General features: G+C 34.6%; 47 protein-coding genes (1 of these 47 running past the window's edge). 40 read left to right on the top strand and 7 right to left on the bottom strand.

Translation table 11 applies throughout. From position 1 onward, the window contains the following. Nucleotides 1–53, top strand: partial view of a hypothetical protein gene (locus EV144_RS09335; RefSeq protein WP_134148237.1) — the 3' portion only. The gene continues 301 nt to the left of window position 1, outside the view; 53 of the gene's 354 nt are visible here — the last part of the coding sequence; its start codon lies beyond the left edge, outside the window; its stop codon occupies nt 51–53. 85 nt (nt 54–138) lie between these two features. Here the strand turns inward: EV144_RS09335 and EV144_RS09340 are convergent, their stop codons facing one another. Together EV144_RS09340 and EV144_RS09345 are read right to left on the bottom strand one after the other, a co-directional pair. Then, entirely contained in the window at nt 139–717 is a 579-nt protein-coding gene (locus EV144_RS09340) for a hypothetical protein (RefSeq protein ID WP_134148239.1), read from the bottom strand. Between the two features lie 54 nt (nt 718–771). Then, nucleotides 772–1,323, bottom strand: coding sequence for a hypothetical protein (locus tag EV144_RS09345; protein WP_134148240.1), 552 nt, complete (start codon nt 1,321–1,323; stop codon nt 772–774). Nucleotides 1,324–1,438: 115 nt separating this feature from the next. On the opposite strand from EV144_RS09345, the gene EV144_RS09350 reads away from it, so the two are divergent. The 8 genes from EV144_RS09350 (at nt 1,439) to EV144_RS24420 (ending at nt 11,715) form a co-directional block, all read left to right on the top strand. Next, the gene (locus EV144_RS09350; RefSeq protein WP_134148241.1) at nt 1,439–4,213 is read left to right on the top strand and encodes a 2-oxoglutarate dehydrogenase E1 component; all 2,775 of its coding nucleotides are present in this window, start codon (nt 1,439–1,441) and stop codon (nt 4,211–4,213) included. Between the two features lie 83 nt (nt 4,214–4,296). Then, entirely contained in the window at nt 4,297–5,535 is a 1,239-nt protein-coding gene (odhB, locus tag EV144_RS09355) for a 2-oxoglutarate dehydrogenase complex dihydrolipoyllysine-residue succinyltransferase (protein ID WP_134148243.1), read from the top strand. A gap of 216 nt (nt 5,536–5,751) precedes the next feature. Further along, the gene (locus EV144_RS09360) at nt 5,752–8,235 is read left to right on the top strand and encodes a TonB-dependent receptor (protein ID WP_134148245.1); all 2,484 of its coding nucleotides are present in this window, start codon (nt 5,752–5,754) and stop codon (nt 8,233–8,235) included. A gap of 65 nt (nt 8,236–8,300) precedes the next feature. Then, nucleotides 8,301–8,633 (top strand): hypothetical protein, encoded by a 333-nt coding sequence (locus EV144_RS09365; RefSeq protein ID WP_134148247.1) that lies wholly within the window; start codon nt 8,301–8,303, stop codon nt 8,631–8,633. A 2-nt stretch (nt 8,634–8,635) separates the two neighbouring features. After that, a complete protein-coding gene (locus tag EV144_RS09370) occupies nt 8,636–8,941 on the top strand; it encodes a hypothetical protein (RefSeq protein WP_134148249.1) in 306 nt (101 codons plus the stop codon). A 3-nt stretch (nt 8,942–8,944) separates the two neighbouring features. Continuing rightward, nucleotides 8,945–10,492: a PepSY-associated TM helix domain-containing protein gene (locus EV144_RS09375; RefSeq protein ID WP_134148250.1), complete on the top strand. Its 1,548-nt coding sequence runs from the start codon at nt 8,945–8,947 to the stop codon at nt 10,490–10,492. Nucleotides 10,493–10,610: 118 nt separating this feature from the next. After that, nucleotides 10,611–11,165 (top strand): PepSY-associated TM helix domain-containing protein, encoded by a 555-nt coding sequence (locus EV144_RS24415; protein WP_262712222.1) that lies wholly within the window; start codon nt 10,611–10,613, stop codon nt 11,163–11,165. A 34-nt stretch (nt 11,166–11,199) separates the two neighbouring features. After that, nucleotides 11,200–11,715 (top strand): PepSY-associated TM helix domain-containing protein, encoded by a 516-nt coding sequence (locus tag EV144_RS24420; protein ID WP_262712227.1) that lies wholly within the window; start codon nt 11,200–11,202, stop codon nt 11,713–11,715. 53 nt (nt 11,716–11,768) lie between these two features. Here EV144_RS24420 and EV144_RS09385 read toward each other — a convergent pair whose 3' ends face one another. Both EV144_RS09385 and EV144_RS09390 read right to left on the bottom strand, forming a co-directional pair. Further along, nucleotides 11,769–12,116 carry a toxin-antitoxin system YwqK family antitoxin gene (locus EV144_RS09385; RefSeq protein ID WP_134148252.1) on the bottom strand — a complete coding sequence of 116 codons (348 nt, stop codon included), beginning with the start codon at nt 12,114–12,116 and terminating at the stop codon, nt 11,769–11,771. A 211-nt stretch (nt 12,117–12,327) separates the two neighbouring features. Further along, complete coding sequence (locus EV144_RS09390) at nt 12,328–13,320, bottom strand: TlpA family protein disulfide reductase (RefSeq protein ID WP_134148254.1); 993 nt, start codon at nt 13,318–13,320, stop codon at nt 12,328–12,330. A 156-nt stretch (nt 13,321–13,476) separates the two neighbouring features. Here EV144_RS09390 and aspS point away from each other — a divergent pair, with 156 nt between their 5' ends. The 18 genes from aspS (at nt 13,477) to EV144_RS09480 (ending at nt 33,777) form a co-directional block, all read left to right on the top strand. After that, the gene (aspS, locus tag EV144_RS09395) at nt 13,477–15,228 is read left to right on the top strand and encodes an aspartate--tRNA ligase (RefSeq protein ID WP_134148256.1); all 1,752 of its coding nucleotides are present in this window, start codon (nt 13,477–13,479) and stop codon (nt 15,226–15,228) included. A 289-nt stretch (nt 15,229–15,517) separates the two neighbouring features. Further along, nucleotides 15,518–15,712 carry a cold-shock protein gene (locus EV144_RS09400; protein ID WP_007137066.1) on the top strand — a complete coding sequence of 65 codons (195 nt, stop codon included), beginning with the start codon at nt 15,518–15,520 and terminating at the stop codon, nt 15,710–15,712. A gap of 243 nt (nt 15,713–15,955) precedes the next feature. Next, nucleotides 15,956–16,321 carry an NADH-quinone oxidoreductase subunit A gene (locus tag EV144_RS09405; protein WP_134148258.1) on the top strand — a complete coding sequence of 122 codons (366 nt, stop codon included), beginning with the start codon at nt 15,956–15,958 and terminating at the stop codon, nt 16,319–16,321. A gap of 150 nt (nt 16,322–16,471) precedes the next feature. Then, complete coding sequence (locus tag EV144_RS09410) at nt 16,472–17,020, top strand: NADH-quinone oxidoreductase subunit B (protein ID WP_035686647.1); 549 nt, start codon at nt 16,472–16,474, stop codon at nt 17,018–17,020. 2 nt (nt 17,021–17,022) lie between these two features. Further along, nucleotides 17,023–17,544 (top strand): NADH-quinone oxidoreductase subunit C, encoded by a 522-nt coding sequence (locus EV144_RS09415; protein ID WP_134148259.1) that lies wholly within the window; start codon nt 17,023–17,025, stop codon nt 17,542–17,544. Between the two features lie 32 nt (nt 17,545–17,576). After that, on the top strand, nt 17,577–18,815 hold the full coding sequence (locus tag EV144_RS09420; RefSeq protein WP_134148261.1) for an NADH-quinone oxidoreductase subunit D: 1,239 nt from the start codon (nt 17,577–17,579) through the stop codon (nt 18,813–18,815). A gap of 79 nt (nt 18,816–18,894) precedes the next feature. Further along, entirely contained in the window at nt 18,895–19,425 is a 531-nt protein-coding gene (locus EV144_RS09425; protein WP_047774917.1) for a complex I 24 kDa subunit family protein, read from the top strand. A gap of 1 nt (nt 19,426) precedes the next feature. Beyond that, nucleotides 19,427–20,797: an NADH-quinone oxidoreductase subunit NuoF gene (gene nuoF, locus EV144_RS09430; RefSeq protein ID WP_134148263.1), complete on the top strand. Its 1,371-nt coding sequence runs from the start codon at nt 19,427–19,429 to the stop codon at nt 20,795–20,797. A gap of 182 nt (nt 20,798–20,979) precedes the next feature. Then, a complete protein-coding gene (locus tag EV144_RS09435; protein ID WP_134148265.1) occupies nt 20,980–22,011 on the top strand; it encodes a 2Fe-2S iron-sulfur cluster-binding protein in 1,032 nt (343 codons plus the stop codon). Beyond that, nucleotides 22,011–23,069 (top strand): NADH-quinone oxidoreductase subunit NuoH, encoded by a 1,059-nt coding sequence (gene nuoH, locus EV144_RS09440; protein ID WP_208326845.1) that lies wholly within the window; start codon nt 22,011–22,013, stop codon nt 23,067–23,069. The genes EV144_RS09435 and nuoH overlap by 1 nt, the downstream gene beginning before the upstream one ends. Nucleotides 23,070–23,230: 161 nt before the next feature. Beyond that, nucleotides 23,231–23,776, top strand: coding sequence for a NuoI/complex I 23 kDa subunit family protein (locus tag EV144_RS09445; RefSeq protein WP_134148267.1), 546 nt, complete (start codon nt 23,231–23,233; stop codon nt 23,774–23,776). Next, on the top strand, nt 23,776–24,315 hold the full coding sequence (locus EV144_RS09450) for an NADH-quinone oxidoreductase subunit J (RefSeq protein ID WP_134148269.1): 540 nt from the start codon (nt 23,776–23,778) through the stop codon (nt 24,313–24,315). Before EV144_RS09445 ends, EV144_RS09450 begins: the two co-directional genes overlap by 1 nt. Continuing rightward, nucleotides 24,315–24,635, top strand: coding sequence for an NADH-quinone oxidoreductase subunit NuoK (nuoK, locus tag EV144_RS09455; RefSeq protein WP_026982591.1), 321 nt, complete (start codon nt 24,315–24,317; stop codon nt 24,633–24,635). The genes EV144_RS09450 and nuoK overlap by 1 nt, the downstream gene beginning before the upstream one ends. A gap of 6 nt (nt 24,636–24,641) precedes the next feature. After that, nucleotides 24,642–26,525 carry an NADH-quinone oxidoreductase subunit L gene (gene nuoL / locus EV144_RS09460; protein ID WP_134148271.1) on the top strand — a complete coding sequence of 628 codons (1,884 nt, stop codon included), beginning with the start codon at nt 24,642–24,644 and terminating at the stop codon, nt 26,523–26,525. Nucleotides 26,526–26,535: 10 nt separating this feature from the next. Further along, nucleotides 26,536–27,975, top strand: a complete 1,440-nt coding sequence (locus EV144_RS09465; protein ID WP_134148273.1) for a NuoM family protein — start codon at nt 26,536–26,538, stop codon at nt 27,973–27,975. Nucleotides 27,976–28,041: 66 nt separating this feature from the next. Then, entirely contained in the window at nt 28,042–29,433 is a 1,392-nt protein-coding gene (locus tag EV144_RS09470) for an NADH-quinone oxidoreductase subunit N (RefSeq protein ID WP_134148275.1), read from the top strand. Nucleotides 29,434–29,597: 164 nt separating this feature from the next. After that, nucleotides 29,598–30,371 carry a Bax inhibitor-1/YccA family protein gene (locus EV144_RS09475; protein WP_134148276.1) on the top strand — a complete coding sequence of 258 codons (774 nt, stop codon included), beginning with the start codon at nt 29,598–29,600 and terminating at the stop codon, nt 30,369–30,371. Between the two features lie 553 nt (nt 30,372–30,924). Then, the gene (locus EV144_RS09480; protein ID WP_134148278.1) at nt 30,925–33,777 is read left to right on the top strand and encodes a T9SS type A sorting domain-containing protein; all 2,853 of its coding nucleotides are present in this window, start codon (nt 30,925–30,927) and stop codon (nt 33,775–33,777) included. A gap of 69 nt (nt 33,778–33,846) precedes the next feature. Here EV144_RS09480 and EV144_RS09485 read toward each other — a convergent pair whose 3' ends face one another. After that, nucleotides 33,847–35,400 (bottom strand): aldehyde dehydrogenase family protein, encoded by a 1,554-nt coding sequence (locus EV144_RS09485; protein ID WP_134148280.1) that lies wholly within the window; start codon nt 35,398–35,400, stop codon nt 33,847–33,849. Nucleotides 35,401–35,583: 183 nt separating this feature from the next. Between EV144_RS09485 and EV144_RS09490 the strand changes: the two genes are divergently transcribed. Then, a complete protein-coding gene (locus tag EV144_RS09490; RefSeq protein ID WP_134148282.1) occupies nt 35,584–36,543 on the top strand; it encodes an MBL fold metallo-hydrolase in 960 nt (319 codons plus the stop codon). 97 nt (nt 36,544–36,640) lie between these two features. On the opposite strand, the gene EV144_RS09495 is transcribed toward EV144_RS09490, so the two are convergent. Together EV144_RS09495 and EV144_RS09500 are read right to left on the bottom strand one after the other, a co-directional pair. Further along, complete coding sequence (locus tag EV144_RS09495) at nt 36,641–37,180, bottom strand: 3-hydroxyanthranilate 3,4-dioxygenase (protein ID WP_134148284.1); 540 nt, start codon at nt 37,178–37,180, stop codon at nt 36,641–36,643. A gap of 96 nt (nt 37,181–37,276) precedes the next feature. After that, on the bottom strand, nt 37,277–38,371 hold the full coding sequence (locus EV144_RS09500; protein ID WP_134148286.1) for an endonuclease/exonuclease/phosphatase family protein: 1,095 nt from the start codon (nt 38,369–38,371) through the stop codon (nt 37,277–37,279). 139 nt (nt 38,372–38,510) lie between these two features. Between EV144_RS09500 and EV144_RS09505 the strand changes: the two genes are divergently transcribed. The 12 genes from EV144_RS09505 to EV144_RS09560 all read left to right on the top strand — a co-directional run bounded on the left by EV144_RS09505 (nt 38,511) and on the right by EV144_RS09560 (nt 57,548). Then, nucleotides 38,511–39,587: a serine hydrolase domain-containing protein gene (locus tag EV144_RS09505; RefSeq protein WP_134148287.1), complete on the top strand. Its 1,077-nt coding sequence runs from the start codon at nt 38,511–38,513 to the stop codon at nt 39,585–39,587. A gap of 151 nt (nt 39,588–39,738) precedes the next feature. Further along, a complete protein-coding gene (locus tag EV144_RS09510; RefSeq protein ID WP_134148289.1) occupies nt 39,739–40,638 on the top strand; it encodes an LD-carboxypeptidase in 900 nt (299 codons plus the stop codon). Nucleotides 40,639–40,880: 242 nt separating this feature from the next. Then, nucleotides 40,881–41,252 (top strand): YraN family protein, encoded by a 372-nt coding sequence (locus EV144_RS09515; RefSeq protein WP_134148290.1) that lies wholly within the window; start codon nt 40,881–40,883, stop codon nt 41,250–41,252. A 118-nt stretch (nt 41,253–41,370) separates the two neighbouring features. Beyond that, nucleotides 41,371–42,027 (top strand): aspartate kinase, encoded by a 657-nt coding sequence (locus tag EV144_RS09520; protein ID WP_134148292.1) that lies wholly within the window; start codon nt 41,371–41,373, stop codon nt 42,025–42,027. Nucleotides 42,028–42,400: 373 nt separating this feature from the next. Next, nucleotides 42,401–42,964, top strand: a complete 564-nt coding sequence (locus EV144_RS09525) for an RNA polymerase sigma factor (RefSeq protein ID WP_134148294.1) — start codon at nt 42,401–42,403, stop codon at nt 42,962–42,964. Nucleotides 42,965–43,234: 270 nt separating this feature from the next. After that, nucleotides 43,235–44,416: a FecR family protein gene (locus EV144_RS09530; protein ID WP_134148296.1), complete on the top strand. Its 1,182-nt coding sequence runs from the start codon at nt 43,235–43,237 to the stop codon at nt 44,414–44,416. A 189-nt stretch (nt 44,417–44,605) separates the two neighbouring features. After that, on the top strand, nt 44,606–47,818 hold the full coding sequence (locus EV144_RS09535) for a TonB-dependent receptor (RefSeq protein ID WP_243854646.1): 3,213 nt from the start codon (nt 44,606–44,608) through the stop codon (nt 47,816–47,818). Nucleotides 47,819–47,826: 8 nt separating this feature from the next. Further along, nucleotides 47,827–49,341: a RagB/SusD family nutrient uptake outer membrane protein gene (locus tag EV144_RS09540; protein ID WP_134148299.1), complete on the top strand. Its 1,515-nt coding sequence runs from the start codon at nt 47,827–47,829 to the stop codon at nt 49,339–49,341. A gap of 9 nt (nt 49,342–49,350) precedes the next feature. Continuing rightward, a complete protein-coding gene (locus EV144_RS09545; protein WP_134148301.1) occupies nt 49,351–50,463 on the top strand; it encodes a SusE domain-containing protein in 1,113 nt (370 codons plus the stop codon). Between the two features lie 105 nt (nt 50,464–50,568). Further along, a complete protein-coding gene (locus tag EV144_RS09550; RefSeq protein WP_134148302.1) occupies nt 50,569–51,948 on the top strand; it encodes an alpha-amylase family glycosyl hydrolase in 1,380 nt (459 codons plus the stop codon). A gap of 52 nt (nt 51,949–52,000) precedes the next feature. After that, entirely contained in the window at nt 52,001–54,178 is a 2,178-nt protein-coding gene (locus tag EV144_RS09555) for a glycoside hydrolase family 97 protein (protein WP_166670555.1), read from the top strand. A gap of 253 nt (nt 54,179–54,431) precedes the next feature. Then, on the top strand, nt 54,432–57,548 hold the full coding sequence (locus tag EV144_RS09560) for an Ig-like domain-containing protein (RefSeq protein ID WP_134148303.1): 3,117 nt from the start codon (nt 54,432–54,434) through the stop codon (nt 57,546–57,548). Nucleotides 57,549–57,671: the final 123 nt, after the last annotated feature.

A 57,671-nucleotide genomic window follows, 5' to 3' on the forward strand; every position in this document is an offset into this window, starting at 1 on the left:
TGATTTTAAAAAGGGAATGGCAGAAGGTTTGGTTTCGGAATTTTTACAAGTAAAAGGTTCAAAGGTGCAGAGGCTCAAAGGCACAAAGTTTTTAACAAGGTCTTTTTGGGTTCAATTGTCGAATTTTCACAAGTAAAGTTAGTCGGTTACCAAAATACTATAACTTTCGGGTCTTACTGTTTTTTTTAATTTATCTAATTCATCAACAAGCCCAAAACCTTCAGTATCAATTTTACTACCTACAATCTCGAAGCGAAGATTTTTAAAGCAAATCTTTGCTATTCCAACTGTCTTTGTATTTTTTTTAAAAATAAAAATATCTCTGTATTCGGCAATACAAGAGCAGGCTTCATTTCTTAAAGAATCTTTTTCACTAAAAATATTCTTAATCGCTTTCTCTTGCTTTGATGAAAGTTTTGATTTTTTATAATTATGGCTCAATAATATTTTCTCAAAATCCTCATTTGGAATTGAATCTGGAAAACTAAATTCAAAAATTCCTAAAAATTCTTTCTCCTTTTTGCTTAGCTTTTCTTTACGAGCTAATTTAAAAAAATCATCTTCGGAGAAATTCAAGTAATAATGCTCTATTTTATCAGAATCAAAAAAAGGTTTTAATTCTTTCTTTGCAACTTTTTCATTATCACCTTCTTTTTTCGCAGCATGATTACAACTTAAAAGTAAAATTGAAGTAATTATTAAAATACATTTTTTCATTAAAATAAGATTAAAAAACCTTAGAATCTCAGCATCTCAGAACCTTAGAAACTTCTAAAAATACACTCTCACAAAAGGCATAAATCCAGATTCGTACAAACTTTTATCAGGATCGTACAAAACATCGTAACGAGCACCAATTGTAACACTTCCGGTTCTGTAACCTGCACCGAGATACAAGGCAGTGTTCCAAAAATTATCAGAATATGCGGGTCTGTAAGGCGTTGAATCATAATCTGTATTAACGCGAACTTGTTCTAATTCTGCTGATAACTGAATTTCCGGAATTGGGTTTACAAGCCCAATTAAACTTCCGCCATATACAAAAGAACTGTAATAATTTTTAGAAGACAAATAACCAAACTGCAGTCCTACTCCAACTGCAACAATCTCATTTACATTATATATTGCACTTGGCAGAACCGAAATATCCGTATAACCAGAACCAATCCCTAATCCGAGTCCTCCGCCAAATTGTACTTTATCCCAAAAATCGTTGCTGTTGTCTATAACATATTTTTGCTGCGCTGCAACATTAGAGGAAAATAAAACTGTCAAAATCACAAAAAAAGAATTGAAAACGATTGAAATTTGATTTTTACTCATAGTTAACATTTATTTTAACAAATTTTTACGTAAAAGTACGTAAAAAAAGGATTTAAATAAATGCGATTGTTGTACTTTTGCCATTCTATTTAACAAAAAGTATATTCAACATATTATGGATAGGTTTTCATTTTTAAATGCAGCGCATACAGAGTTTTTTGCACAATTATACGATCAATATTTAGTAAATCCAGACAGTGTAGAGCCTAGCTGGAGAAGTTTTTTTCAAGGTTTTGACTTTGGACAAACGACTTATAATGACGAAAATCCGGTGCAAACAATCGTTGAGTACGTGACTAGCGACAACACAGATTACAGTCAGGTTTCAGAAAAACTAAAGAAAGAATTCAACGTTCTAAAATTAATTGACGGATACCGTACACGCGGACATTTATTCACGAAAACAAACCCAGTTCGTGACCGTAGAACTTCATCTCCAACTTTGGATATTGAAAACTTCGGTTTATCTGCAGCTGATCTTAATACGGTTTTTGATGCAGCACAAACAATCGGGATGACACCTTCTTCTTTAGAAGCCATCGTAATTCGCCTAAAAGCAATTTACTGCCAGCATATTGGTATCGAATATATGTACATTAGAAATCCTGGCGTTGTAAAATGGATTCAGGATAAATTAGCAGTTGGTAACAATCAGCCTAATTTTTCTACTGACGAAAAGAAAACAATCTTAAATAAATTAAACGAAGCTGTTTCTTTTGAAAATTTCCTTCATACTAAATATGTGGGACAAAAACGTTTTTCATTAGAAGGTGGAGAATCTATTATCCCGGCTTTGGACGCTTTGATCGAAAAAGCTGCTGAAAAAGGTGTTGAACAATTCGTAATGGGAATGGCTCACCGTGGTCGTTTGAACGTTTTAGCAAACATCTTCGGAAAATCTACTCAGGATATTTTTGGCGAGTTTGACGGTAAAGATTACGATCAGGAATATTTTGACGGTGACGTAAAATACCACTTAGGTCTTACTGCTGACAAAAAAACAAGATCTGGAAAAAGCATCAATATCAATTTAGCACCAAACCCTTCTCACTTAGAAACTGTTGGAGCTGTTATTGAAGGTATTACCAGAGCAAAACAAGATAAATATTACGCAGACGATTTCTCTAAAGTTTTACCAATCGCCGTTCACGGTGATGCTGCAATCGCAGGACAAGGTATTCTTTATGAAATTATCCAAATGGCACAACTTGACGGTTACAAAACTGGAGGAACTATCCACATCGTAATCAACAATCAAGTTGGTTTTACTACAAACTATTTAGATGCTCGTTCGTCTACTTATTGTACAGATGTTGCCAAAGTAACGCTTTCGCCAGTATTACACGTAAATGCTGATGATGCAGAAGCAGTTGTACATGCAGTATCTTTTGCTTTAGACTACAGAATGGAATTTGGCCGTGACGTATTTATTGACTTATTAGGATACAGAAAATACGGTCATAACGAAGGCGACGAACCTCGTTTTACACAGCCGGTTTTATATAAAATCATCGCTAAACATAAAAACCCAAGAGATATTTACGCTGAAAAATTATTATCAGACGGCGTAATTGATGCTACTTATGTTAATGGTTTAGAAAAAGAATACAAAACGAATCTGGAAGAAAACTTAGAAGCTTCCCGTAAAAAAGATTTGACTATCATTACTCCATTCATGAAAAACGAATGGGATGGTTTTGTTCAGGTTACGGATACGCAAATGCTTCAAAAAGTAGATACTAAATTCCAAAAAGAAGGTTTAGATTCTATCATCAATACAATTTCAACTCTTCCATCTGATAAGAAATTTATCAGCAAAATCACAAAAATTGTATCTGACAGAAAAACAGGATATGACAATAATACTTTAGACTGGGGAACTGCAGAAGCGTTGGCTTATGGTTCACTTTTAACAGAAGGATTTGATGTTAGAATTTCTGGTCAGGATGTTGAAAGAGGAACTTTCTCTCACCGTCATGCTGTTGTTAAAGTAGAAGATTCTGAAGAAGAAGTAATTTTACTGGATGCGATTGAAAACAAAAAAGGAAAATTCGGCGTTTTCAATTCACTTTTATCAGAATACGGAGTTCTTGGTTTTGATTATGGATATGCATTAGCAAACCCGAATGCATTGACAATTTGGGAAGCACAATTTGGGGATTTCTCTAATGGAGCTCAAATTATGATTGACCAATATATTTCTTGTGGAGAAGATAAATGGAACAACCAAAATGGTATTGTTTTATTATTACCTCACGGATATGAAGGACAAGGAGCAGAACACTCTTCTGCAAGAATGGAGCGTTACTTACAACTTTGTGCCAGACAAAATATGTATGTTGCAGATTGTACAACGCCAGCCAACTTCTTCCACTTGTTGAGAAGACAAATGAAAACGAATTTCCGTAAACCATTGGTAGTTTTCTCTCCAAAAAGTTTATTGCGTGATCCAAGATGTGTTTCTACAGTTGATGAATTAGCAAACGGAAGTTTCCAGGAAACTATTGACGATAATACAGTTGACAAAAAAGGTGTAAAAACTTTAGTTTTCGTTACTGGTAAATTCTATTATGATATTGTTGCAGAAAGAGAAAACAACGGAAGAAATGATGTTGCAGTAGTTCGTATCGAGCAATTGTTCCCTTTACCTGTAGAACAGCTTAAAGCAATTATCGCACAATATCCAAACGCAGACGATTATGTTTGGGCACAAGAAGAGCCTAAAAACATGGGAGCTTACAGCTTTATGCTGATGAATTTTGATCTTGTAAAATGGAGATTAGCTTCATTAAAAGCTTACGCTGCACCAGCATCAGGAAGTTACACACGTGCAAAACGTCGTCATGCAGATGCGATCAGAATGGTATTCGATAAAGATTTATTTAGATAAAAAATAATTGTTTCAAGTTTAAAGTTTCAGGTTTAATGCTAACATGAAACTTTAAACAATTAAAACTTTAAACAAAAACAAAGATGATTTTAGAAATGAAAGTCCCATCACCAGGGGAATCAATAAAAGAAGTTGAAATTGCAACTTGGTTAGTAAAAGACGGTGATTATGTAGAAAAAGATCAAGCGATTGCTGAAGTAGATTCGGATAAAGCTACTCTTGAATTACCTGCTGAAATGAGTGGTGTAATTACATTAAAAGCTGAAGAAGGTGATACAGTTGCAGTAGGAGCTGTAGTTTGTTTAATTGATACAGATGCTGCAAAACCTGCAGGATCTGCTCCAGCAGCTGAAGCTAAAGTTGAAGCGCCAAAAGCGGAGGCTCCAAAGGCAGAAGCACCTAAAGCTGAAGCGCCAAAAGCGGCTCCGGCAGCAACAAGTTATGCAGCAGGAACTCCATCTCCGGCGGCAAGAAAAATATTAGACGAGAAAAATATAGCGCCAACAACAGTTTCTGGAACTGGTAAAGGCGGAAGAATTACTAAAGATGACGCTGTAAACGCAGTACCATCTATGGGAACTCCAACTGGAGGAAGCCGTGGATCTGAGCGTACAAAATTATCTATGTTGCGTCGTAAAGTAGCAGAAAGATTAGTTGCTGCTAAAAACGAAACTGCAATGTTAACTACTTTCAACGAAGTTAACATGACGCCAATCAACAACATCCGTAATGAATACAAAGATGCATTCAAAGCAAAACATGGTGGTCTTGGTTTAGGTTATATGTCATTCTTTACAAAAGCGGTTACAAGAGCTTTAGAATTGTTTCCAGATGTAAACTCAATGATGGATGGTGACTACAAAATCGCTTACGATTTTGCTGATATCTCTATCGCAGTTTCTGGACCAAAAGGACTAATGGTTCCTGTAGTTCGTAATGCTGAACTTTTAACTTTCCGTGGAATTGAAGCTGAAATCAAAAGATTGGCTTTAAGAGCTCGTGACGGTCAAATTACAGTTGACGATATGACTGGTGGTACTTTTACAATTACTAACGGTGGTGTTTTTGGAAGTATGTTATCTACTCCAATTATCAACCCTCCACAATCAGGAATTTTAGGAATGCACAATATTATTGAGCGTCCTATCGCTGTAAACGGTAAAGTAGAAATTCACCCAATGATGTATGTTGCTCTTTCTTACGATCACAGAATTATCGACGGACGTGAGTCTGTTGGTTTCTTAGTTGCAGTAAAAGAAGCTTTAGAAAATCCACTAGAATTATTAATGAACGGCGATGCTAAACGTGCTTTAGAATTGTAGTTGTAGTAATTTTTACCATATCCTAAAACCTGTTCATTTACTTGAACAGGTTTTTTTTTGCACAATATTAGCTTAAGATTAGCTTAAGATGTTAAATTTTTAAAAAAATGTAAATTTTACCCTTTAAAAAATATTTAATTTAGAATAAATAAGAATAACTTGTTTTGTTTTGATTCATAACTTAGATTTGCACTATTAAAATCAATTCTAAATAAAATGAAATTCAAATTTACTATTTCGGTTTTGAGCTTTTGCTTTTTTCTTTTAGCAGGAACTTCAGTTTCGGCACAAGAAAAAGCGACAATAAAAGGTCAAATCAGCATATCAAACAATGACGCTGCAGATAATGTTTCTGTAGTTCTTAAAGGAACAAAAATAGGAACAACTACTGATAGTCATGGTTTCTATGAAATTAAAAATATTAAACCAGGAAATTATGTTATTAGAGTTACTTCTGTTGGATTTTCCAGCAAAGAGAAAAGTGTAACTGTTAATAATGGTGACGAAATAATTGAAGATTTCAAAATTACTCCAAACTCTGAAGAGTTGGACGAAATTGTAGTAAATGGCGGTTCTAAAAAAAATACTTTTGCTCGTAAAGAAACACAGCAAGTATCAAAAATGCCACTTAAAAATCTTGAGAATCCACAAGTTTATACAACTATCACAGGCGAATTATTAAAAGAACAAGTGGTTACTAATCTTGATGACGCTCTTAAAAATGCACCAGGATTAAGTCCGCTTTGGGCTTCAACAGGACGTGGCGGCGACGGGTCGGCTTATTTTTCTTTAAGAGGATTTGCTGTTCAGCCAACTATGATTAATGGATTACCAGGTTTAACAAACGGAAATGTAGATCCTGCTAATATTGATAAAATTGAAGTAATAAAAGGACCTTCAGGAACTTTATTCGGAAGTAGTTTAATCTCTTACGGAGGTTTAATTAATCTTACAACTAAAAAACCATACGATCATTTTGGAGGCGAAGTAAATTATACTGCCGGAAGTTATGGTTTAAACAGAGTTACTGTAGATGTAAATACTCCGCTTGACGACGAGCACAAAGTAAACGTTCGTGTAAACTCTGCTTATCATACAGAAAATAGTTTTCAGGATGCAGGATTCAAAAAATCATTCTTTTTTGCTCCTTCATTATCTTACCAAGTAAATGACAAACTTTCGTTTTTCATTAATACAGAATTCATGAACTTTAAATCTACTAATGCTACTATGTTATTTTTAGATAGAGGTACAGCTTTAAGAGTGCATAACTTAGATGAATTAGGTTATGATAACAAACGTTCTTATACAAGTAATGAACTTGCGATTGAAACTCCTTCATACAATCTTCAGGGACAAATGAATTATAAAATTTCTGATCAATGGACTTCTCAAACTGTATTCTCAAGAGGTTCATCATCATCAGAAGGATATTATGCTTATTTATATGAAGGCACACAATATGCACAAGCTGCAATAAGCCAAGGAATTGTTTTAGGACGTTTTATGAACTACCAGAATTCTACAACTTTAACAACAGATATTCAACAAAACTTTATTGGTGACTTTAAATTGGGTAATTTAAGAAACAGAATTGTTGTTGGTCTTGATTATTTTAATAGAGGACAAATTGATAATGGTACCGGATATGTAGCAAATGGTAATATCTATATTGGTAATCTGGATTTAAAAACGGTAAACGAAAATCTTTACGGAATCACTGATCCTGCAGATTATATTACTAACGGTGATAATGGAAAATTAACTAAAACTGGTGCTGACTCTGTATTAGCTTCTGCTCCTTTAAGCAATAATAAAACGAAACAAGAAGTATACAGCGTTTATGCGTCTAACGTAATTAACTTTACACCAGCATTATCTGCAATGGCAAGTTTACGTGTTGACCGTTTTATGACTGCAGGTGATTTAAGCACAAAAGCAGATGATTTTAATCAAACTGCTTTTTCTCCAAAATTCGGATTAGTTTATCAGCCAATTATCGATAAAGTGTCCCTTTTTGCTAATTATATGGATGGTTTTGCTAATTCAGCTCCTGTTACAGAAATTTTAGCTGATGGAAGTACTCGTCCGAGAACTTTTAATCCTGAGCACGCCAACCAATTTGAAGTAGGAACTAAATTAAATATTTTTAGAGATAAACTATACGCTACATTCAGTTATTATAACATTCAAGTAAAAGATCAGGTATATGTAGTATATGGTGCTACAACTCAAACTGCTTTTCAGGATGGTGCACAAAAAAACAAAGGTTTTGAAGCAGAATTCGTAGCAAACCCTATTAACGGATTAAACATTGTTGCAGGATACAGTTATAACGATGCTGTTTTACTTGCTGGAGATCCAGATTTCGTAGGTCACAGACCAGAAAGCGGTGGACCACAAAACTTAGCAAACTTATGGGCAAGCTATAAATTTCCAGAAGGAGACTTAAAAGGTTTTGGTTTAGGATTTGGAGGAAATTATGCAAGTAAAAACAAAATCATGAACCGTACAGTTGTTGGAACATTTGCGCTTCCAGAATATACAGTATTAAACTCTTCAATATTCTACGGAACAGAAAAATTCACCTTGACATTAAAAGTGGACAACATTGCAAATGTTGATACTTATGATGGTTGGTCTACAATCCACCCAAAAAATATGCGCAGTGCATCTGCAAGTTTTTCATACAGATTCTAATCTAAAAAAACACAAAAGCATCTTTCTAAACGTTTAGAAAGATGCTTTTTTAAAATTATAAAATCATGATAACAATAGCCAGTATTTTCGTTTTTATCTCTTTTTATATGTTTTATTACACTTCTAAAAGAGCAGTGCTAACTTATAATTACAGTTTTGAAAAATGGATGAACAGCAATCCAAAACAGACTAAAATTACAGGTTTGGTTTTGCTTCTTTTTGCTTACTCGGTATGGCTGTTTACGCAAGCATTATGCTGTGGCACTTTATTATTTTTTATTCAGTTAATGACGGTGGGGAGTTTAATTATTTTGCTTAAACCGCTACAGGTTATAAACACTAAAGCAGTTGCGGCGCTTTTTATTCTAGTTGCACTATTAGAAATTTATTACTACTAAATATGCCTGCAAATCCTAAATATCTCACGCAGTCTAAATGGCAGCGTTTTCTCAAAATAACAGCTGCTATACTTGGCGGTTATTTTGTTTCTGTGACATTTCATTTGGCTTTGGCTTCCTGGTTTGATCGTGCAAATGTTCTTATCACGATGGCTTTTACAGGTTTTATACTTTGGGTTGCTTTAATGGTTGTTGCATTTTTAGCAAAAAGCGGCTGGAAAATCTGGGGAATTTATTTACTGCTGACCGTTTTATTTTGCGGTATTATTTATCTCGGACAAACTTATAATCATCCTATTACCAAATAATTTATGAACAACAGAAACTATAATATTTATTTTCACACACATACCGTAAGCGGCATTGTGATAAGCGTTGTATTGTTTGTTATTTTCTTTGCAGGATCATTTTCTTTTTTTAGAGACGAAATCATCAATTGGGAACGTGGCGAATCTGTTTCTCTTACTAATGAAAAACAGATTAATTACGATGATGCCTTAAAAATATTAGATAAAAAATACACTTTAGCCGGAAGAAACATCTCGATTTCTAAAGGGAGTAAAGAAAGACGCGTAAATGTTTATATGGAAGGAACCAAAGACAGCTTGGCTCCAGCTAAATTAAAAGAAGGAAGCTTTTTTTATTTAGATACCAAAAATTTCAAAACATATACTTATGAAGAATCGTATTCTCTAGGCGAGTTCTTATACAGACTTCACTTTTTGGCTCAGGTTCCATATCCTGTTGGTTACTACCTTTCGGGTTTTATAGCATTGTTTTTCTTATTTGCGATTGTAACGGGAGTTCTGTTGCATTGGAACAAAATTGTGTCTAATTTTTATATTTTCCGTCCAAAAGAGAAATTAAAAACTCTATGGACAGACGCTCACACGGCGTTAGGAATGATTGGTCTTCCGTTTCAGTTTGTATATGCCGTTACAGGAGCATTTTTTATGATCAAATTACTTATTGTTGCACCCGCCGTTATGGCCTTGTACCAAGGAGATGATAAAAAACTATACGACGATTTAGAATACAACAATCCTGATTTTAAATTTGAAAATAAAAAGATAGCCAATCCTTTTAGCGTCAATGAATTTGTTGCAAAAACAAAAAACACCTGGAAAGATTTTGAAATCACAAGCGTTGAAATCAAGAACTATGGAGATGCCAACATGCATGTTTTAGTTGAAGGTGAAATGCCAACCGACAAAAAATTTACAGCAATTGGTAAAATTATTTACAAGATTGCTGATGGTAAAATCATTGCCAAAAAAGATCCGGTAACACAGAATACCTATTTAGACGGAGTTAAAAATGTTTTATACCGAATTCACTTTGGTGATTACGGAGGATATGCATTAAGAATTATCAGTTTTGTTCTTGGTATTATTAGTTGTTTTGTTATTATATCCGGAGTTATGATTTGGCTTGTTGCGCGCGACAAGAAAAATATGCCCGAGAAAAAACGCAGATTTAATAATGCAGTTGTTAGAATATATTTGGCCGTTTGTTTGAGTATGTATCCCGTGACTGCCATTGCATTTATTGTAGATAAAGTTTTTTATCCATTAACCCAATCTGATATTTATAGCGTTTATTTTATAACCTGGCTGGTTTTAATTGTATTTTTCCTTTTAAAAAGAGACATTAATTTTACCAACAAATGGTGTTTGATTTCTGGAAGTATTTTAGGTTTTTTAATTCCTATTGCAAATGGAATCTGCACAGGAAACTGGTTCTGGAAAACTTTTGCACAAAATCAATTTCAGATTTTCTTTATTGATATTTTCTGGATTGTTTTAGCCTCGATCACTTTGTATGTTTCTTTTAAATTAAAAAAAGTGAAGAGCGAATAATCCGCTTTCGCGAAAAACCATCAAATTAATTGATATAATTTGCGGATTGTACATTTAGAATTACTTTTGCTTTTTAGCAATTCTAAAAGAAAGAATAAAATCTTTCGCAATCTGCAAAATGAGTTTTATAAAACAAGTACGTTTTCTACATAAATGGCTCGGATTAATTTCCGGGCTTATTGTTTTTATTGTCAGTATTACAGGTTGTATATTTTGTTTTCATGACGAAATAAAAGACATTACCCGCAAAGAATGGCGTATTGTAGAACCTCAAAACAAACCCTTTATACTTCCAAATGTTTTACAGGAAAAAGCTCAAGAAATTGCTCCAAATGTAAAACCGACAATGGTTTCCTATTACGGAAAAAACAGGTCTGCCATTGTTTACACTTATTCAGAAAAGGAAAGTCTATATCTTTATTTTAATCCTTATACAGGTAAATACTTAAAAACCGAAAATCCCGAAACGGATTTCTTCATAATTGTAGAATATATTCATTTGTATCTCCTCCTGCCCGATTATATCGGAAAACATATTATTGGCGGTGCAACAATTATATTTATTCTGCTGCTCATTTCTGGAATTATCCAGTGGTGGCCAAAAAGAAAAAGTGATATCAAAAGAAGCTTTACCGTAAAATGGGCTGCAAAATGGGCGCCGTGTAAACTATGACTGGCACAATACTTCGGGATTTTATATTGCTATAATTGCTGTTATAATAGCCATAACAGGTTTAACTTTTACTTACGAATGGGTCGGCGATGGCATTTATAAAACGTTCAATTTTGGAGGAGATAAAGCCATAGAAACAATAGCACCAACAATAGATACCACAAAGTTTAAGAAAAACAATTTGCTTGCGATAGACAGAGCTTTTATCGAAACGATGAAACAGCAGCCAAAAGCCGAAATGTTTTTTATAATCTTACCCCAAAACAAAGGCGACATAATCAATACTGGCGCATATCCGCATACTTTACGATTCGATCATCAGAGTAATTATTATTTTCATCCGTCAAGCGGAAAATTAATTCAGAGCGATCCTTACGACAAAAAGAGTTTAGGTTTACAAGTTGTAGAAATGAATTACGGCATTCATACCGGACAGATTTTAGATTTACCAGGCAAAATTATTGCTTTTACAGTAAGCTTAATCGCTTCTGCTTTACCTGTAACAGGTTTTATAATTTGGTTTGGAAGAAGAAAGAAATTTAAAAAATAAAAGCATAAAAAAACCGCCCTATAAAGGCGGTTTTTCAAATTATCGAAACAATCTTAATTTCTGTTTGCAACAGCATTTTTTTGTAAATTTTTAATAGATGCTATTTTGCTATTTTCGTAAGCAACTTCGCTAAGGTTTTTTTCATTAAAAAACATCCATTTTCCCGTTTTCAATCCGTCTGTGTATTCTCCCACGGCAACTTTATTCCCTTTTTCATCATATGATACCCAAACCCCGTCTAATTTACCATCTTTAAAGAAACCTTCTTGTTGTACATTACCATTTTCATAATAATAAGTAGCTTTTACTCTGTTTCCAACAGCTTCTAATTCTGGTTTACTTTCTTGTGCAACTAAAATTCCAGAGAACAATATTGCAACTAAAATTACACACTTTTTCATATCTTTAGGTATTTAATGTTATCAAATCTTTATCAAATATAGTTAATTGTTTACATTAAAAAAACTTTTACTTAACAATTTGGTAACATTGACTAAAAGCTTAACATTGGAAAATAGCTAAAAACAAAAAAACCAACGCTTAAGCATTGGTTTTACTGGTATTTTAGCGAAAAACTAAATTTACGATAACGTTGTAAATTTCGTAAATAAATTACTTCAATAATGTATTTAACTGACTATCAAGAGCTGGATCTGATGGTCGCGCAGCTTCAGAATTGATAATATTGCCTTTTGGATCAATTAAAATAAACCTCGGAATTCCCGTTACACCATAAGCCATAACAAACTCAGATTCCCAATCTTTATCGGCAAACAATTGTGTACCGCCAAGATTTTTATCCGTTACAAATTTTTTCCATTTTTCAGCATCTTTTGCTTTATCAATAGAAATACTCACAAACTCAATATTCTTTCCATGATATTTCTCTTCTATTTTTTGCAAAAAAGGAATCTCAGCTCTACAAGGAGCACACCATGTTGCCCAAAGATCTATATATACGTATTTTCCTTTTAGATCAGACAGCTTTGTTTTTCCTCCTTTATAATTAACGTAATCAAAATCAGGAGAAGGTTTACCTTTCATTTTATTTGCTTTTGATGCACTTTCATAATTTTGAACTGAGAATTCGTGAAAACGCTCAAAATTACTTTTCATTGCAGTTTTAAATTCCGGATCAAAATTTCCTTTCTCCAAACTTTCAACATCTGTCTTTTCCTTAGCTTCCAGGATTGCTGCAAATTCAGCTGGTTCTTTAGAAAAAGCATTCTCTATTGTTTCATTTCTTAAAGCTTGTTGTGCCAAAAAATTACTTTCATCAACACCTTTACCGCTGAAAACGATAGTTTCATCAAATTCTTTTGCATTCATAGTTAAATTTACCACAGAATTTGGTATCAAATATAACCTAGAAGATTCAGTTCCGTCGGAAAACACATAAAATCCTTTTGGCGCATCAAATGAAGCCACAAAAGTTTCCTCTTTGTTAATCGGAATAACTTGTTTAAAATTATTATTTCCTTTAATGACTAGAGTATCGCTGTTTCTATTAGCAATTTTAGCCGTAAACTTAATTTGATTCTTGCTTTGCGCCGTTATATTCAAAACACTAAAAATCGCCAGACCAGCAACAAAAAGTTTTTTCATAGGTTTAAAAATTTGTTTTTACTGATTCAAAACTAAATAAATTAAAGCTGTGAAAATTTACAATTAACAAAATATTTAAAATTATTAAGCATCAGTGATCACTTTACTATATTAATTTGAATTTTGTGTTTACTTTTGCAGTCTAAAATTTTGATCATGTATAGAAGTCATAATTGCGGCGAACTTAACGCCTCAAATATTAATACGGAAGTTACACTAGCGGGCTGGGTTCAAAAATCCCGCGATAAAGGATTTATGAACTGGGTTGATTTACGTGACCGTTACGGAATTACACAGCTTATTTTCGACGAAAGTCGTACTGATAAAACTGTTTTTGAATTGGCAAAAACTCTTGGACGCGAGTTTGTAATTCAAGTAAAAGGAACTGTTATTGAGCGTGAAGCCAAAAACAAAAATATTCCGACTGGTGAAATCGAAATTTTAGTTTCAGAATTAACTATTCTAAATGCTGCGCTTACACCTCCATTTACTATTGAAGATGAAACTGACGGTGGTGAAGATATCAGAATGAAATACCGCTACCTTGACATTAGAAGAAATCCTGTAAAAAACAGTTTGCTTTTCCGTCATAAAGTAGCAATGGAAGTTCGTAAATATCTATCTGATTTAGATTTCTGCGAAGTTGAAACTCCTTATTTAATTAAATCGACTCCAGAAGGAGCGAGAGATTTCGTTGTACCAAGCCGTATGAACGAAGGACAATTTTATGCTTTGCCACAATCACCACAAACTTTCAAACAATTATTAATGGTAGGCGGAATGGATAAATATTTCCAAATCGTAAAATGTTTCCGTGACGAAGATTTACGCGCAGACCGTCAGCCAGAGTTTACTCAGATTGACTGCGAAATGGCTTTTGTAGAACAAGAAGATATTTTGAATGTTTTTGAAGGATTGACAAGACATTTACTTAAAGAAATAAAAGGTATTGAAGTAGATAAATTCCCTAGAATTACTTACGACTATGCCATGAAAACATACGGAAATGACAAACCAGACATTCGTTTCGGAATGGAGTTTGGCGAGTTAAACGAATTTGCACAACATAAAGATTTTCCAGTATTTAATGCTGCAGAATTAGTTGTTGGTATTGCAGTTCCGGGAGCAGGAAATTATACAAGAAAAGAAATCGACGCCTTAATTGACTGGGTAAAACGTCCACAAGTTGGCGCTTCTGGAATGGTTTACTCAAAATGTAACGAAGACGGAACTTTTAAATCTTCTGTAGATAAATTTTACAATCAGGATGATTTAGAACAATGGGCAAAAATTACCGGGGCAAAACCTGGCGACATGATTTTTGTACTTTCTGGACCGGCAAACAAAACACGCGCACAGCTTTCTGCACTTCGTATGGAACTTGCAACTCGTTTAGGATTGCGTAAGCCAGAAGAATTTGCACCACTTTGGGTTGTAGATTTCCCATTATTAGAGCTTGACGAAGAAAGCGGCCGTTACCACGCGATGCACCACCCGTTTACATCTCCAAAACCAGAAGATATGGCTTTGTTAGAAACAGAACCAGGAAAAGTTCGTGCCAATGCTTACGATATGGTTTTAAACGGAAATGAAATTGGCGGAGGTTCAATTCGTATTCACGATAAAGCAACGCAGCAATTAATGTTTAAATATTTAGGATTTACTGAAGAAGAAGCAAAAGCTCAATTTGGTTTCTTAATGGATGCTTTCCAATTTGGTGCACCACCACACGGAGGTTTAGCATTTGGTTTAGACCGACTTGTAGCTATTTTAGGTGGACAGGAAACAATTAGAGATTTTATCGCATTCCCTAAAAACAATTCTGGACGCGATGTAATGATCGATGCTCCTGCAGCAATTGATGACGCACAATTAAAAGAATTACATATTAAAGTTGATTTAGTATAACTTTAAGATTTCTTATATAAAATCGCAGCTAAATATTTTAGCTGCGATTTTTTTTATAAACTAAGGTCAAAAAGACCATAAATTGCAGAACGACAAAGTCATAAAGTTCCTACTTTTTGAACTATATTTAATATACGGCTATTAAAGACTATTGAAACTCAAACCAACGCAATATAAATAGCAAAAACACTGTAAATCAATAATTTTTACAAAAAATTAACACCTTCTTGTCTTTTGTATGAATTTATATCTTACATTTGCTTCATTATAAATTATTATTACAATTACAATGCGTACAGGTACAGTAAAATTTTTCAATGAATCTAAAGGTTATGGATTCATTACAGACGAAGAAACAGGAAAAGATATCTTCGTTCACGCTTCAGGAATTAACGCGGAAGAATTACGCGAAGGTGACCGTGTAAGCTATGAAGAAGAAGAAGGAAGAAAAGGGAAAGTTGCTGCTAAAGTAGCAGTAATCTAAGAAAAATATAGCAATTTATTTTTTTTGCCTCTGAATGGTTTTAAAAACGTTTCGATTAATTTCGAGACGTTTTTTTTTGTCCAAATCTTAAAAAAATATTAAAAAAACGCAAAGTTATTTATAATGAATAAAAATTAGACTTAAACAGACTTTCCGCACCTACTTATATCCGCATTTAGCTTGTGATTTACAGAGTTGCAAGTTATCTTTGTGGCTCATTTTTTAAGTAAAAAACCTAAGTTTATGCAATCTGATCAATACAATTACATTCCTATTTTAATGCAGTGCATTCTGGCTGTTGGTTTTGTGGTAGGAACAATCATAGTTTCTGGAAAATTAGGCCCAAAAAGAACTTCTGAAGTTAAAGATAAAAACTTTGAGTGCGGTATCGAATCTGTTGGTAATGCCCGTATTCCTTTTTCAGTAAAATATTTCCTTGTTGCTATATTATTTGTTTTGTTTGACGTAGAGGTTATTTTCCTTTACCCTTGGGCAGTAAACTTCAAAGATTTAGGAATTGAAGGAATGCTTAAAATGATCGTTTTCATGGCTTTGCTTTTGGTTGGTTTTTTCTACATCATCAAAAAGAAAGCTTTAGAGTGGGAATAATGATTTTAGATTTTAGATCTTCGATTTTAGATTTATCTATTATTGCGATTTAAAGTTTGAATTCAAATTAAAATACTGATTTAAAAAAATTGATTTTTTATTTAACGATTTACCCAAATCTAAAATCTAAAGTCTAAAATCTAAAATAAAATGAGCGATTCAAAAGTAAATATGGTTGCACCGCCGGAAGGAGTTGTAGGAGAAGGATTCTTCGCTACAAAACTAAATGATGTTGTAGGTTTGGCAAGAGCCAATTCGTTATGGCCTCTTCCTTTCGCGACTTCATGCTGTGGTATCGAATTTATGGCTACAATGGCTTCACATTACGATTTGGCACGATTTGGATCTGAGCGTGTGAGTTTCTCTCCACGTCAGGCAGATATGTTATTGGTAATGGGAACTATTTCTAAAAAAATGGCACCTATTTTAAGACAGGTTTACGAACAAATGTCTGAGCCTCGCTGGGTAATTGCAGTTGGAGCTTGTGCTTCATCAGGTGGGATCTTTGATACTTATTCAGTTTTGCAAGGAATTGACAAAGTTATTCCGGTTGATGTTTATGTACCAGGATGTCCTCCAAGACCAGAACAAATTGTAGATGGAGTTATGAGACTTCAAGATTTGGTAAGATCAGAATCTGTAAGACGCAGAAGTTCTCCAGAATACCAAGAATTATTAGCTTCATATAACATTTCATAAAAATGGCTTTAGAAAATAACCTGATCCAGGATAAACTTACCGAAACATTTGATTCAAGTGTTTTTAACTTCCGTGAAGAAAGAGATATTTTTACTCTGGAAACATCTGCTGATAAAATAACAGCTTTAATTCTATTCCTAAAAAACGATTCTGATTTACGTTTTCACTTCTTAACAGATTTATGCGGTATTCATTATCCGGATAACGAAACAGATCGTCAGTTTGCAATTGTATATCATTTGCACAATTGGTACGAAAACAAACGTTTAAGAATCAAAGTATACATCAATGGTGAAAAACCGGAGATCAAATCAATTTCAAATATTTTCCCAAGTTCAAACTGGATGGAAAGAGAAACTTACGATTTCTTCGGAGTTAATTTTATCGGACATCCACAATTGAAACGTATTTTAAATATGGATGAAATGGTGTCTTTCCCAATGAGAAAAGAATTCCCAATGGAAGACAGCGGAAGAACGGACAAAGACGACAGATTCTTTGGAAGAACAACAACAAATTGCTAAGAAAAAATCATATAATTTTTCACATTAAATAAATGTCAGAACTATTATTACCACCAGAGCATCGCTATGCTAAAATAATTAAGGAGAGATTAAACGACGACGGAAGCGAACTTTCTGTTCTGAATTTAGGTCCTACTCACCCAGCTACTCACGGTATTTTTCAGAATATCTTATTGATGGATGGTGAAAGAATTCTTGAGGCTGAGCCAACTATTGGTTACATCCACAGAGCATTCGAAAAAATTGCCGAAAATCGTCCTTTTTATCAAATCACGCCGCTTACAGACCGTATGAACTATTGCTCTTCTCCTATTAATAATATGGGATGGTGGATGACTTTAGAAAAATTATTGAATATTGAAGTTCCTAAAAGAGCACAATATTTAAGAGTTATCGTGATGGAGCTTGCCCGTATTACAGATCACTTGATTTGTAATTCGATTCTTGGTGTAGATACTGGTGCGTATACAGGTTTCTTATACGTTTTTCAATTTAGAGAAAAAGTTTACGAGATTTACGAAGAAATTTGTGGTGCTCGTTTAACAACCAATATGGGAAGAATTGGTGGATTTGAAAGAGATTGGACTCCAGAAGCTTTCAAAAAAATTGATGCTTTCCTTGAAGAATTTCCAGTTGCCTGGAAAGAATTCGAAAACTTATTCGAAAGAAACAGAATTTTCCTTGACAGAACTGTAAACGTAGGAGCTATTTCTGCTGAACAAGCAATGGCTTACGGATTTACAGGTCCAAACTTACGTGCTGCCGGAGTTGATTACGACGTTCGTGTGGCGCATCCTTATTCTTCTTACGAAGATTTCGATTTCATTGTTCCTGTTGGAAAATCAGGTGATACTTACGATCGTTTCTGCGTGCGTAATGCAGAAGTTTGGGAAAGTTTAAGCATTATTCGTCAAGCATTAGATAAGATGCCTGCCGGAAATGAATACCGTGCAGAAGTTCCAGATTACTACCTTCCTCCAAAAGAAGATGTATACCATAATATGGAATCTTTAATTTACCACTTTAAGATTGTAATGGGAGAAGTACCTGTACCAGTTGCAGAAATTTATCACCCAGTTGAAGGTGGAAACGGAGAATTAGGATTTTATTTAGTTACTGACGGAAGCAGAACTCCATACAGATTACACTTTAGAAGACCTTGCTTTATTTATTACCAAGCGTATCCAGACATGATCAAAGGTGCTTTGCTGTCTGATGCGATTGTAATTTTATCAAGTTTGAATGTAATTGCAGGAGAATTAGACGCATAAAAAAATTACAGATTTTAGATTTCAGAATTTAGATTAAAAAATTTGTGCCTTTGTGCCTTTGTGGCAAAACAAGAATAAAATGGAAAGAAAACATTACAAACAAGAAATAAACATGACTGAGGCATTGATGAACCGCATCAATGAATTGATCAGTCATTATCCTGAAGATAAAAGAAAATCGGCTTTACTGCCTGTTCTGCATGAAGTGCAGGATGCGCATGACAACTGGTTAAGTACTGAATTACAGGATAAAGTTGCTGAAATTTTGCACATCAAACCAATTGAGGTTTATGAAGTGGTTACTTTTTATACCATGTACAACCAAAAACCAATTGGAAAATATATGTTCGAATTCTGCCAGACTTCTTGTTGTTGTTTAAATGGTGCCGAAAATTTAATGGATTATACTTCTGAAAAATTGGGCATTAAAATGGGCGAAACAACTCCAGACGGAATGTTTACCATTGCTGGTGTAGAATGTTTAGGTGCTTGCGGATACGCTCCGATGATGCAGTTAGGCGATTTCTACAAAGAAAAATTGACAGAAGAAAAAATCGATCAGTTAATTGCTGATTGTAGAGATGATAAAATAATATTACACGATAAATAAGATGTCTCAAAAAATATTATTAGATAAAATCAATGTTCCGGGAATTAAAACCTACGAAGTATATCGCCAAAATGGTGGTTATGCTTCTGTAGAAAAAGCTTTAAAAACCCTTACTCCGGACGAAGTAACTGAAGAAGTAAAAAAATCTGGATTACGTGGTCGTGGTGGAGCTGGTTTCCCTGCGGGAATGAAATGGAGTTTTATTGACAAAAAATCGGGAAGACCAAGACATTTAGTTTGTAATGCCGATGAGTCTGAGCCGGGAACTTTTAAAGATCGTTATTTGATGGAATTTATTCCTCACTTATTGATCGAAGGAATGATTACTTCAAGTTATGCCTTAGGCGCTAACCTATCTTATATCTACATTCGTGGAGAATATATGTGGGTTTTCAAAATCTTAGAAAGAGCAATCGCCGAAGCTAAAGCTGCAGGCTGGTTAGGAAAAAATATATTAGGTACAGGTTACGATTTAGAATTACATGTACACTGTGGAGCTGGTGCTTACATTTGCGGAGAAGAAACTGCGCTTATTGAGTCATTAGAAGGTAAAAGAGGAAATCCTCGTATTAAACCACCATTTCCAGCTGTGTCTGGACTTTGGGCAAATCCTACGGTTGTAAACAATGTAGAAACTATTGCAACTGTGCCGTGGATCGTAAACAATTCTGGAGACGATTATGCAAAAATTGGAATTGGACGTTCTACAGGAACTAAATTAATTTCTGCTTCTGGACACATCAAAAATCCTGGAGTTTATGAAATTGAATTGGGTTTAAGTGTGGATGAATTCATGAATTCTGACGAATACTTAGGAGGAATGTCTTCTAGCAGACCTCTTAAAGCTTTTGTACCTGGAGGTTCTTCTGTGCCAATTTTACCAGCTGAATTAATTTTTAAAACAGCAAACGGAGAAGATAGATTAATGACTTACGAATCTCTAAGTGATGGTGGTTTTGCTACCGGATCTATGTTGGGTTCAGGAGGATTTATCGTTTATAATGATACAGCATGTGTAGTAAGAAACACATGGAATTTTGCTCGTTTCTATCACCACGAATCTTGCGGACAATGTACACCTTGCCGTGAAGGAACTGGTTGGTTAGAAAAAATATTATGGAGAATCGAAAACGGTCAAGGCCGTGAAGAAGATATCGAATTATTGTGGAGTATTCAAAGTAAAATTGAAGGAAACACAATTTGTCCGCTTGGTGACGCAGCTTCTTGGCCAGTAGCAGCCGCGATCCGTCACTTTAGAGATGAATTTGAATATCACGTTCGTTTCCCGGAAAAAATCAAAAACAGAGAACACTTTGTTGCCGAGCCTTTTTCTCAGGTTAAACATTTAGTAGGCGGTAAAGTAATCGTATAAAAATATAAAGCAGAAGTTAAAAAGTTAACAATATTAAAAAGGACAGCAAACTCTTTTCAATATTCCGACTTTCAACAAAAAAAGTTTAAAATAGTTTCAAGTTTCAAGTAATTCTAGTTTCAATACCGATAGTTATCAGCATTGAAACCTTAAACCTGAAACTAAAAAAACAAAATAAAGAGATGAAAGTAACCATTGACGGTCAAAGTATAGACGTAGAACCAGGAACAACAATCCTGCAGGCTGCACGTATGATTGGAGGGGATTTAGTACCACCAGCCATGTGCTATTACTCAAAATTAAAAGGCAGCGGCGGAAAATGTCGTTGTTGTTTAGTTGAAGTTTCCAAAGGTAGTGAGGCTGACCCAAGACCAATGCCAAAATTAATGGCATCTTGCGTAACAGGATGTATGGACGGTATGGAAGTAAACAGTAAATCGTCTGCAAGGGTAACTGAGGCACGTAAATCTGTAACGGAATTTTTATTAATCAACCACCCATTAGACTGTCCTATTTGTGATCAGGCTGGGGAATGTGATTTACAGAATTTAAGTTTCGAGCACGGAAACCCAAAATCTCGTTTTATTGAAGAAAAAAGAACATTTGAACCAGAAGATATTGGTCCAAATATTCAACTGCATATGAACCGTTGTATTCTTTGCCAAAGATGTGTACAAGTTGCAGATCAATTGACAGACAACAGAGTTCACGGAGTATTAGACCGTGGAGATCACGCTAATATTTCTACCGGAATCTCAAAAGCTATTGACAATGAATTCTCAGGAAACATGATTGATGTTTGTCCTGTAGGAGCTTTGACAGACAAAACTTTCCGTTTCAAATCAAGAGTTTGGTTCAACAAACCTTACAATGCTCACAGAGAATGTACTACTCCGGGATGTTGTGGAAAAACTACGGTTTGGATGTTTGGAGGAGAAATTCAACGTGTAACTGGTCGTAAAGACGAGTACCATGAAGTAGAAGAATTTATCTGCAACAGCTGTCGTTTTGACCACAAAGATGTAAATGACTGGGTTATTGAAGGACCAAGAGAATTTGAAAAAGATTCTGTTATCAACCAAAATAACTACACTCAAAAATTAGAGAAAGTTACTATCGATACTGAAAAGAATATACTTTTAGGTAGAGACGAAGACCGTAAAAAAATCAGTATGGCTGAAATTCCATTAAACACTAACAATAAAATTTCTTAATGATGGTAGATAGTGCATTTATTATAGAAAAAAGTGTTGTTATTGTGGTAGTTTTTGCTGTAACCATGATTATGGCAATGTATTCTACTTGGGCAGAACGTAAAGTAGCTGCTTTTTTACAAGACCGTGTAGGTCCTAACCGTGCAGGTTGGGGAGGTTTATTACAACCACTTGCAGATGGTATGAAATTGTTTTCTAAAGAAGAATTTGAGCCAAATACTCCAAACAAATTTTTATTTGTTCTTGGACCGGCAATTGCAATGAGTACGGCTTTAATGACGAGTGCTGTAATTCCGTGGGGAGATCATTTAGAAGTTTTTGGCAGAACAGTTGTTCTTCAGGCTACAGATATTAATATTGGTTTATTGTATTTCTTCGGAGTTGTATCTGTTGGAGTTTACGGTATCATGATCGGTGGATGGGCTTCTAATAATAAATTTTCATTGATGGGAGCTGTTCGTGCTGCTTCTCAAATGGTTTCTTATGAAGTTGCCATGGGATTGTCAATGATTGCTTTATTGATGATGACTGGAACTTTAAGTTTGAAAGAAATATCATTACAGCAAGCTGAATGGCATTGGAATATATTATATCAGCCATTATCTTTCCTTATTTTCTTAATCTGTGCTTTTGCTGAAACAAACAGAACTCCTTTTGACTTAGCAGAATGTGAATCTGAGTTAATTGGTGGTTACCATACAGAATATTCATCTATGAAAATGGGATTCTACTTATTTGCTGAATATGCAAATATGTTTATCTCGGCTACTATTATATCTGTATTATTTTTTGGTGGCTACAATTATCCAGGTATGGCTTGGATGACGGAACATGCAGGTGTAAATATTGCAAATGTTTTAGGAATTGCAGCTTTATTTGCTAAAATCTGTTTCTGGATATTTTTCTATATGTGGGTTCGTTGGACGATTCCAAGATTTAGATATGACCAATTGATGCATTTAGGATGGAAGATTTTAATTCCGCTTTCTATTTTAAATATCATCGTTACTGGTGTTGTAATCTTAAGACACGAAATAGCTGTTTTCTTAGGATTCTAAAATACCGGAGTACCCTAGCCCTGATCGAAGCGGCATCCTTTTATTTTTTTCCTTTAAAAAAATAAAAGATACAGCGGAGAGCAGGATTAGCTTCAAATAAAAATAAAATAGATTTTGAATTTGTTTGTTCAAGTTGAAAATCATAAATCATAAGTTTAAAAATGTCGATAGAAACTATATCATTATCGGGTAGAAAAAAAATGGTCTCTAATAAAGAGATGACTTTTTTGGAGCGTTTGTATCTTGTTGCGATTGTAAAAGGTTTGTTTATTACACTTAAACACCTTTTCAGAAAGAAAGTAACAATTCATTATCCAGAACAAGTACGTGAAATGAGTCCTGTTTACCGTGGTCAGCACATGCTGAAACGTGACGAACAAGGCCGTGAAAACTGTACTGCCTGCGGATTATGTGCTTTGTCATGTCCTGCTGAAGCTATCACAATGAAAGCTGCAGAGCGTAAAGCAGATGAAAAACATTTGTACAGAGAAGAAAAATATGCTTCTATCTACGAGATCAACATGTTACGTTGTATTTTTTGCGGTTTATGTGAAGAAGCATGTCCAAAAGATGCTATTTACTTAACAACTTCAAAAGTGTTGGTTCCTGCAAGCTACGAAAGAGAAGATTTCATTTTTGGAAAAGATAAATTAGTGATGCCTTTAGAAATGGCTATGAAAAACGCTCAACTTAAAAACGCTAACTAATGATACATATACCTGATTTTGCACATGCAACAACTATACAAATTATATTTTGCTTCTTAGCGTTTATTACTGTTGCAACTGCTTTCCTTACCATTTTTAGCAGAAACCCAATTCACAGCGCTATTTATTTAGTGATCTGTTTTTTCTCTATTGCCGGACATTATTTATTATTAAATGCTCAATTTTTGGCTGTCGTACATATTATAGTCTATTCTGGAGCGATTATGATTCTGTTCCTGTTTACGATTATGTTAATGAACCTTAATGAGCAGAAAGATGTGCACCGACCAAGAATTACACGTTTGGGTGCTATCGTTTCTTTTTGTTTGATCGTAATTGTTTTGATTGCCATTTTTATCAACTCTAAACCAATTATGGGTGCGTATGATTCTACTGGCGAAGATTTCCAATCGATTCAAGTATTAGGTAAAATATTATTGAACGAATATATGGTTCCGTTTGAATTTGCATCGATCTTGCTTTTGGTAGCGATGATTGGAACTGTATTATTGTCTAAAAAAGAAAAATTAAATAAATAATGGGTAATATATTAAATCAAATAGGTATTGAAAATTACATCTTTTTAAGTGTTGTACTTTTTTGTATTGGTGTTTTTGGTGTATTGTACAGACGAAATGCTATTATCGTTTTTATGTCTATCGAAATCATGCTGAATGCTGTAAATCTTTTATTTGTTGCTTTTTCAACATACCATCAAGATGCACAAGGGCAGGTTTTTGTATTCTTTTCGATGGCAGTTGCTGCAGCAGAAGTTGCGGTAGGATTGGCAATTTTAGTTTCTATTTTTAGAAACTTAGGCTCAATTAGTATCGATAATTTAAAAAATTTAAAAGGATAAACAGAAATGGATACCAATTTAGCTTTAGTTTTAGTTTTATCTCCTTTTTTAGGATTTTTACTTAATGTTTTTTTCGGTAAAAGCTTAGGAAAAACAGTTTCCGGAATTATCGGGACTGCTGCCGTTGTAGTTTCTTTTGGAGTTACGCTTTTACTTTTCTCTCAGATTACTTCAGATCAAAAAGCCATTCAGGTTACTTTATTTGACTGGATTCAAATTAGTAATCTTAAAATTAATCTTGGATTTTTATTAGATCAATTATCGGTTCTTTGGTTGCTTTTCGTAACTGGAATTGGATCTTTGATTCACTTATACTCTATCAGTTACATGCATGATGACGAGAATATGCACAAGTTTTTTGCGTATTTAAATCTATTTGTATTCTTCATGATTACACTTGTAATTGGAAGTAACTTATTAGTTTTATTTATCGGTTGGGAAGGTGTTGGACTTTGCTCGTACTTATTAATTGGATTCTGGCATAAAAACCAAGATTACAATGATGCTGCGAAAAAAGCTTTTATCATGAACAGAATTGGAGATTTAGGTCTTTTAATCGGAATGTTCATTATTGGTTCAATGTTCTCAACTTTAGATTATGCTACTTTAAAAACCGCAATTGCCGGAGCTTCAAACCTAAATATTCCGTTGCTTTCTTTAGCTGCTTTATGTTTATTTATTGGTGCTTGTGGTAAATCTGCACAGATTCCATTATATACTTGGTTACCTGATGCGATGGCTGGACCAACTCCAGTTTCTGCATTAATCCACGCGGCTACGATGGTTACCGCTGGTATCTTTATGGTAACGAGATTAAATTTTGTTTTTGATTTAGCGCCAGACGTTCAAAACGTAATTGCTATTATTGGAGGTGTAACTTCATTAGTTGCAGCAACAATAGGTTTAGTTCAGACGGATATCAAAAAAGTATTGGCCTACTCTACTGTTTCTCAATTAGGGTTAATGTTTTTAGCGTTAGGATTTGGTGCTTATGAAGTTGCCGTTTTCCACGTAATCACACACGCTTTCTTTAAAGCTTGTTTATTCTTAGGTTCAGGTTCTGTTATTCACGGGTTACACGGAGAACAAGATATGCGTAAAATGGGTGGTTTGCGTAAAGCAATGCCGGTTACGTTCTGGACAATGTTAATTTCATCATTAGCTATTTCTGGAGTTCCACTTTTTTCAGGTTTCTTCTCTAAAGACGAAATTTTAATGACCGCCTTCCACCATAACATTCCTCTTTATGTTATTGGATCTATTGCTTCTATCATGACAGCTTTCTATATGTTTAGACTGATGTTCTTAACTTTCTTTAAAGATTTTAGAGGAACTGAAGAGCAAAAACATCATTTGCATGAAAGTGACGGTTTAATTACTTTCCCTTTAATCATTTTAGCAATTCTAGCCACTTTTGGAGGATTAATCAGTTTACCTGGAAACAGTTGGTTAAATGAATATTTAGCTCCTTTATTTACTAAAGTGGCTGGCGAAGAACACCATTTAGGAACAACAGAATACACTTTGATGGGTGTTGCTGTTCTTGGTGGATTAATTGGAATTTTAATCGCTTATGTGAAATATTTCAAACAAGATAATGTTCCTGAAGCTGACGAAAACATTACTGGTGTTGCCAAAGTTTTATACAACAAATATTATGTAGACGAAGCTTACGATGCAATATTCGTTCGTTCTATAAATGCATTATCAAGATTCTTTAGAGATTATGTCGAAACTGGCTTATCTGCTGTTGTTTTTGGATTAGGTAAAATCACTAATGAATTGGCTTTTCAAGGAAAGAAATTACAAACCGGAAGTATCGGATTATATCTTTTTGTTTTTGTTTTAGGCCTTTGTGCGATTGTTTCCTATATATTTTTAGCTCAATAATTTAATAACTATGAACGTTTCTCTTATATTAATTATTCTTCTACTTGGTGCTTTTGTCACTTATTTTTCTGGTGATAAATTAGCTTCAAAAGTAGCTTTGTTCTTTAGTTTAACTGCTTTAGGATGTTCTTTAGTGTTGTTAAATCATTTTTGTGCTGGCGAAAATATCAGCGTAATAAATGCCTGGATCAATCAGCCAAAAGTATCGTTGGTGCTAAATGCAGACGGATTGGCAATTGCAATGCTTTTATTAACGGTTGCTTTAACACCGATTATTATATTCTCTTCTTTCGGAAATGAATATAAAAATGCTAAAGGTTTTTATGCTTTAATTTTATTTATGGCTTTTGCAATGACAGGAACTTTCCTTGCTGCAGATGGTCTTTTATATTATATTTTCTGGGAATTGGCACTTATTCCAATTTACTTTATTGCACTTATCTGGGGTAACGGAGATGCAGAAGAACGCAGAAAAGCAGTGGTTAAATTCTTTATTTACACACTTGCAGGTTCATTGTTCATGTTGGTTGCTTTTATTTATTTATACCAAAAAGCTGGAAGTTTCTTAATCGAAGATTTCTACAAACTAAACTTATCTGCAACTGAGCAGTTATGGATATTCCTGGCTTTCTTTTTAGCATACGCTATTAAAATTCCAATCATTCCTTTCCACACATGGCAGGCAAATGTGTACCAAAAAGCACCAACAGTTGGAACTATGCTTTTATCTGGTATCATGTTAAAGATGGGATTGTACAGTGTTATTCGCTGGCAATTGCCAATTGCGCCACTTGCTGCAAAAGAATATATGTATATTTTTATTGCTTTAGGAATTGCTGGTGTCATTTACGGCTCTATCGTAGCCTTGAGACAAAAAGACTTAAAGAAATTATTAGCTTATTCTTCTTTGGCTCACGTTGGATTAATTGCTGCAGGATCTTATACTTTAACTCTTGATGGTTTACGCGGTGCTGTAATGCAAATGATTGCGCACGGTTTTGTAGTAGTTGGATTATTCTACGCTGCAGAAATCATTTACAGAAGATATGAAACAAGAAATATTTCAGAGATGGGCGGTATTCGTACACAGTCTCCAAAATTTACTTCTATGTTTTTAATTTTACTGTTAGCTTCTGTTGCGCTTCCAAGTACTTTTAATTTTGTTGGAGAGTTTACAGTATTATATAGTCTTTCTCAAATAAACATTTGGTTTGCTGTTTTAGGCGGCACTACAATTATTTTAGGAGCTTACTATATGCTTAAAATGTTTCAGAATGTAATGTTGGGAGAAACTAATGCTAAACCTTTTGCAGATGTTTCTGTGAATGAAGGAATTTCGTTAGTAGTAATTATTGCGGTTTTAATATTCTTCGGATTTTATCCAAAACCTATTACAGATTTGATTACGCCAAGTTTAGAAAACATTCTAAACGTTATCAACAAGAATTAATATTTTAAATAAAAATAAATTAGGTCATCAATAGTATATTAGATTTCCTAAATCAAAAAAGCAAAAATGAATACATTAATAGCAATTACAGGATTGGGTATTTTCTGCCTATTATTTGAAATTCTTAATTTCAGAAAAGCCATTGTTCCATTTACTATCCTTGGACTTTTGGCTGTTTTGGCACTTAATTTTTCAGAATTTGGAGCTGCAGAAAGTTATTACAATAACATGATTAGAGTGAGTAAGTTTTCTACTGCATTCTCGTCTTTGTTTATCGTTATAACCATTTTCCTTATCGCATTAAGTCATAATTTTTATGAAAATCATCAAAGTAAAATCTCCGATTATATCGCTATAAAAATATTTTTATTGGCCGGAGGTGTTGCCATGGTTTCTTTTGGAAATTTAGCAATGTTCTTTTTAGGAATCGAAATTTTATCTATCGCATTATATGTATTGGCTGCAAGCGACCGTTTGAATTTAAAGAGTAACGAAGCGGGTATGAAATACTTTTTGATGGGTTCTTTTGCATCTGGTATTATCTTATTCGGAATTTGTTTGATTTACGGAGCAATGGGAAGTTTTGATGTTGTTGAAATCAGCGAAAGCTCTCTTTCTGCAGAATTACCAATTTGGTTTCCAATCGGAATGGTTTTGATGGTAATTGGAATGTTGTTTAAAGTTGCGGCTGTACCTTTTCACTTTTGGGCTCCGGACGTTTACGAAGGTTCTCCAGCGTTAACTACTGCCTTAATGAGTACTTTGGCAAAAGTGATTGCTATTGCTACACTTTATAAACTAATTTTTGAATTGAATTTAATTCCATCTTTAGACAATCAAGGTCTTTTAAGCACTTTTGAAAACATTGTTGTAATTATTTCTATCGCGTCTATGACTGTCGGAAATATCATGGCCCTTCGTCAGGTAAATGTAAAACGTATGCTGGCATTTTCAGGAATCTCGCATGCAGGTTTCATGTTGATGACTTTGCTTACTATTTCTACTTCTGCAGGTGTTTTATTGTATTATTCTGCTGCTTATGCATTAGCCGGAATCGCTTCTTTTTCTGTAATTTTATACGTATGCAAAAATCAGGATAACGAGGATATCACTAACTTTCATGGTTTAGGAAAAACAAATCCTTTATTGGCTGCGATACTTACAGGTTCATTATTATCTATGGCAGGTATTCCGATTTTCTCAGGATTTTTTGCAAAGTTATTTTTATTCAACCAAACAATTCAGGCAGGATATATTGCGTTAGTAATTGTTGCGGTTATAAATTCTATTATTAGTGTTGGATATTATTTCAAACTAATTTTAGCCATGTATTCTAAAGAACCAAACGAGGAACGTACAGGAAAACCTTTCTTGATTTATGCTGCTGCAATTCTTTCACTTGGTTTAAATATTGCTTTAGGTTTGTTTCCTTCATTAGTTTTAGACTTATTGAAATAAAAATTTCAATCTTAATAAATACAAATCCATCAAAAATTATCTTGATGGATTTTTTATTTTAAAGCTATTTTATCAACGGAAAAATTCATGTTAAAAATTTAACTTAAATAAGTTCTCTTCAAAAAAACTCCATATATTTGAATTCAATTAAATGTATTAGAAATATGATCTTCAATTCAAAAAATCCATTTTTAAGCGACAAGCGTTTTTCATCAAATGCTGTTTCAAAAGCTGAAGAAGTACACCATGCACAAATTATTGATTACGATCAGGAAATGAGCGTATCGGGTACTATAAATAAAACAGCTATTTTATTTTTAATATTATGTGCATCATCCATGGTAACGTGGTGGATGTTTTTTCAGGGAATGAATATTATGCCAGTGGCTTTAGGCGGTGCAATTATTGGATTTATCTTAGTTCTAATTTCTGCATTTAAACCACAAGCATCTTCTTATTTAGCTCCGGGTTATGCCTTATTTGAAGGTTTATTTATTGGAGGAATCTCTGCTATATTTGAAATGAAATTTCCAGGAATTGTAATTAACGCAGTAGCCGCAACATTGGTTACTTTTTTAGTTTGTCTGGGTTTATATAAATTTAAAATTGTAAAAGTTACTGAACAATTTAAATCAGTAGTTGTTGCTGCTACATTAGCTATCGCAACTTACTATTTAATTTCTTGGGTAGTTTCTATGTTTACTTCTTGGCAGCCTGTTCATTATGGAAATTCTATGATGAGTATCGGAATCAGCGTTTTTGTAATTATTATCGCTGCTTTAAATCTATTTTTAGATTTTGATCAAATCGAAAAAGGTGTACAACAAAGAATGCCTAAATATATGGAATGGTATGGCGCTATGGGACTAATGATTACATTGGTTTGGTTATACATCGAATTCTTAAGATTATTATCAAAATTGTCAAGCAAAGACTAAATTCTTGTTTCACATACATTATAAAAAGCCTTTTTTGGATATCCAAAAAAGGCTTTTCTTTTGTTCTTCTATTAATAAAATTGGATCTAATTTTATCCTTTCTTCTTCTAAAAAATTGAATTATTCTATTTATTTGATGACCTTTTTCTCTTCAAAAATAAATTCAAATTATTGATTTTCATCAAAATTTACTTTTCTAAATTCAATTAATTTGTTATTTTTCTTACAAAATAATATTTCTAGAATAAATTTTTATTTCTGTTCAAAAATCCATTTTTTTCAAATGATTTCTTTTTCTCAAAAAAATAAGAAGTCAATAAAAACAGCGCTTAGCATCTGCAAAAAACATTATGTAATAAATTGCATTTAGTGTAATTTATTACATAATACTCATTATAAAGTACTTATTTTTTCACTATATATTTTTTTATAGCTAAATAATTACAATTATTCGAAATAATATATATTTTTGTGTAATCGATTACAATTTAAAATTGCTTGTCGGTAACAAAAAACCACATATTACTTACTATCAACTTAAAACCACACAATCATGAAAAAAAACCTACTTTTTTTGGTGCTTTTTTTTGCGGCTATGCCAACATGGGCACAGCAAATTAACGAAGCTTTTGGCTGGCTTGAATCAGCTTTTGTAAAATGGCAGCCGGTAAGCGGCGCACAAACCTACAATGTCTATTATACCGGAAATGGTAATGTTGACAAAAAAATTGACGATCAGCTTATTAGAAGTTACGGCTCTTATTTTAGAGCAGACATTCCGGGACTAAAAGCTGGAACGTATACCGTAAAGGTAAAACCTGTTATTTCGGGTTCTGAAGGAACAGGAACTACAACCGGAAATTTAACTGTTGCTGCTCAAGACAGAAATGGCTTTGCTTTTGAAGGCGGACGTGTTCCTGGAGGCTACAAGGTAGATGGAACTCCGAAAGATAATGCGGTAATTCTTTACATTACTCAAAACACCAAAAACACGATTTCTATGAATATCACCGGAGCAAGTGCAAATCCTTGCGTCGGTCTTCAAAATATTCTTTATGCGATCAAAAAAGGAAAAGATACTCGCCCATTCATCATTCGGTTAATCGGAAATATTACCGATATGACGGTGATGGAAGGCGGTGATGTTGTAATTGAAAACTCAAATAATGCATCGAGTTATGTGACAATCGAAGGAGTTGGTACAGATGCTGTCGCAAATGGCTGGGGCGTTCGTTTAAAATCAGCTTCGAATATCGAAGTAAGCAATCTTGGCTTCATGAACTGCAACAGTACAGCCGGAGATAATGTTGGAATGCAGCAAGATAACGACCACGTTTGGGTTCACAATTGCGATTTGTTTTATGGAAATGCAGGAAGTGACGCAGATCAAATAAAAGGAGATGGCGCTTTGGATAATAAAACATCAACTTACATTACACTGTCTTACAATCACTTTTGGGACAATGGTAAAGCAAGTCTTTTAGGTTTAAGCGAAGGAACAACTTCTGGCCTTTATATTACGTATCATCACAACTGGTTTGACCATTCAGACTCACGTCACCCGCGCGTACGTTACTATTCTGCTCATATTTATAACAATTATTTTGATGGCGTTGCAAAATATGGTTCAGGATCTACAATGGGATCTTCACTTTTTGTGGAAGGAAATTATTTCAGAAATAGTAAACATCCGATGCTTACTTCACTTCAGGGAACAGATATTTGGGACGAAGCCAATCAGGTAAATAATGCTGGAACAATGGGAACATTTTCTGGTGAAGCTGGAGGATCAATCAAATCATTCAACAATACTTTTGATGCCGATATTGCTACCAATAATATGCGTTTTGTAGCTTATGGGGATACAAATCCGTTATATAATATTTCAGGAAAAATTAGCTCTACAACAGATTTTGATGCTTATGCGGCATCAACAAGAGGTGAAGTTGTAAGTAGTTCAGTTAAATCTAAATCGGGTGCGAATACTTACAATAACTTTGACACCGATGCAGCTTTATATGTAAAAACCCTAACTATAGATCAGCCAGCAACAGCGAAGACGAAAACAACTCAATACGCTGGACGTGTGTCGGGCGGTGATTTAAAATGGACATTTAACAACGCAACTGACGATACTTCTTCAACTGTCATCGCTGCGCTAAAAAGTGCTCTAACCAACTATACAGGAACATTAGTTTCGGTACAAGGTGAAGGAAATCCACCATCTGGAAGCCAAACTTTGACTTCTACTACAAACAATAATCAAACTGTAACAAGCGGCACTGCAATTGGAACAATTGTATTTACTTGGGGCGGAGATGCAACAGACGCAACCGTAACAGGATTGCCTGCTTCTGGAATTAGCTTCGTAAAAAATACTACAGCTAAAACCATTACAATTACTGGAACTCCAACCGCTACAGTATCGTATTCTATTGCTACAACCGGAACTACTGGTACACCAGCAACTGGATCAGGAACTATTACCCTAACATCTGCAAGCAATCAAACACTGACTTCTACAGCTAACAATAACCAAACTGTAGTAAGCGGAACAGCAATTGCTTCAATTGTATTTACTTGGGGTGGAAGCGCTACAGATGCAACCGTAACTGGATTACCAGCCTCAGGAATTAGTTTTGTAAAAAACACAACAGCTAAAACAATTACAATTACTGGAACTCCAACAGCAACTTTGTCTTACTCTATTGCTACAACGGGAACAGGAACTGTGGCTACAGGATCGGGAACAATTACGGTTACTTCTAGCGGAGGTTCTGGCAGTGAAATACAAAATTTTACAACTTCAGGAAAAACAAGCAGTTTTTGTGCTATAACAGGAAATCTGTCTACTACAAAGGGAACTGTAATGTATAATGGTCTAACATTAACGCAATGTTTGAAAATAGAATCTTCGACAAGCATTACGTTTACAACAACTCAGGCGAGTACTTTGACTCTTGTTTTTATTGAAAGTGCCGCTACAATAAAAGTAGACAATGTTGATAAAACAGCTTCTGGTGGTATTGTTACGGTATCATTAGCTGCGGGAAGTCATACGATTGCCAAAAAAGATACTGCAAATTTATTCTACATGAGTACAGTTTACAGTGGAGGAACATTACGACTAGCGAAAGCAACAGAAAGTGTTGTTGCAGAGGAAGATTTGAATACAGAAAACACAAAAGTGGCTTTATATCCAAATCCAGTTTCTTCTACTTTGTACTTGACGAACTCAAATCAGAAAGTAGAAAAAGTTTTAATCTATAATATATCAGGAATATTGGTAAGCACATCAGGAAAAGATGCAGAAAGTATCGATATGAGCAGATTAATTCCTGGCACCTATTTAGCTAAAATATATACTGCAAATGGTACTTTTAATCAAACCATTCTGAAAAAATAATACTAATCCAATTTTTAACAACTAAAAAGGCTTCCAAGTTTGGAAGCCTTTTTTATGAATTCTTATGATTTACAAATCAAATTTTATTCCCTGTGCTAAAGGAAGACTCGTTGTGTAATTGATTGTATTGGTTTGTCTTCGCATGTAAATTTTCCAGGCATCAGAACCAGATTCGCGTCCGCCTCCGGTTTCTTTTTCGCCGCCAAAAGCACCGCCAATTTCAGCTCCAGAAGTTCCGATATTTACATTCGCAATTCCACAGTCTGAACCTACAACAGATAGGAATCTTTCTGCTTCACGCAAATTATTGGTCATAATTGCAGAAGATAAACCTTGTGCAACGCCGTTTTGGAAATCAATTGCATTATCAACTTCACCAGAATATTTAATTAGATATAAAACTGGAGCAAAAGTTTCGTGCTGTACAATTTGGAAAGAATTTTGAGCCTCGGCAATTGCAGGTTTTACATAACAGCCGCTTTCGTAACCTTCACCAGAAAGTACGCCGCCCTGAACTAAAATATTTCCTCCTTCTTCTACAACTTTATTCAAAGCTGCTGCATACATTTCGACCGCGTGTGTATCAATTAGCGGGCCAACATGATTGTTTTCGTCAAGCGGATTTCCTATTCTTAATTGTTTGTAAGCTGCAACCAAAGCATCTTTTACTTTATCGTAAATACTTTCGTGAATAATTAATCTTCGTGTAGAGGTACAACGCTGTCCTGCAGTTCCTACAGCACCAAAAACAGCACCAATAACGGTCATTTTTATATCTGCATCCGGAGTAACAATAATGGCATTATTTCCCCCTAATTCTAATAACGATTTTCCTAAACGTCCGGCAACAGTTTGCGCTACGATTTTCCCCATTCGGGTAGAACCGGTAGCAGAAATTAAAGGAATTCTGGTATCAGCGGTCATTAATTCACCGATTTTATAATCTCCGTTTATCAGACAAGAAATTCCTTCCGGAAGATTGTTTTCTTTGATAACTTGTGCAATAATATTTTGACACGCAATACCACAAAGAGGTGTTTTTTCTGAAGGTTTCCAAACGCAGACATCACCCGAAATCCAAGCCAAAGCAGTATTCCAAGACCAAACGGCAACCGGAAAGTTGAATGCAGAAATAATTCCGACAACTCCTAAAGAATGATATTGCTCGTACATTCTATGTCCCGGTCTTTCTGAATGCATGGTTAATCCGTGAAGCTGGCGTGAAAGTCCAACTGCAAAATCGCAGATATCAATCATTTCCTGAACTTCGCCATAACCTTCCTGCAAAGATTTTCCCATTTCGTAAGAAACCAATTTACCTAAAGCTTCTTTATTTTGACGTAATTTTTCTCCAAACTGACGTACAATTTCACCACGTTGCGGCGCAGGAATTAATCTAAAAGTTTTAAAAGCTTCCGTTGCCGACTGCATAACTTTTTCGTAATCCTGAGGTGTTGACATTTTTACCGAAGCAATTAACTTTCCGTCAACTGGCGAATAACTTTCCAGGATTTCTCCCGATGAAAAGTTTTGTAATCCTGTTGATGTTCCTTCATTTATCGTTTTGATGCCCAATTTTTCCAGAGCCTCATTCATTCCAAATTGCGATGCTATTGTTGTCATTGTAACTTTTTTAGTTAAAATTGTTATATTTTTATGTAAAGATATTATTTCGAATGGAATATCAATTCAATTGAATTGTTAAAATCAAAGTAAATTTAGGGTTATTATTTATGAATATTAGAAAAGCTAGCCTATTTATTCCTCTTAATTGTTGAAATTTGCAACAACAAAATTACTTAGATTATGAATATTTTCAACAAGCTTTTGATTTGCTTTATTTTAATTTCTTCGAATGCTTTTTCACAAAAAGATAAAAGTTCTTCTTTTGAAGTAATCCCTTTGGGCGTAAAAGGAGGAATTGATGAAAAAAATCTTTCCGCTTATTTATTAGCGCCGGCAAAAACAAACGATTTTATTTGTTTGGATGCGGGAACGGTAAATGCAGGAATTGAAAAAGCTATTGAAAATAAAACTTTCAAAGTTTCGACAAGTGAAGTTCTACGAAAATACATAAAAGGGTATTTTATTTCACATGCGCATTTAGATCACGTTTCGGGTTTGATTATAAATTCTCCCGCTGATTCTTCGAAAACAGTTTATGCAACCAATAAATGCATGGAAATGATGGAAAACCATTATTTTAATGATGAAACCTGGGCAAATTTTGGCGATAAAGGTCCAGGAAAACCTTTAAAAAAATATCATTTTCAAACCTTAAATATTGCCGAAGAAACTCCGATCACAAATACAACAATGACGGTAAAAGCTTTTCCGTTAAGTCACGTAAATCCGTTTGAGAGTACCGCTTTTCTAGTTAAAAATGGAGATAGTTACGTTTTATATTTAGGAGACACAGGACCCGATGCTGTAGAAAAAAGTACAGATCTTCATGATTTATGGACGGCAATAGCGCCGTTGGTAAAAAATAAACAATTAAAAGGAATTTTTATTGAAGTTTCTTTCCCGAACGAGCAACCTGATCAATTTTTATTTGGGCATTTGACTCCAAACTATTTGATGAAAGAACTGCATTCACTAGAAGAATTGGCAGGAAAAGATTCTTTAAAAGGTTTCAAAATTATCATTACACATTTAAAACCTCCAGCTAAGAATATTGTAAAAATTAAAGAGCAGTTAAAAAAACAAAATGATTTAGAAATTCAGATTATTTATCCAGAGCAAGGGAAAAGATTTGAGTTGTAGTTTTTGCCACAGATTTCAAAGATTGAACGGATTTGAAAAATCAAACCATTAAAAGATTTTAGATGTTTAACTAAATCTTTTAATGGTTTATTTTTTACTATTTCTTCGCCACAAATCTAGGATCAGTTTCCATTACAGTTCCACAATTATCACAAGTTCTCAATTCTTCCGAATTATAAAAATGTTCAAAATGGGGAAGGAAATCTTTCTCGATATTATGAAGTACAAAAAACACTTCGTAAAGTTTATGATTGCAATTGTCACAATGCCAAAGTAAGCCGTCTGTATAACCTTTTCCGGCACGTTTACGCTCAATAACTAAACCTATAGAACCTTCTGAACGAACTGGAGAATGCGGAATTTTCGCAGGATGCAAATACATATCGCCGGCATTTAAAACCATTTCTTTACGCTCTCCATCTTCCTGAATCACCACTTTTATGTTTCCTTCTAGCTGATAAAAAAGTTCTTCGGTTTCGTTGTAATGATAATCTTTTCGGGCGTTTGGCCCCGCAACGATCATAACAATATAATCTCCTGAATCTACATAAAGATTTTTGTTTCCAACTGGCGGTTTAAGTAAGTGACGGTTATCTTCAATCCATTGTGTAAGATTGAACGGTTTTGCTATTGACATTTTTTTTGAGTTTCTAAGATTCTGAGTAGCTAAGATAATGAAAAGATTTCAGTCGCAGTGCCGGTTTTTCAGTCTCAACCAACTAAAATCACAACTTTATAAATATTCTTTTAATAAATAGAGATAGACAGGAAAATGGTCGCTAAAACCAACTTCAGTTAAGGAATGCCGTAATGGATAACCTTTATACTGCCCAGAAGTCTGAATAAGATAAGGTCTGTTGAAAATACCTGCTTTCCAGAATTTAAATGAACTAAAATCAGGCTTTAAAAGTGATTCGGTTATAATAATCTGATCAAAAATATCCCAGGAATCCCGAAAAGCAATTGTTCCCATTCCTTTATTTGCCATTTCTTCAAAAGGATTGTACATTCCGAATTCGGGAACTTCTGCTTTTTTTGCTTTTGCACCTAAAGCAATTTTAACGCTTTTATTAAACGGACCGTCATTCAAATCTCCCATAGTCAGCACTTTTGCATTTGGATTTATCTGCTGGAGTGAATCGATAATTTTTCTGTTTAACAAACCTGCTGCTTCACGAAATGTACTACTTGCTTTTTCACCTCCTGATCTTGAAGGCCAGTGATTCACAATGATACTTATTTCTTCGCCATCTAAAAATCCGGTAACCAAAAGCTGATCTCTTGTAAAAACACGATTATTATCAGGAAGAATTTCAACTTCATCGTCTGTTTCTACATTCTTTTCTTCTTTGATTACTGGTTTATTTTTGTAGATATATAAAGGTATATTGGAGAAAGAAGTTGGTTTAAAATATTTCTTTTGATACAACAAAGCGACGTCGATACCACGTTTGTCTGGCGAATCAAAATGAATAATTCCGTAATCGTAAGGAAGCAATTTCGGTTCTTTTAGTAGATCTTCGAGAACGCCACGATTCTCTATTTCTGAACCTCCAATAAGTGTTGGTGCATTTGAATTTTCCGGCGTTCCGATTTCGGATATTACGCGTGCCAGATTTTGTAGTTTCTGTTTATATTTTTCTGTTGTCCAATGCTGTGCTCCGTTTGGTGTCCATTCATCATCATTCGTAAAAATGTCATCGTTTGTATCGAAAAGATTTTCGAAATTATAAAAGGCAACGGTATGGATAATATATTTTTTGGATTGGGAATTGGAAACTTGAACGAAAAGAAAAAGAAAACAAATTTTAAATAAAACTGTGCGCATACATTATGATAAATTAAAAAAAGGCACAATTTAATAAATTAATATTTTGTAGGAAATTTATTTGTTTTGTTTTTCAGTTATATCTTTGTTACTCTCGAAAAGTCTTGTAACTTGCTTAGAAAATTTGATAATCTACAAAATGAAAAAAATTCTCGTTTATGCCTTTTTCTTTAGTTTTCTAAATATTATTTATGGGCAAAAAAACAGTTCGTTTGCAGACAATATCAGAATAAAATATAAAATTCCAGAATTAGCATACGCCGTTGTTTCTTCAGATTCAATATTAGAAATTCAGGCTTTGGGATATCAGCGTTATAATTCTTCTTATAAAGCAAAAATTGATGATAAATTTCGTTTAGGATCTATCACAAAAACGGTTACGAGCTATATTGCAACTCTTTTAGTTAAAGAAGGAAAAATAAAATGGGACACTAAATTCTTTGATTTATATCCTGAGTTAAAAGCAAAAAGCAATGGTGCATTTTATAATTTTACTTTGAAGGATTTTATAACTCTTCGTGCTCCTATCTCTACTTGGTCTTACAACAATGAAACACCAACTCAAAAAGAAATCAAAGGAAATAATCAGCAGCAACGTTATGAATTTATTCGTTGGTTTTTTAAACAAAATGTAAATATCTCTGAAAAGCAAGATCTTTATTGGTCGAATCCAAGTTATGTTGCAGCTGGGCTAATGCTCGAAAAAGTAACAGGCAAAACTTACGAAACTTTAGTAACGGAATTAGGAAAGTCATTGAACATTGATTTTCAGTTTGGACAACCAAATCTAAAAGATGAGAATCAACCGTGGGGACATGATGAAAATTTAAACCCTGAAAAACCATCATTAAATTATAAGTTAAACTGGCTTTCGTCTGCAGGAAATATAAATGTAAGTTTACCTGATTATTGTAAATTTGTTCAAATGCATCTTCAAGGTTTACAAGGAAAATCAAAATTATTGACTAAAGAAGAATTTTACAACATGCATTATGGCTTCTCAGAATTCTCTTTTGGATGGAATTCTGAAACTAATAAAAACACATTAAAGGAATATTCTTTTCACAACGGAAATCCAGGAACATTTTTAACCAAAGTGTATCTTTGTGCAGCTATCGATAAAGCTTTTATAATTTTTTCCAATGTACAATCTGAAGAAGCAGACAAGGGACTAATGCTTTTACTTGATCAATTACAAAAAAAATACGGCGGATAAAATAAATATATTACGTAAATTATATTTTCAAATAATAATATCAATTATGAATAGAAACAGCTTTCAATACTTAAAAAGACATTTTACTTTTTGTAAAATCCTATTTCTTATTTTTGCTTTTCAATCATTCAACTGTCAATCACAACAAAACATGATAACACCACCTTATTTACAAAAAGGAGATACTGTAGCCATTTTAGCAACTGCAAGAAAAAATATAGACGACAACTTAAAACCAACTATAGATTTATTACACAGCTGGGGTCTTGAAGCTGTTGTTGGAACTTCAATCGGATTAGATTTTAATCAGCTTGCAGGAACCGACGAACAACGCGCTGCCGATTTTCAGCATCAGTTAGACAATCCAAATATTAAAGCAATTTGGTGCGTACGCGGTGGTTATGGAACTGTGAGAATGGTTGATTTACTTGATTTTACAAAATTCAAACAACATCCAAAATGGGTTATTGGTTTTAGTGATGTAACCGTTTTACACAATCATTTAAACACGATGGGTTACAAATCTATTCATGGTGTTATGCCGGTTACGATTCCTCGTGCAACTCCTGCTGCAATTAGTTCTATGAAATCGAGTTTGTTTGGCGAACCACTTTCCTACTCTGTTGGTCCAGATAAAATGAATCGTTTTGGGAGCGCAACCGGAGAATTAGTCGGCGGTAATTTATCGATTTTATACAGTTTATTAGGTTCTCCATCTGCCATAGATTGCAAGGATAAAATTTTATTTATTGAAGATCTTGATGAATACCTATATCATATTGATCGTATGATGATGAACTTAAGACGTAACGGCTGTATCGAAAATCTGAAAGGAATTATTGTAGGCGGTATGTCTAAAATGAAAGACAACGAAGTTCCGTGGGGGAAAAATGCCCAGGAAATCGTTGACGATGTGACAAAAAAATATAACATTCCAGTTATTTTTAATTTCCCAGCCGGTCATATTCAGGATAATCGTGCTTTGATCATGGGAAGTACTATTTCTATGGAAGTTACTGCTTCTGGAAGTACTGTTGTTTTTCAGAAATAGTCAACTCTTTATTTTTCTAAAGAAAGAATACCACATTACATAAATTAAATCTCGCAAAGACGCAAAGTCGCAAAGTTTTAAAATGCTTTGCGACTTTACGTATTTACGAGCAATTATATAGCCACTAGTTGCACAAATTTTTACGAATTATATGATAATTTAAAGAAAAAAATTAGTGCCAATCCTTGCAAATCGTGGCAAAACTTGAAACCAGAAACCTGAAACATAAAAACTAAAAAAAAATGGCAGAACATAATGAACTAGGAAAAAAAGGAGAAGAACTTGCCGTAGAATTTTTAGAGCAGGACGGCTACGAAATTCTAGAACGAAATTGGGTTTTCCAAAAAGCCGAAATAGATATTATTGCGCAAAAAGATGCTGTTTTGGCAATCATAGAAGTTAAGACGCGTTCGAGTTTAGATTTTGGTCTTCCACAGGATTTTGTGAAGACAAAAAAGATTCAGCTTCTCATAAAAGCAGTAAATGCCTACATAAACGATAGGGAAAAGGATTTTAATGACGATTGTGAAATTCGATTTGACATAGTTGCCGTCCATAAAAACGGCGAATCATTTGCAATTGAACATCTTACCGACGCTTTTTATCACTTTTAACATATTTTTTTAATGTTATAATTGTAACAATTTGTTTTTTTATTTATATTTGCAAAGATTTATAACATCGCAATGTTAAATTAACCAAACCGATTTACTTCCAAAAAAAAAAAGAATTATGAAAACTGTTTCATCAATCGTAGAAAATTACATCAAAACCAAACCCTTTCTATTAAATGCCTTGTCGCTGGGGATTATCAATCTAACTTCACTTTCTCGTAATATTATGACCGAGCTGGAAAGTGAGTTTGGCAAAGAGGTAAAACAAGGAGCTGTTGTTATGTCTTTGAAACGGCTTACTGAAGAACTGGATTTTAAACTAAATCATAAAATTAATAAGGTAATTAGAAATATTGGCGAAATCACGGTACGTTCTGAACTAACGGATTACACTTTTGCTGCTTCTGAAACTGTTCTAAACAAACAAGCTGATTTGATTTCTGATATCAACACTTTATCTGATATTTTTTATACCTCATCTCGTGGTGTAAACGAAACTAATATTGTGGTAAGCAGCAGTGTAAATCATTTGGTTGAAAAACACTTTATGAGAGAAAAGCTGATTCAGAAATTAGATAATCTGGCTTCTATAACAGTAAAATTACCAAAAGAAAATATTGTTGTTCCTGGTATTTATTATTTTATTTTCCAACGTTTGGCTTGGGAAGGAATTATTATCAATGAAGTAATTTCGACTTCAAACGAATTTACAATTTTAGTTGGCGAAGACCAGGTTGATGTTGCTTTTAAAGTGATTAAGGATCTTAAAAACTAATTTAGAATTCCCTCGAGAATCTTCTTTTGATTCTTCCTATATAATCCTTTTGTCTCTTACGCATTGAAGACAAAAGGATTTTTTTTATCACTAATACTTCGTTATCCCTTGCCTTGAGATAAGAATATTCTGAAAAGTAAATTCTAACTTAAAATTTTATTTTGAAAAGCGTCAAAGAGACACTTACTTGTAAAAAGCGACTTGCGAGGGTTTTTTATATCATTTCTTAAAAATTGTAACAAAAAATCCGAATTAAGTTTTTTTATATATAATTTAATGAGAATATAATTTTTATATATTTGCCATAGAAGTCAAGTACAGACTCACATTTTGATAGTATAATGTAATTAGAACTCAATAAAGACTAATTAAATTGTTAGAAGTAAGCGGCCATAATGAAACAATATTGGTAAGTGAACTCAAAGAAGGAAACGAAAAAGCTTTTCGAAAACTTTTTGATTTGTACTATCAGGATATTTATGGATACAGCATAAGTCTTTTAAAATCAAAAGAAGCCGCTGAAGAAAATGTACAAGATGTTTTTATGAAGGTTTGGCAGTATCGCGAAAACTTAAATATTGAACAATCATTTAAGGCTTATATTTTTACGATTGCGCGAAATCAGGCTTTTAATGTTTTGAACAAAGCTGCAAACGATATTTTATTAAAAGAAGCGGTTTTTTACGAAAGTCAAAAATCACATGAATACGGAGATTACTTAATTCGGGAAGCCGATTGCAAAAAACTCCGAAAACAGGCCATACGACAACTGCCTCCTAAACGAAAGCAGATTTTTAAGATGTCCCGGAAAAAAGGAATGACTTATGAAGAAATAAGCGAAGAACTCGGAATTTCGATAAATACAGTCCGGAACCAAATGAGTAAAGCTTTAGAATCTATGCGGGGCTTTTTTCAACTTCACGACGAAATCATCTAACCAAAACCACTATAATACCCTAAAATCACTCTTCGGAGTGATTTTTTTTTGCGTAATTTCCAGTCTTGTTTCTCCTTCGTCGAAATAACAAACTAGATTTTCTACTTTTTTCTTAAAATAATTTCAGATAAAAATCTCAACAAAATCAACACGTTACAAGGTTTTTACCTTTTAGCAAATGTTAAAATTTAAAAATTTACAACGTTTGAGTAGTACTCAAGTTCTCTTCGACTGTATTATATAAAGAACCAGTACTAAAATCAATTCGTAATGAATTCAAATTCTGAAATTAAAAGTCTTTTACAAAAGTTTGTTTTAAATCAATGTACCCCTGAAGAAACAGATGAAGTAATAGCGTATTACAAAAAAAATAAACTTACAGATGATTTTCCTTCTGTAGAAGAGGTGAAAAACCTTTTGGATGAAATGCCAAAAATGAATCAGGAAACGGCTGATGCTATTTTCATGAACATTTTGGCTTCAAACAAAGAAGAAGACCAAACTGTAATTGAACTTCATCCGAAGAAATCTAATTTTAGAAAATACATTTCGATTGCAGCTTCGCTTTTAGTTTTAGCTTCTGTTGGCTTAGCGTACAAGCAAGGTCTTTTTACTACAACTAAAGAAGTTCCGTTTGATTTTAAAAGCAATGATATTGTTTTACAATTAGAAGATGGAAATGTTCAGATTATATCAGAACTTACTTCTGCACAGGTAAAAGACAAAAAAGGAAATATTATCGGAAATCAAAATGGTGACAAATTGGTTTATGAAATGGAAGCTGATCCGGAAAAACTCACTTACAATACGATTAAGATTCCGTATGGTAAAAAATTCCAATTGCAATTGTCAGACGGAACGTTGGTTCATTTAAATTCTGGAACGACTTTAAAATATCCGGTAAAATTTATTGCCGGCGAAAACAGACAGGTTTTCTTAAATGGTGAAGCTTTTTTTGATGTTGCTAAAGATAAAAAACATCCTTTTGTTGTTAACGCTGACGAATTGAATGTACGTGTTTTAGGAACTCATTTTAATATTTCTAATTATCCTGAAGACGCTGCAACTGATGTTGTTTTGGTTGAAGGTTCTGTAGGAATGTACAAATCAAGCGAAGAATTTGACGCTGCTAAAAACACGATTTTAAAACCGGGTTATAAAGGAAGTTTTAATAGAAACAATGCATCTATTTCTACCAAATCTGTTATTACAGATATTTATACTTCCTGGATAAACGGCGGTTTAACTTTTAGAAATATGACTTTCAAGAACATTATTACAAAGCTTGAAAGACGCTATAATGTTACAATTGTAAACAAAAATGAAAAATTAGCCAACGAAAAATTCAACGCCAGCTTTAAAGAAGAATCTATAGAAAATGTAATGAGTTATTTTAATGACATTCATGGCATTAACTACACTATAAAAAACGATCAAATACTAATTAAATAACCACTAAACCATGAAAAAATATGAGAATAAAAAAGTACTAAAATAAAAAAATCGGAAAGAGCTGCGAACAATTTCCGATTAACTAAGTGATTGAATATAACGAATTAACTACAATCAATTAACAAAATTATGAAAAAAAAATCTAAGAATAATGGGTTTCTATACTCATTGTTCCAAAATGACCTAAAATTGAAACTAACTACACTACTTATTTTGGTCGCCATGTTTAATATTAGAGGGAATACTTATGCCCAAAAGACAAAAGTTTCTTTAGAATTAAACAATTCAACAATCGAAAAGGTTATTGAGACCATTGAACAAAAAACTGATTTTAGGTTTATTTACAAACTGAATGATATTGACTTAGATCGAACAATTTCTATTTCTGTAAAGGACCAGTCAATAAATGTTGTTTTAGATAAACTTTTTAAAGGGACTTTAACTGAATTTAAAGTTCGCGATACTCAGATTATTTTAAAAAAACCAGAACTAAAAACGCAAAATACATCGTATCAAAAACAAACTGTAACCGGTATTATTACCGATGAAAACGGTTTGCCATTGCCCGGGGCTTCGGTTCTTGAAGAAGGCACAAAAAATGGAATGGTAACTGATTTTGACGGAAAATATAAACTTACTGTAGAAAGCAGTTCTTCTGTAATCATTGTATCTTTTGTTGGATACAAAGAGAAAAAAGTTGTTGCCAGCCAAAACGTTATTAACATTCAGCTTATGCCTGATGCCACAGATCTACAAGAAATTGTTGTGGTAGGTTACGGTTCTACAGTTAAAAAAGATGTTACCGGAGCTGTTTCTTCAATTGCTGCAAAAGACATGAATCAAGGCGCAATAGTAAATCCATTGCAATTGATTGCTGGAAAAGCAGCAGGTGTAAATATTACTCAGATAGGCAGCGAACCAGGTTCTGGACCAAGTGTGCGTATTAGAGGAATTGGCTCTTTAATTGGAGGAAACGATCCGTTGGTAGTTGTCGATGGGATTCAGGGAAATATGGATTTATTGAATCAGGTACCTCCAAGTGAAATTGAAAGTATTGATATTCTAAAAGATGCTTCTGCGACTGCTGTTTATGGTTCTAGAGGTGCGCCGGGTGTAATCATTGTAACGACAAAAAAGAATAAGGCCGGAAGAACAACAATAGAATATAACGGATCAACGTCATTAGATTTTATCCCAAAAAAACTGGATATGCTAAATGCTGATGAGTGGTGGAAAACTGCTCAAAGTTTAGGAACGCCAGCTTCGTCAAATCACGGTTCAGATACAGACTGGTATGGCCTTCTAACTCAGACAGGAATAACACAAACACATACTTTATCATTTGGTGGAGGAACAGATAAATTTAGCTATAGAGCTTCTTTGACAGCGATTTTACAAGAAGGAGTTGTTATTAATTCTGATAATAAAAAATACATCGGACGTCTTCAGGCAACACAAATGGGCCTTGATGATAAATTAAAACTGACTTTTAATTTAACGAATGGTATCATTAATGGAAATAATAGTATTGCAGATATTGGAACTGCCGCTTATATGTCTAATTTGATTACAAATGCTTATTTAATGCGACCAACAGATCCTGTTTTAAATCCTGATGGAAGCTATTTTACAGACCCTAATGTGTTTCAATATTTAAATCCTTATGCAGCTGCTCAAACAGTTACGAATGAAAAACAGGAAGACAATTTATTTGGAAGCCTGAAGGCGGATCTTGATCTGGCTAAAGGATTAACAGCCAGCTGGTTTGGAAGCTGGAGAAAAACAAATGAAATGAATGGTTATTATCTTCCTGCTTCTTCAACAAATGCCAATGCAATCGATCAGAAAGGATACGCAAACATTAGAAACAAAAAACAAAATGAAAGATTGACAAATGCCAGTATTACTTACAAAGGAACATTTGGCGTTCACAACATAAATGCGCTGGCTTTGTACGAATGGCAAAATCAAACGTATCAGGGAAATTATGCACAGGTAAAAGGATTTATTAGCGACAAAACTACTTACAACGCAATGCAGCTTGGTGATTTGTCAAAAGTTTCTCCAGGCGATATCGAATCTTATAAAAATGACAGAACATTAGTGTCTTTTTTAGGACGTGTAAATTATTCTTTGCTTAACCGATATTTATTTACAGGAAGTTACAGACGTGATGGATCATCAGTATTTGGAGCAAATAACAAATGGGGAGATTTCCCTTCTGCTTCTGTAGCTTGGCAAATCAATAAGGAGTCATTCATTAATCCGAATGTTTTTAACGAACTAAAATTACGTGTAGGATATGGTGTAACAGGAAATCAACAAGGGCTTTTGCCTCAAAACTCTATCGCATTAATTGGTAACCGCGGATTGACTTATTTTGGAGGTCAGCAAATTACAAATTACGGTGCAAAACAAAATGCTAATCCTGATTTGAAATGGGAAACCAAAAAACAAACCAATATTGGTCTTGACTTTGCATTTTTAGATAATAGATTAAGAGGAACAGTAGATGTTTATGATGCAAAAACAGATGATTTATTACTAGATTATACATTATCTCAACAAGGAAATGATTACAATTATATAAAAGCTAACGTAGGAAGTATTTCAAACAAAGGAATCGAGGCTTCTTTGGCATATGATGTAATCAAAACACAAAACAGTACACTTACATTGGCAGGCAATGTTTCCTTTATGAAAAACGAAGTTCTGAACTTAAACGGAAGTTTTAATGGACAGGAACTAACAACAGCTTATGTAGGCTGGGGAACTGCAAACTCTTACCTTGTAAAAGGAAAACCAGTAGGTGCCTTTTATATTCTGCAATCTACAGGTGTAGACGGCAATGGAGCAGAAACTGTTTTGGACCGTGACGGAAGCGGAGGCCCAATCAATCAGAATGCAGACAGTCCTGACCGCTATTATGCTGGTTCAGCTTTACCAACTTATACATTTGCTTTCAATCCAAGTTATAGATACAAAAACTTTGATGTTTCTATGTTATGGAGAGGTTCTGGAGGAAATAAAATTTACAATGCATTGGGTCAAAGATTAAGTATGCTTGAAAACGTTGGTAAATCTAATGTTTTATCAAGTGCTGTTGACAAAGGAATTGTTACTTCTACATACGGTTCTGACGTATGGCTGGAAGATGGATCTTTTATCCGTTTAGATAATGTTACAGCGGGTTATAATTTCCGTTTTACTGACAAGTATATCGATTCTATCCGTCTTTCTCTTACCGGAAATAATTTACTGTTGATTACCGATTATAGTGGCATGGATCCAGAATTAAACATTAGCGGAAGCGGTAATCCTGCTGACAATTTTGGTGGAGACAAAGGAATTTATCCACGTACCAGAAGTATTGCATTTGGTCTAAGTGTAAAATTTAAATAGTAAAAGAAATGAAAATCAAAAATATAGTATTGGCAGGAAGTGTATGTTTCCTTGCCTTGTTTAGCTGCACCGATATTAGTGAAAATATTTACGATCAATATCCTGCAGATGAATTTTACGCCACTCCAGAAGGAACGAATAGTTTGCTGGCAAGCGTTTATGCCCAAATTCCGGGCGAATTTACCAGAGACGGTTACAATGGTGTTGGTTATGCAGGAGCAGATAATGGCTGGTATGATATGAACTGTATGTCATCTGATGAACAGGTTATTCCTCATAGAAACGATGGTAACTGGCAGCAGGATTTTGCACGTTTTCACAAACATGGCTGGCTGCCAACCGAAGGTATTATCAACAATACCTGGAACTGGTTGTACAGATGTATTTTTAAAGCCAATTTAGCAATACAGCAATTAGAAAAATCAAATGCCGATGCTTCAAAAATTGCAGAAGCTAAAACATTACGTGCTTTTTTCTATTATTTATTAATTGATGATTTTGGAGATGTTCCTTTTTTTACGGATAATACTACCCCTGCCGATCAAATTCCGCAGGCAAGCCGAAAAGAAGTCTATAATTTTGTGGCAAAAGAACTGAAAGACAACGCAGAATTACTTTCTAATACCAAAGGCGGCGAATACTACGGAAGATTCAACAAATGGGCCGCTTATACCTTACTGGCAAAAGTTTATCTGAATGCTGAAGTTTACACCGGTGAAGCAAAATGGGCAGATTGTTTAGCAGCTTGTAACAAAGTAAGCGAAGGCGGATTTACACTTCATTCGGGTGCTGCTGATGCTTCAAGCCCTCTTGGAAACAAGTACTATGAATTATTTGGAGATGTTTCTCCTCAGGACGAAACTATTTTATCTATTTACGCTACTATAGACGTTTTATCCCGTAATGTTTATGCGGTTAGAAGTCTATATGGCCCTCACGGAATAGCAGCACTTCCATATAATGGTTGGAATGGTACTATTGTTCCTAAGCAATTTTATCTAAAATATGCTGATAACGATATTCGTAAAAAACAGTTTTTAGCCGGAGAACAGCCAGGAGGTATTAATTATACGCTGGATGTTGCTTCTATAGATCTTCCGGGAGCAGATCCGCAAGCTGGAGTTCGTGATATTAAATTTTATCCTGCCGGAGCAAATACGGGAGGCGGAGCTTCTAATGATTTCCCAATTTTTAGATATGCCGATGTAATTTTAATGATGGCTGAATGTAATGTTCGTTTAGGAAATTCTGGTGCAGCAAAACCTTTTGTTGATGCCATCAGACAACGTGCAGGTTTAAATGCATTGGATGCAAACCCAACTCTTGACGATATCTACAACGAAAGAGGATTTGAGTTGAACTGGGAAGGACACAGAAGACAAGATATGATTCGTTTTAATAAATTTTTATTAGCAAACGAATTCAGAACAGAATCACCTTCTTTTAGAAAGTTATTCCCGATTCCAACCTCAGCTTTAAATGCGAACAAAACGCTAAAACAAAATCCGGGCTACCCACAATAAAAAACTATTATGAAAAAATATATAAATAAATTATTCGTATTAGGAAGTTTACTTTTTTTAGGGACATCCTGTGAAACGGAAAACGCTACAGTAACGACTTTAAAAACAGTTACTTTTCCAACCAATATTGAAGTTTCTGCAACTACATTAGTATTAACAGAAGACACACAAGATAATTCTGTCGCACTTGTTTCATGGCCGGCAGTAACTTTTCCTGTTGATGCGCCCGTTACATATGCTTTACAAATTGATGTAGTAGCTGATATTACTGGTCCAACTGCCTGGCAAAAATCTAAGAGAATCGAAGTTGGTGAAGATGTTTTAAGCAAAGCCATTCTGGGTAAAGACTTAAACAAAATAGCGGTAGACTTAGGTCTTTTACCAGAAAAAGAAGGAAAATTAGTCGTTCGTGTAGAAGCTTCTTTAGATCATAAAACTTACTCCAATACTGTTACTCTTAGCGTAACTCCTTTTGAAAGAAGTGTTGTTTTTGGCGAAATATACATGCCGGGAAGTTACCAGGGATGGGGCATTGAAACAGCTGCTGCACTTACTGCTATTCAAAAAGGAATTTATCAGGGCTACATGACTGTTCCGGCTGGACAAGGGCTTGGATTTAAACTTAACAAAGAAAGAAACTGGGCACAATTTTATGGAGCTGGAGCAACTAATTCTGATTTAAAGGATATGAGTGATACTGATTTTGCACTTCCTGAAGTAGGTTCTTATCAAATCAAAGTAAACTTAAACACTCTAAAATGGACAGCCACACCATATGCATGGGGAATCGTTGGACCAGCATCTGCAACAGCTGATCAAACAGCAGGAGATGCTAACTACGGATGGAATCATTCTGTACCAATGTCATACGATCATAAAACCAAAACATGGAAAATTACTGCCAACCTTTTAGCAGGAGCATTAAAATTCAGGCTAAATGATAATTGGACAATAAACTATGGTCCAGCAGATCCTTCTACCAATACGATTAATCTTGACAATGGCGGTTCTTATACCATTGGTGAAGCAGGAACGTATGAAGTTACTTTTACAATAAACGAAACAGATCCTGCAACTACAGGTTATCCTGCAACTGCAACCTGTACTATCGTTAAAAAATAATCTAACATTGTAATATAGCTAGATTAGTTTGAGTGATACCTGCCTTTTTTGAGCGAAAGGCAGGCTATCTTAAACTCGCAGCGTATTAAATCAAATTCTACAAATATGAAATCAAATATAAATATCATATACACATTAATACTTGCATTGGCATTTGTTTCGTGTAGTTCATCAGATAGTGATTCTACCCCGCCTTCGCCATATACACAATATGGAACCGCTTTCGAAAAAATGCCAAATAAAGAAGACGCCATCATTTACCAAGTAAATATTCGTGCCTTTAGTCAGGAAGGAACTTTAAAAGGTGTTCAGGAAAGACTTTCTCAAATTCAGGAATTAGGAACAAATGTTATCTATTTAATGCCTGTTTATCCTGTTGGAAAAGTAAAAGCTTCGGGCGAATTGGGTTCTCCGTACGCCGTACAAGATTATAAAGCTGTAAATCCAGATTTTGGAACGCTGCAAGACCTTCAGGTTTTGGTTGAAGAAGCACACAAAAAAAATATGGCAGTAGTTTTAGACTGGGTTGCCAATCATACTGCTTGGGATAATGCATGGATAACACAACATCCGGATTGGTACCTAAAAGATGCAAACGGCAACATTACAATTCCTCCAGGAACTAATTATAATGATGTTGCTCAATTGGATTTTAATAATAGTGAAATGAAAGCTGCAATGATTGATGCTATGTCTTATTGGATATATTCAGCAAATGTTGATGGATTCAGATGTGATTATGCCGATTTCGTAGCTCCTGGTTTTTGGACAGAAGCCATTACAAAACTAAGAAGTATTAAAAAAAATCAGAAAATATTAATGCTGGCTGAAGGTTCAAAAGTAAGCCATTTTGTTTCTGGCTTTGATTATACTTTTGGCTTTAATTTTTTCAGTTCTTTAGAAAAAGTATTCAAAGACGGTCTATCTGCTTCAACATTACAAACTTCAAATGCTACTGAATATGCAAATACATATAATGCAGATAATAAAGTAGTAAGATATACCAGTAATCACGACGTAAACCTAACAGATGGTACGTCTCTTGAACTCTTTGGAGGTAAAAAAGGATCTATAGCTGCTTTTGTTGTTGCTTCTTATTTAAAATCTGTTCCGATGATTTATAACGGACAGGAAATTGGATATGCACAAAGACTTAATTATTTCTCTAAAACTCCTATTGACTGGTCTACAGCAGATAATGATATGCTGGCAGAATACAAAAAAATAATTGCTTTTAGAAAAACAAGCAATGCTATTAAAACGGGAACTTATACAGGGTATAGCAGCGATGCCTTAAGTGCTTTTACAATGATAAAAGATACTGAAAAAGTACTTGTCCTTTCTAATTTAACAAGTGGAACTGTAAAATATCTAGTTTCTCCTGCGTTAAAAGGAACATGGAAAGATGCTTTTACAGGAACTGCAGTAACTCTTGGAAGCGAAACTACCCTATTGCCGTTTCAATATATAGTATTGAAAAACTAATTACCTACGCAACTTTAAAAATTAAGTTAGATTTGCAAAAAATATAAATACCATGAATTTTCAATCCAAAAAAGCATTGCTTAAATCTTTAAGCAAAACGGCTGTCCTGTGTGTTTTTCTTCTTGCCAACTCCGTATGGATTCAGGCACAGGAGATCACTTCACCAAACAAAAATCTTTCTTTAAAATTTGAATTAAAAGATGGAGGAATTCCTTCTTACCAATTATCATATAAACAAAAAGCCGTTATTAAACCAAGTTCTTTGGGATTAGAACTGCAAAATATGCCTTCGTTTTTGGATGGTTTTACCGTAACAAATACAGCACAATCTTCTGTTGATGAAAATTGGAATCCGGTTTTAGGTGAAGAAAAAACAATACGCAACAATTACAACGAATTGGTTGTCACTTTAGCGCAGGCGAAAAATAACAACAGATATATTAGAATCCGTTTTCGTTTATTCAACGACGGATTGGGTTTTAGATATGAATTTCCGAAGCAAAATGATTTAAGTTATTTTGTAATAAAAGAAGAACGTACTGAATTTCAATTGGCTGGAAATCATAAAATTTTCTGGATTCCGGGAGATTATGACACCAACGAATACGCGTACACAACTTCTAAAATTTCTGAAGTTCCTTCGCTGATGAAAAAAGCGACGATCGAAATCAATTCGCAATGGCCGATAAAAGAACTAGCCGTACAAACGCCATCAATGATGAAATCTGATGACGGATTGTATATCAACATTCACGAAGCGGGATTAATCAATTATCCGGCAATGTATCTGGAATTGGATGCTGCAACATACAAAATGCACAGCCATTTGGCACCAGACGCAGTTGGAAACAAAGGTTACATGCAAACCGATGCACAATCGCCTTGGAGAACGATTGTAGTAAGTGATAAAGCGACAGATATTTTGGCTTCAAAATTAATTCTGAACCTTAACGAACCAACCAATTACAAAGATGTTTCGTGGATAAAACCTGTAAAATACATCGGAATTTGGTGGGAATATTTTGTTGCCGGAAAAAGTACGTGGGCTTTCGGAAAAGAAAACAATGTAAAATTGACGGATGATTTTTCGAAATTAACGCCAAACGGAAAACACGGCGCTACAACAGAACGTGCAAAAGAATACATTGATTTTGCTTCTAAAAATGGATTTGATGCGATTCTTATTGAAGGCTGGAATATTGGCTGGGAAGACTGGATTGGAAACTGGAAAGAAGAAGTTTTTGATTACGTAACAGCTTATCCGGATTTTGATGTAAAAGCGGTTCATGCTTATGCAGCTTCAAAAGGAGTGAAAATTATCATGCACCACGAAACTTCTGGATCTGCAACCAATTATGAGCGTCGTCTGGATCGTGCTTTTCAGTTTATGAATGACAATGGTTATGATGCTGTAAAAACAGGTTATGTAGGGAAAATTATTCCGCGTGGCGAACACCATGACGGACAATGGATGGTCAATCATTACATCAACGTTGCCAAACGTGCAGCCGATTATAAAATTATGATTGACAGTCACGAAGCCGTTCGTCCAACGGGTTTAAACAGAACTTTTCCGAACTGGATTGCACAAGAATCTGCAAGAGGAACTGAGTTTGAATCTATGGGAGGTTTAGCACCAGATCATACTACGATCCTGCCTTTTACAAGATTAATGGGAGGCCCGATGGATTACACTCCGGGGATTTTCCAAACCGATCTTTCATATTACGGAACAGGAAGTACACAACGCGTCAATACAACTTTGGTAAAACAATTGGCGTATTACGTAACGATGTATTCTCCGTTGCAAATGGCAGCTGATATTCCGGGAAATTACGAGCGTTTTCCAGATGCTTTTCAATTCATCAAAGACGTTGCTGTAGATTGGGACAACAGTTATGTGCTTGAAGCAGAACCTGGAGATTACGTAACAATCGCCCGTAAAGCAAAAGGAAAAGATGCTTGGTTCGTTGGTGGAATAACCGATGAAAATTCAAGAACAGCCAACATTACTTTTGATTATCTGCCAGCTGGAAAAAAATTCATTGCCACTATCTACGCCGATGCTAAAGAAGCAAACTGGAACCAAAACCCTCAAAAATACACGGTTAGTAAAGTTGTTATTACCTCAAAAACAATTTTAAAACAATATCTGGCTCCAGGAGGAGGAGTTGCGATAAGTATTAAAGAAGGCAATGCTTCAGAATTAAAAGGATTGAAAAAATTATAGATTACTAAGTTTTTTTTGCCACGAATTGCACAAATTTCCCGAATTACCAATTGCTATTTATTCTAATTGAAAAATAAAATTGGTGTAATTCGTGCAATTCGTGGCAGGAAAACTATTGCCTAAACTCAGGCAAAAATTAAAAACTTACTATTGAAAACTATTAACCACAAAATGTTTGTCAAATTTTAAAACAATGCGAGTGAGAATGAATTTTAGTTGAAGATGCTGACAAGCATACAAAAAACGAAAAATTATGAAAATCAACATTACCACAAGATTATTTCATATTACGAAAACTGTATTCTGTTTTCTATTATTATTTGCAAGTTCCCTGTATGCACAAGATCCCGCTCAATACGGAACACCTTTTGCCGGCGTGCCCGACACAAGAGATGTAAACATGTATCAGGTACATATTCGTCCGTTTAGTGCCAACGGAAATTTAGCCGGAGTAACCGCCCGTTTAGACAATATAAAAGCACTCGGAACCAATGTTATTTATTTAATGCCCATTTACCCGCACGGTACCGATTCGCGGAGTTCAGCTTCGCCCTATTGTATTAAAGATTTTAAAGCCGTAGGATCAGAATATGGTTCGCTTTCTGATTTGCGTACCTTAGTAGACGGCGCACACAGTCGCGGAATGGCAGTTATTCTGGACATCGCCATCAACGGAACTTCTTGGGACAATGCCTGGACAACCTCGCATCCTGAGTATTATCTACGAAGCGGTACAACAATTCAGCAATTAGGAAACTTCTCTGATATTGCAGCACTTGACCTTAACAGTTCTGCTACGCGAAATGCGATAAAAGATGCTATGCGTTATTGGATTCTCGCAGCAAACGTAGATGGATATCGTTGTGATTATGCTAATAATCCACCGCTTGATTTCTGGTCAGAAGTAATCGGAAACATTCGAGGAATTACTTCTCACAAATTATTAATGCTTGCCGAAGGCGACAGACAAGCCAACTTTACAGCCGGATTCGACATGAATTTTGGTGACAGATGGTTTTGGAATGCCCTAAAAGATGTGGCAGCCGGCGGTCCCGTTTCGCAGCGTTTTCAAACTATTAATGATTACGAATATGTAAACGCAACAGGCTCCAATCAAGCCGTTCGTTACACCGGAAATCACGATACTTACACGAATGATAATGGTGTACAAAGACCGTTTGTAATCTTCAACAACCATAACGGAATCGTTGCTAACTTCTTAGTTTCTGCTTATATGAAAGGTGTTCCTTTTTTAATGAGCGGACAGGAAATCGATTACGAACCAAAGACTGATTGGCCTTGGACGAACTTTAAATTCAACTGGTCTCAAAATCCAACTGCAGCGGCCGATTTCGCTAAAATTCTAAATTTCAGAACGAGCAGTGCAACCATCAGACGCGGAGATTTAACGATGTATGCCAACGACGATATTAGTATTTTCACCAAAACCTTAGGATCAGAAAAAGTAATCGTAATGTCTAATTTACGAAATGCTTCAAAATCGTATGTAATTCCGGCTGCTTTGGCAGGAACTTACGTTAATCCTTATAACAACAATGCCTCGGTAACTTTAACAACCGGTGCAACGAGAACATTTGCTGCTTACGAATATTTGGTTTTAACGAATGCTAATGTTCCGGTTGTTGCCGTTACAGGTGTTTCTGTAAACCCAACAACAGCAACAGTTGGTTTAGGATCAACACAACAATTAAATGGTGTAATTGCTCCGGCAAATGCAACCAACCAAAATGTAACCTGGACATCCAGCAACACAGCTGTTGCTACTGTAAACGCTTACGGTTTAGTTACAGCTGTAAGTGCAGGAACAACCACAATTACAGTAAAAACAGTTGACGGAAATAAAACCGCAAATTCCGCTATAACTGTTGCTGCAATTCCAGTTGCTTCAGTTAGTGTTTCGCCAACTTCGGTTAGTTTGTATGCGGGCAATACACAACAAATTGCTGCTACGATTGCTCCGGCAAATGCTACGAACAAAAATGTAACATGGTCTTCGAGCAACAATGCAATTGCAACCGTAAATTCATCTGGATTGGTTACAGCAGTTACTTCAGGATCGGTCATGATTACAGCGACAACACAAGACGGAAACAAAACAGCGTCAGCTGCCATAACTGTAAATCCGAATACTAATTTTACGGTTTATTTCTATAAACCTTCTAATTGGGGAACTGGAATTAAAATTTATTATTGGAGTGCTTTACCAGCCGGAGTTTTAGCCAACGCAACATGGCCGGGCGTAAACATGACTGATTCAGGAAATGGCTGGTACAGTTATACTTTTACAAATGTAACTTCGACCAACTTAATTTTTAATGACGGAACTAGTCAAACTGCCGATTTAAGTAGAAATAAAACAGGCTGGTACATGAATAATACTTGGTACGATTCTAATCCGGGAACTGGTGTTGCGGTAACAAGCGTAAGTTTGAGCCCAGTTTCAGCATCTTTAAATGTTGGCGGAACACAGCAATTAACTCCTACTGTTCTTCCTTCTAATGCTACAAATAAATCGGTAAATTATAGTTCAAACAATACTAGTGTTGCAACTGTAAATACTTCTGGTTTAATTACCGCTGTCGCAAATGGAACTGCAACCATTACCGTTACCACTGTTGACGGAAGCAAAACAAGTTCTTGTGCGGTTACGGTTTCAACAACCTCAACCGGAGGCAGTTATTTCACGATAAAAAACAGATGGACAGGTGCTTATTTATCTGATGCAGGAACAAATGTGGGTTACGGAACAACTGTTTCTGGCAACAATTACAAATGGCAGAAAATCGCAATTGACGCTACTTATTTTGTATTGAAAAATGTAGCAACCGGAGAATTAATCAATATCGAAGGCCAAACGGGATCTGTACAATGTAACATTACAGACACTACTTTCTGGAGCGCACAATGGTCTAGCGATTACATAGACGGAACCTGGACAAGACTTAGAAACAGATGGCAGTCTGGAAATATTATTCATATTGAAAATCAAACGGGTTCTGCACAATACGGAAATTCTCAAGATGGATGGTTTAGCGCGCAATGGCAATTGGAACCAACAACAGTTGGAACAGCAAAATCGGCGCTGAAAATTACTGATGTTTCAGAAACGGAACAAGTAATTGGCATTTATCCAAATCCTTCTATAAATAATGAATTTCATGTTTTATTGCCACAATTAGAAAATGGAGATTCTGCTGCAATTATCGTTTCAGATATGAACGGAAGAACAGTTTTAACTCAAAACCTTTCTTCTTCAGGACAAATTAACCATCATTTAGCCGAAGGTTTGTATGTTGTCAATATTAATTCGAAAGAATTTAATGTGACAAAAAAACTGATTGTGAAATAAGAATTTGAGTTTATAAATTGAAAAGGCGCATGAAAATTTCATGCGCCTTTTTTATAGTTTTTTTGATACGAATTACACAAATTAACACGAATGTATAAAAAGAAATTTGTGACAATTCGTGAA

The organism is Flavobacterium sp. 270, assembly GCF_004368785.1.
Taxonomy (GTDB): Bacteria; Bacteroidota; Bacteroidia; order Flavobacteriales; family Flavobacteriaceae; genus Flavobacterium.

Excerpts from the sequence above, each read along its gene's own strand:
- EV144_RS09340 (WP_134148239.1), bottom strand. The coding sequence starts at position 717 with ATGAAAAAATGTATTTTAATAATTACTTCAATTTTACTTTTAAGTTGT.
- EV144_RS09345 (WP_134148240.1), bottom strand. The coding sequence starts at position 1,323 with ATGAGTAAAAATCAAATTTCAATCGTTTTCAATTCTTTTTTTGTGATT.
- EV144_RS09350 (WP_134148241.1), top strand. The coding sequence starts at position 1,439 with ATGGATAGGTTTTCATTTTTAAATGCAGCGCATACAGAGTTTTTTGCA.
- odhB (WP_134148243.1), top strand. The coding sequence starts at position 4,297 with ATGATTTTAGAAATGAAAGTCCCATCACCAGGGGAATCAATAAAAGAA.
- EV144_RS09360 (WP_134148245.1), top strand. The coding sequence starts at position 5,752 with ATGAAATTCAAATTTACTATTTCGGTTTTGAGCTTTTGCTTTTTTCTT.
- EV144_RS09365 (WP_134148247.1), top strand. The coding sequence starts at position 8,301 with ATGATAACAATAGCCAGTATTTTCGTTTTTATCTCTTTTTATATGTTT.
- EV144_RS09370 (WP_134148249.1), top strand. The coding sequence starts at position 8,636 with ATGCCTGCAAATCCTAAATATCTCACGCAGTCTAAATGGCAGCGTTTT.
- EV144_RS09375 (WP_134148250.1), top strand. The coding sequence starts at position 8,945 with ATGAACAACAGAAACTATAATATTTATTTTCACACACATACCGTAAGC.
- EV144_RS24415 (WP_262712222.1), top strand. The coding sequence starts at position 10,611 with ATGAGTTTTATAAAACAAGTACGTTTTCTACATAAATGGCTCGGATTA.
- EV144_RS09385 (WP_134148252.1), bottom strand. The coding sequence starts at position 12,116 with ATGAAAAAGTGTGTAATTTTAGTTGCAATATTGTTCTCTGGAATTTTA.
- EV144_RS09390 (WP_134148254.1), bottom strand. The coding sequence starts at position 13,320 with ATGAAAAAACTTTTTGTTGCTGGTCTGGCGATTTTTAGTGTTTTGAAT.
- aspS (WP_134148256.1), top strand. The coding sequence starts at position 13,477 with ATGTATAGAAGTCATAATTGCGGCGAACTTAACGCCTCAAATATTAAT.
- EV144_RS09400 (WP_007137066.1), top strand. The coding sequence starts at position 15,518 with ATGCGTACAGGTACAGTAAAATTTTTCAATGAATCTAAAGGTTATGGA.
- EV144_RS09405 (WP_134148258.1), top strand. The coding sequence starts at position 15,956 with ATGCAATCTGATCAATACAATTACATTCCTATTTTAATGCAGTGCATT.
- EV144_RS09410 (WP_035686647.1), top strand. The coding sequence starts at position 16,472 with ATGAGCGATTCAAAAGTAAATATGGTTGCACCGCCGGAAGGAGTTGTA.
- EV144_RS09415 (WP_134148259.1), top strand. The coding sequence starts at position 17,023 with ATGGCTTTAGAAAATAACCTGATCCAGGATAAACTTACCGAAACATTT.
- EV144_RS09420 (WP_134148261.1), top strand. The coding sequence starts at position 17,577 with ATGTCAGAACTATTATTACCACCAGAGCATCGCTATGCTAAAATAATT.
- EV144_RS09425 (WP_047774917.1), top strand. The coding sequence starts at position 18,895 with ATGGAAAGAAAACATTACAAACAAGAAATAAACATGACTGAGGCATTG.
- nuoF (WP_134148263.1), top strand. The coding sequence starts at position 19,427 with ATGTCTCAAAAAATATTATTAGATAAAATCAATGTTCCGGGAATTAAA.
- EV144_RS09435 (WP_134148265.1), top strand. The coding sequence starts at position 20,980 with ATGAAAGTAACCATTGACGGTCAAAGTATAGACGTAGAACCAGGAACA.
- nuoH (WP_208326845.1), top strand. The coding sequence starts at position 22,011 with ATGATGGTAGATAGTGCATTTATTATAGAAAAAAGTGTTGTTATTGTG.
- EV144_RS09445 (WP_134148267.1), top strand. The coding sequence starts at position 23,231 with ATGTCGATAGAAACTATATCATTATCGGGTAGAAAAAAAATGGTCTCT.
- EV144_RS09450 (WP_134148269.1), top strand. The coding sequence starts at position 23,776 with ATGATACATATACCTGATTTTGCACATGCAACAACTATACAAATTATA.
- nuoK (WP_026982591.1), top strand. The coding sequence starts at position 24,315 with ATGGGTAATATATTAAATCAAATAGGTATTGAAAATTACATCTTTTTA.
- nuoL (WP_134148271.1), top strand. The coding sequence starts at position 24,642 with ATGGATACCAATTTAGCTTTAGTTTTAGTTTTATCTCCTTTTTTAGGA.
- EV144_RS09465 (WP_134148273.1), top strand. The coding sequence starts at position 26,536 with ATGAACGTTTCTCTTATATTAATTATTCTTCTACTTGGTGCTTTTGTC.
- EV144_RS09470 (WP_134148275.1), top strand. The coding sequence starts at position 28,042 with ATGAATACATTAATAGCAATTACAGGATTGGGTATTTTCTGCCTATTA.
- EV144_RS09475 (WP_134148276.1), top strand. The coding sequence starts at position 29,598 with ATGATCTTCAATTCAAAAAATCCATTTTTAAGCGACAAGCGTTTTTCA.
- EV144_RS09480 (WP_134148278.1), top strand. The coding sequence starts at position 30,925 with ATGAAAAAAAACCTACTTTTTTTGGTGCTTTTTTTTGCGGCTATGCCA.
- EV144_RS09485 (WP_134148280.1), bottom strand. The coding sequence starts at position 35,400 with ATGACAACAATAGCATCGCAATTTGGAATGAATGAGGCTCTGGAAAAA.
- EV144_RS09490 (WP_134148282.1), top strand. The coding sequence starts at position 35,584 with ATGAATATTTTCAACAAGCTTTTGATTTGCTTTATTTTAATTTCTTCG.
- EV144_RS09495 (WP_134148284.1), bottom strand. The coding sequence starts at position 37,180 with ATGTCAATAGCAAAACCGTTCAATCTTACACAATGGATTGAAGATAAC.
- EV144_RS09500 (WP_134148286.1), bottom strand. The coding sequence starts at position 38,371 with ATGCGCACAGTTTTATTTAAAATTTGTTTTCTTTTTCTTTTCGTTCAA.
- EV144_RS09505 (WP_134148287.1), top strand. The coding sequence starts at position 38,511 with ATGAAAAAAATTCTCGTTTATGCCTTTTTCTTTAGTTTTCTAAATATT.
- EV144_RS09510 (WP_134148289.1), top strand. The coding sequence starts at position 39,739 with ATGATAACACCACCTTATTTACAAAAAGGAGATACTGTAGCCATTTTA.
- EV144_RS09515 (WP_134148290.1), top strand. The coding sequence starts at position 40,881 with ATGGCAGAACATAATGAACTAGGAAAAAAAGGAGAAGAACTTGCCGTA.
- EV144_RS09520 (WP_134148292.1), top strand. The coding sequence starts at position 41,371 with ATGAAAACTGTTTCATCAATCGTAGAAAATTACATCAAAACCAAACCC.
- EV144_RS09530 (WP_134148296.1), top strand. The coding sequence starts at position 43,235 with ATGAATTCAAATTCTGAAATTAAAAGTCTTTTACAAAAGTTTGTTTTA.
- EV144_RS09540 (WP_134148299.1), top strand. The coding sequence starts at position 47,827 with ATGAAAATCAAAAATATAGTATTGGCAGGAAGTGTATGTTTCCTTGCC.
- EV144_RS09545 (WP_134148301.1), top strand. The coding sequence starts at position 49,351 with ATGAAAAAATATATAAATAAATTATTCGTATTAGGAAGTTTACTTTTT.
- EV144_RS09550 (WP_134148302.1), top strand. The coding sequence starts at position 50,569 with ATGAAATCAAATATAAATATCATATACACATTAATACTTGCATTGGCA.
- EV144_RS09555 (WP_166670555.1), top strand. The coding sequence starts at position 52,001 with ATGAATTTTCAATCCAAAAAAGCATTGCTTAAATCTTTAAGCAAAACG.
- EV144_RS09560 (WP_134148303.1), top strand. The coding sequence starts at position 54,432 with ATGAAAATCAACATTACCACAAGATTATTTCATATTACGAAAACTGTA.